Source organism: Microcoleus sp. A006_D1, from assembly GCF_036702805.1.
Taxonomy (GTDB): Bacteria; Cyanobacteriota; Cyanobacteriia; order Cyanobacteriales; family Microcoleaceae; genus Microcoleus.
Genome location: NZ_JAUBVZ010000001.1, coordinates 364436 through 422106, shown reverse-complemented (window position 1 = coordinate 422106; position 57671 = coordinate 364436). Strand labels below are relative to the sequence as shown.

Genomic DNA, 57671 nt, shown 5'->3' with positions numbered 1-57671 from the left:
AGCGCTGCGGGTAAACCGCTGCGGCTAGTCGGAACTCATACAGATATTACTCCAAACAAGCGCTTAGAACTCAAAAACCACGAGAACGATCGCGAGCAATTCCAAGTATTTGACTCTTTGAAAGCAACAGTAATTTTTCAGATGGATGCGGCGGGGGTTTGGACATTTCTCAACCGCGCTTGGACTGAAATTACTGGTTTTTTGGTGACCGAAAGTTTGCAAACTAATTTTTTAGATTGGGTGCATCCAGATGAGCGCGCGCAGTGTGGGGATTTATTGGAGTCTTTGCTGTCGGGAAAGTCGGAATTTTGTCGGCGAGAACTGCGATTGAAATACAATTCGGAATCGGGGAGAAACGAATTGGGAATTCACCCTAATTCTGGCTTTATTTCAGTTGAAATATTTGCCCAAGTCAGGCTGAATTCCCAAGGTGAAATAGCGGGAATTTTAGGGACTTTGCATGATGTCTGCAACCGCGTCGCTGGAGTTGAGGAACTGCGGGAAAGCGAGCGGGCAATTCGATCGCTCTACGAGGTAATGGTGGACTCGGAGGGCTCTTTTGACGAGCGAACAGCCCGGTTTCTGGCAATGGGTTGCAGTCAGTTTGGAATGGATATCGGGCTGTTGGGTAGGGTTTTGGGCGATCGCTACGAAGTGATCGCGGCCTACATACCGTCGGATTTTCCCTTCGGATTTGCTAAAGGAGACGGTTTTGCTTTGAGCAGAACTTTTGAGCGAGAGGTTTTGCGATCGATCGAACCTATTTCGATCGAATCAGCCGGCACTACTGAGTGGCGCAACCATCCCGCTTACGCCGTGCGCCGGTTGGAGGCTTTTGTCGGCACGCGGGTAATCGTGCAAGGGCGAGTTTTTGGCACTTTGAGCTTTACTTCCCGCACCGCTAAACCTCCTTTAAAACCGCTGAATTTTGAAATTTTAAAGTTGATGGGAAATTACATCGGCGCTGAAATTACCCGCGAAGAGCGAGATCGAACTTTGCAGCGTCAGTACCAGCGCGTTTTACTCCTCAAACAAATCACTCAAAAAGTGCGATCGACCTTAGATACTCAAGAAATTTTTCAGACTACCGCCACCCAAATCGGTCGCGTTTTTGGTGTCAATCGCTGTACAATTCACACTTATCTTTCCCAACCTTATCCGCACCTTCCTTGCGTCGCGGAATACTTAGAACCAGGCCACGAATCGGCTTTAGATTTAGAACTTTCTGTCACTTACAACCCCTACACAGAAAAACTACTCGCTGAAGATATAGCCCTGGCATCTCCCGATGTGTTTGCCGATCCGTTGCTCGAATCTTCGGTGCCGATGTGCCGCCGCATCGGATTAAAATCTATGTTGGCGGTTCGCACTTCCTATCAAGGAGAACCGAATGGCATTATAACTTTGCACCAGTGCGATGCAACTCGACAGTGGACTCCCGACGAAATTGAACTGTTAGAAGATGTTGCCGCTCAAGTCGGAATTACCTTAGCTCAAGCACGACTCTTAGAAACCGAAGTTCAGCGACAGCAACAGTTAGCAGAGCAAAATGAAGCTTTGGAACAAGCTCGACAAGCGGCGGAAGTTGCTAACAGAGCTAAGAGCGAATTTTTAGCGACGATGAGTCACGAAATCCGCACTCCGATGAATGCGGTAATCGGGATGACGGGTTTGCTGTTGGATATGGAACTAACTCCAGAACAGCGGGATTTTGTGGAGACAATTCGCACCAGCGGCGATGCTTTGCTGACTATTATTAACGATATCCTAGACTTTTCCAAGATTGAATCTGGAAAAATGGATTTGGAACGCACCCCCTTCGAGCTGCAAAACTGTATAGAAGAATCTCTGGAATTGCTGGCTCCGAGAGCATCGGAAAAAGGTTTAGAATTGGCTTACTTTATCGATGATTCGGTTCCGAAAAACATTTTAGGAGATGTCACAAGACTACGCCAAATCTTGGTAAATTTGCTGGGAAATGCAGTTAAATTTACAGAAAATGGAGAAATTGTGGTCTGTTGTACGGCTAAGAAAATCGAGCGTGTAGCTGCTAATAGTCCGCTAAAAACAATCAATCTTATAGAGCAGCAATCGCTAGCAGTTAACCAGGAAGAGTTGGCAGATAGCAGACAATACGAGATTCAATTTGCTGTTCAAGATACCGGAATTGGTATTCCGCGTGACCGGATCGATCGCCTGTTTAAAGCTTTTTCGCAGGTGGATGCTTCGACAACGCGACATTACGGGGGGACGGGTTTGGGACTGGCTATCAGTCAGCGTTTGAGCGATCTGATGGGGGGTAAAATGTGGGTTGTGAGTCAGGTTGCTCCGGGAAGTTCTAAGTCTAAACCGACAGTTTCTGCGATCGGACAAAGTATCGCAGGAAGGCCGCCTACGGGATTTGCTGGGCCGTCAATCTCTGGTTCTGGTTCGATTTTTTATTTCACGGTGACTGCTGAAGCGACTCAGAGCCGCGCTGAGGAAAAACTACCGGAATTTGCTGCTGGTAAGCGTGTGTTAATTGTCGAGCATCATACCATCAACCGACAAGTTTTGATCCGGCAAGCTGAGGCTTGGGGAATGATACCCGTGGCTGTAACTTCCGGTGCTGAGGCTTTGGAAATCATCAAAGAAAACTCGGCGATCGATTTGGCTATTTTGGCAATGAATCTACCAGATATGGACGGTGTGGCTTTGGCTGTGCAGATTCGTTCATGGGAGCTGAGCAATTTGTCTAGCGGCGAGGCGCTAAATCCGAATGTCATCAAAGTTAAAAGCCCTCGCAAAGTTACGCTACCTTTAGTGCTGTTTACTTATTTGAGCAAGGCGGAAGTTTGGAAAAAACTTGAAACTACAGAAGTACATTTTTCGGCTTTTTTAACTAAGCCTCTAAAACAGTCGCAGTTTTATAATGTATTGCTGCAAGTTTTTGGATATGTTGCCGGCAGAAGCGGCAAGGGAGAACTTTCAAATGTAGCGACTTTGACTTCGGGATTGAAGTATTTTGAAAATTCTCAAGAACAGCACCGCGTACAGCGGACGCCTGCGGTTTTGAGGCAGGTTGCGAGTAATTCTGCCGCACAGGATGCAGCTAATTCTAGTCAGATTCGGATTTTGCTGGCCGAGGACAATGTGGTGAATCAAAAAGTCGCTACTCATTTGCTCGACAGGATAGGATATCGGGCTGATATTGCGGCTAATGGCTTGGAGGTTTTGGAGGCGCTGAAGCGGCAATCTTACGATGTTGTGCTGATGGACGTGCAAATGCCGGAGATGGACGGGTTGGAAGCGACGCGCCGCATTTGTCGGGAATGGCCAGCTAATAAGAAACCGAAAATTATTGCGATGACGGCTAATGCGATGCAGGGCGATCGCGAAAAGTGTCTGGAAGCAGGTATGGACGATTATATTACTAAGCCGGTGCGCCGGGAAGAGTTGGCGATCGCTCTGAGCAAGTGCCAACCTCTGCATCGGGATGAATCGGATGCCGTTACGGAGCCAAAAAATCAACACATTTCCGATCGAGTTGACAGTCAGGCTGCTGCATATTCCAGCCTTCAACCGAGAGCAAATTCGCCGATCGATTTTCATGTTTTGCAAAATCTCCGCCAGCTAGACGATGAGGAAGATCCTGATTTTTTGGGGGAGTTAATTAAGATATATTTGTCAGACGCACCGCAGCATTTAGAAACAATTAAAGAGGCGATTTTTCTGGGGGATGCTGATAGTTTGAAGCTGGCTTCTCACACGTTGAAGTCGAGCAGCGCTAATTTAGGAGCCGTGTCTTTTTCGGAAGTTTGCAAGGAGTTGGAGTTGATGGGCCGCGTGGCGGTTGAGTCTGGAGGGGAACAGGTGTTTGATGCGCGTACTGCACGCGATCGCCTGTTGGAAGCCCAAGCGGAGTGGGAAAAGGTGCGATCGGCTTTTGAGATAGAATTGGCAACGGGGAAATTGCGATCGCAAATGGGGAATTAGTCATTGGTCATTGGTCATTAGTCATTGGTCATTAGTCATTAATCATTGGTCATTAATCATTGGTCATTTTTCATTGGTCCTTAACCAAAATGTTTGATTAACCGCGCTCAATTACCAATTACCAATTACCAATTAAGTAGGTCATTGCGAAAAAACAATAGTATTTTGTAGGGGCGGGTTTAGCTAAGAATCTATGATACCAGCCAGTTTTTGAAGGCAAAACCCGCCCTCCCCATCTACTGTTTATTTGTACCCACCTACTTACCAATTCTCCATTACCAATTACCAATTACCAATTCTCCATTACCAATTACCAATTACCAATTTAACTTTCACCTAAATACGCTTTGCGAACAGTTTCATTTGACTGTAAATCGCTAGCACTACCAGCGACTACAACCTCACCAGTTTGGATGACATAACCGCGGTGGGCTACACTTAAAGCCATGCGGGCGTTTTGTTCCACCAATAAAATAGTCATTCCTTCAGCATTAATATCGCGGATGATCGCAAAAATTTGACTGACTAACATCGGCGCTAAGCCCATACTCGGCTCGTCCAATAATAGCAAACGGGGGCGCGACATCAAAGCGCGGGCGATCGCCAGCATTTGCTGTTCACCGCCGCTAAGAGTGCCCCCTTTTTGACTAATTCTTTCTCGCAAACGGGGAAATAAATTTAATGCTTTTTCCATATCCGACTTGATACCGAGAGTATCGTTGCGGAGATAAGCACCCATTTCCAGGTTTTCTTGCACCGTCATGCGCCCAAAAATCAACCGCCCTTCGGGACTTTGAGAAATGCCCAAACGGACGATCGCCTCTGTAGACAGCGACTCCAAAGGCTTTCCCTCAAACAGTACAGTCCCCTGGCTCGGCCGCAGCAGCCCTTGAATCGTGCGGAGAGTTGTCGTTTTCCCCGCCCCGTTGCTACCGATTAATGTCACAACTTCTCCCTGCGAGACTGTGAGCGATACTCCTTTGAGAGCGTGGATATTTCCGTAGTAGGTGTGAATGTCTTTGATTTCCAACATAATTACTCTTTCTAGTTTGTTCTTTGTTATATTATCCCGACTAATTCTAAATTTTTATTGCATTTATTTAAAATTAACTTTTTTTAGAGTATGCAGTAGTTTTACTTAAATCAACATCCAGCGGTAGCTCGAATACCATGTATTTTGAGAAGTTGTGGTGGCCAACTTTACAGAACTTTTAATCAAAAAAATGATTTCTTGACCGTAACTTTACAAAAATGTCTAAGTAAATAGATAGTATGAATACGTAAGGGAAACCAACCACTACAAATCACAAAAATAACAACACTTAAAATTCTGCAAATTTAAGGATATTCACCATGAAATTAAATCACAGCACTGGAGCGATCCTCTTCGAGGGCTTCGCTAACGCATTTTTATTAGCAACTCCTTTAGTAAGCGGCTTGACTGTAGGTATAGCGCCCAGCAGTGCTGCCACAATAGCAGGTTCTACCGCACAAGTAACCATTAACAACTTCAGTCACAGACCCACAGACACAGGTACATCTACCGACACTAACACTGCTACGATAGCTAACGAGGGTGTTGTGATTAGCCAAGCGAACGCTGATGCAGCTTTTATATCTAACTGTCACGAATTGCTGGCAAAAAATCTCTCCAAGAGTGAAGTCGCAGGCAGCGGCAGCAACTATGCAGGTTTAGCCCAAAGTCAAGCAACAGTGATCGGCGACTTCGAGATTGAGGCAAAAGAAACTTTTTCCTTCGCTGTTAAGACAGATTTAAATCTTTTCACATCAATTGACAACCGCCAATCCGAACGCGCCAGCGCCAGGGGAAGTATATTTTTCGGATTGATTAACACTGTTACCAACATTTTGTTAGATTCTGTCCAAATAACCAGCAATTTAGATTCTTCTGAGGGCTTAACTCGCAACGTGTACCGCAGCAGCAACAACTTCGATTTCAGTGCAATTAAATTAACTTTAACGCCACCTTACGGACAAGGAAACACTATAAAAAGCCTCTTCTTTACTTCTTGGAGGTATTCACGGACATTCGACAGCGCCACTAGCTTAAGATTAGTAGAAATTAACAACAATCTCGCAGAAGTACAAGCAGAAGCACAAGCAGAAGCAGTTCCAGAACCCAGCACAATATTAGGTACTGCACTGTTTTTAGGATTGTTGGTCAGGGCGCGAAAACTGAATAATAAATTGTCTGAAGCCAAATCAAAAATTTAGGGAAAAACGCCCGAACATCAATCCGTATAGTGCGCACTGCGCACCTCACTTCTCCGTAGGGTGCGCAGAAAACCCATTAAGTTTAAACTAAATAGTTTGCGATCGCACGGGTAGCTAGAAACCGGGTTTTTTAACCAAAATATTTGTTTCAAACCTTGAATAAGAGTCAAAAAACCCGGTTTCTTTGCCAGAAATGCGTAATTCCTTCTCAAGAATGCAAATGCTGAGAAGCTTCAAACCCCGACAGTCATCAGTCATCCCCAATCTAAAATCTAAAATCTAAAATCTAAACTTGTCTTACCCATTGGCATCTTCTTCTTTTCCCAAATATGCCTCAATCACGCGAGGATTTGCGCGAACTTCTGCCGGAGTTCCCTCAGCAATTTTAGTACCGTACTCCATAACACTGACGCGATCGCTAATTCCCATCACCACCTTCATATCGTGTTCGATCAGCAAAATACTCAACTCCAACTCATCGCGAATCCGGTAAATAAAGCGAGTTAAATCAGCCGTTTCATTCGGGTTCATCCCCGCCGTCGGTTCGTCCAAAAGCAGCACTTTCGGATCGGAAGCCAAAGCCCTGGCAATTTCCAATCTGCGCTGGTCGCCGTAGGAAAGGTTTTTTGCCAACTCCGGCGCTTTCTTCACGCCTAAACCGACAAAATCCAGCATAGTCAGCGCTTTTATTTTAGCTTCCCGTTCTTCCAGCATCGCAGTCGGTGGGCGGAGGATTGCACCCAACAAACCTGTTTTTAATCGGCAGTGTCTACCTACTAAAATATTGTCCAGCACAGTCATATTGTTAAACAAGCGAATATTTTGAAAAGTTCTAGCAATCCCGAAACTTGTCAGGCGATCGGGAGGCAAACCGGTGATATTCTTATTTTCTAGGAGCAACTGACCGGCACTAGGTTTGTAGATACCAGTGAGCATATTAAAAAACGTGGTTTTGCCCGCACCGTTGGGGCCGATCAAACTCGCGATCGAGCCTTTTTCCAAAGTTAGACTAACTTGGTTGACCGCAGTCAAACCGCCGAATCTCATTGTAAGTTGTTGTGCTTCTAATAGTGACATTTTGGTTGTGTTTCCTAATATTGGTTTTGATCTTCTCGGGTAGGGTGCGTGACTGCAAATAGATTTAGGCGGAGTCTAGCAGGCCTCTGGCGTCACGCACCTTTCTGAATATATGGGGATTTGAGCCTCGGATTTGTTATTATGGGTAATTTTTGTTACTTAGATTTGGTAAGGTGCGTCAGCAGAAGATTGTTTGAGTTGAGTCAAATATCTCGACTGACGCACCCTACTGAATTTTCTAACGTCAGCAGAAGATTGTTTGAGTTGAGTCAAATCTCTGGACTAAGTGACGCTACTGAATTTTGTAACGTACAAACAAAATAGAACTTAAACAGATTAGATTCTAGGGAACGGAGAGGGCGATATTGTGCGTGTAAATCTGCGGTAGAGAAGTTTTCAATAACTTTCAGATTGAGTTCGTCAGCTAAACTTGCAATTTTGTCAAACCCAGTAATCCACGGTGCATACATACTTTCGTATTTATCTATGTAATCATTGATATCTTGGTAGCCCGTGGTTCTCGAAATTACCTGATCCGACATATAATCAAAGGACAATCGGAAAGTATTAATATTGTCGCGAATTTGTTCTAAGACAAATATTATATCTTGTTTAGCAATCAAAGTAGTGTTGCCTTCCCACAAAAAATATGTCGGTCTATCGAAATTAAATTCGCTCTGTTTCAGCAATGAGATTAAACCATCTTTTACGTAGTCGCCGGGAAGGTAGCGAATATTTGCAGTAACTTTGTTGGCTGTGAGAGTTTGTTCTTTTAATTGGAGAGTTGCGGGATCGTCTATTTCAAAATAAGTGACTTTTTCTCCATTGATTCTAGCGGCGCGAGTATCTAAGCCTGAACCTAAGATAACTATTTGTTTGCAACCTCCTAAAACTTGATTTGATAAAACATCATCAAAGTATTTAGTCCGCAGCTTGACCATTTCTTTTGCTGCGGGAGAGTTTTGAGCTATTGCGGAGGCAATTGTTTGGGTTTCCTCGTTCAGCCAAATTTTGACTACATTATCGGTGTAAAGTGGATGAGTTGCTTCATTTTCTTCTGCTCTAAATTCCGCAACGATAAAAGCAGTACCAGTTAGATTGTTCATGGCTAATCTTTCATCCTTACTATTGACTTCTGGAATCGGCTAAAGATTCGTTGCTCGTTTCACCATCTGAATGCAGTTCAGCTTGGTGAATGCGATCGGGAATCAGCCCCTCGGGCCGCACGATCATCATCACAACTAGAGTTAAACCGAATAGAAATAAGCGCATTTGAATCGGGTCTAAACTGGTTGCTAGAAAGTCGGCTAACTGGGGAATTGCAATTCTGGGGAGAACAAAAGTATTCAGAAAACCCTTGAGGACTTGGGCGAGTTGGGGGAGATATAGCCGATCGGCAGACATGATAATGATAGCGCCCAAAATCACCCCAGTCATGTTACCCAAACCGCCTAAAATCACCATACACAGGATAATCACCGACACCGAGAAATCGAAGACGCTGGGAAAAATCGCGCTAATGTAAGCCGCATAAAACGCGCCTGCAAAGCCTGAAAACGTCGCTCCCATCGCAAAAGCCGAAAGTTTGGTTTTGACCAGGTTAATGCCCATCGCACTCGCCGCTAATTCATCTTCGCGCATGGCATTCCATGCCCGTCCCAAGCGGGAATCTCGCAACCGCGAAATCATGAAGTAAGCAAAGACAACTAGCAGTAAAATTAGGTAGTACCAGGGAAAGTAGTTGCCGGTGCTGAAAGTGCCGATGATGGGGAGAGATGGACGCCCGATCGGGTTGATGCCCGCTTCGCCGCCAGTCAGGTTAAAAGGTCGATCGCACCCAACGAGACACAACACCAATTCCGGCTTACCCAAAACCCCAGCGACAATCTTCGAGATTGGTTCGTCGATGCGAATCGCGGTTAAATTCCGAAACACCACCGGGATAATTTCGCCAAAACCGAGGGTAACGATCGCCAAATAATCGCCCTTGAGCCGCAGTGTCGGAATACCCAGGATTACGCCCGCAATCCCAGCTACACCGGCGGCGATCGGCAAAACCACCCAAAAATTCCAAGCAATATTTAACTGTCCCGAAGATAGCAAAGCCGTCGTGTAAGCGCCGATCGCAAAAAACGCCGCATATCCCAAATCCAACAAACCCGCAAAACCCACAGTAATATTCAAACCCAGCGCCAGCATAATAAAAATTTGAATCTGTACCACCGTAGCAATCCAGCCGGTCTTAGCCTGAAGGTCGATAAACGGAAACAGAATTAAGATAAAAGCTAATGTTACCAGAGTAGCCTGTCGCTGGCGTTCTCCCTGCAAACCCTGCAAAGCACCCATTAATGTAGCTGTCAAAATTGCGATCGTCAAACTGCAAATCCCGTACAGCAGCGTAGTCGGCAAAGCCACAGGAGATTGACCAGAAAAAGGTCTCACCAACACCCCTTCCAGTACGCTAGCAACTAACAGCCAAATCCCCAAACCCAAACCCGCGAAACTGCCGAGTGTTGCACCAATTTTTGGGGTGTCAACCTTCTGATCCTGACAGCTCATGAAGCCCGCAGCCGTGCCCATTAGCCACCCGATCACAGTCCCACTCCAACCGCCGAATAGCACAACAGTCAAAAAGGCGATCGCTCCTAAAATACCACTCGATTTAATTGCTTTGATTATCTTGTTTGACATAATTAGTAATTGCTAATTCCCAAAATTACACTTTCTCCTGAACATTCTCACCCAACAAACCCCCCGGCCGAAAAGCCAAAATCACCACCAAAACCCCAAACACCCAAGCATTAGTCCAGCGACTAGACAAATACTGATCGCTCAAAGACGACAAAACCCCAATCAAAACCCCTCCTAACATCGCCCCGACAATATTACCAATCCCCCCCAAAACCGCCGCCGTAAAAGCCCTCAGACCCGCCGTAAACCCCATCGTAAACACAATTGTATTGTTATACAAACCAACCAAAATCCCCGCCGAACCAGCCAAAGCTCCACCAATCAAAAAAGTCAGAGCAATAATCTGATCGACATTAATTCCCATAATTTTAGCAGCATCCCGGCTTTGAGCAGTTGCCCGCATCGCCTTTCCCAGACGAGTGTACTGCACAAACACATGAAGCAAAACCATCAATACCAGCGCCACCACCAACACAATTAAATCCTTAGTTGTAAACACAATACTCGTTTGAATTCCCAAAGCTTTGAGAATATCAACTCGCGGCAACAAATCGGGAAAGCTTTTCGGAGCAGCAGAATTAGAACCCATCACCGGAATAAAAGCTTTCAATCCTCCCCAAAATAGCCCCATATTTTGGAAAATGAAAGAAACTCCGATCGCCGAAATGAGAGGAGCCAAACGGGGAGCATTGCGCAAAGGCCGATAAGCGTACTTTTCCACAACAATATTCAGTCCAGCACAAAACACCGAACATACAATTAAAGCAACTAACATCACGGGTATAGCAACAGCTAAAGGTGCGCCGTCTTGAATGCCAAAAGCCCCGAACACTGTTAGGGAAGCAAAAGCACCCAACATATACAAATCGCCGTGAGCAAAATTGATTAATTCAATAATGCCGTAAACCATCGTATAACCTAAAGCAATAATTGCAATCAGCGCGCCGTTAACCAGCCCCACTAATAATTGTTGGATCAAAACTTCAGGACTGCGGACTATTTCCCCAATAATTTTTGGCAAGTCAAATCCGGCGATCGGCCCTAACAACAAAACTATATAAGCTACACCTAGATAGAGAAGAATACTCTGCCATTTTTTCATAATCTTGGAAATTAGGAATTAGGGATTGGGAATTAGGGAATTGGGAATTTGGAATTGGAAATTGGGAATTTGGAATTGGAAATTAGGAATTGGGAATTGGGCATTTTTCGTGTTCCGACAGCTATTATTTGCTAGCGATGATTGGTCAGTTGTTACGAATAACCGATGACTAATGACCGATGACCAATGACCAATGACCAATTCCCAATTATCCATTATTCTGTCTTCAGCGCGCTCACAAACTCCCACTTGCCAGCTTTAACAACATTTCCTGACATTGTAGTCAAGCTCGTGTCGCCGTTAGCGTCAAAACTCCAAGTGCCGAGTACCCCATTAAAATCCTTAGTTGCCAAGACAGCATCGCGGATCGCAGCGCGGTCATTTTTGCAGACTTTATTAATTGCGGCGATCGCCACTTTAGCAGATTCAAAAGCATAAGCTGCATAAGCTTCCGGTTCAGCATTATATTTGGCCTTGTAACTTTCGTACCACTTCGCGCCCGCACCAGTCAATTCTTTAGGAGGCAAGCCGCCAAAAGTAGCGTAAACACCTTCGGCATCTTTGCCTCCTGCGTCAATTAAAGCTTGCTCTTTAATACCGTCAGGCCCCATGAACTTAACTGCATCAGCCGCCATCCCGACATTTCTCATGTCTTTAATTATTTGTCCGGCGTTGCTCTGAGTAGTGCCGCCGAAGTAAATCATGTCTGGATTTAAAGCTTTGATCTTATTCATTAACGCCTTGTAGTCGCTAGCTTTGATATCAATTCCCTCCCTTCCCAGGACTTGAATTCCCAACTTTTTAGCAGTTGCTTCAAAAACGTCAGCGATACCTTTGCCGTAAAGTTCTTGATCGTCGAGAATGAAGACTTTTTGCACTCCCAAAGATTTCGCCCAGTTGCCAGCGACAGAGCCTTGAAGGTCGTCAGCAGGCACAACGCGGGTGAAATTGCGAGTGCCAGCAGGATAATAAACGTTGGGTTCTTTGGGTTCGCCTTTTCCTGGTTTAGTCAGTCCCGGATAAGTGTTCGCCGGACTGATCATCACGACGTTAGCTTGGTTGAGCACGGGAATGGAAAGTTTTGCTGCACCGGAGTTATAGTGACCGATGACGGCAACTACCGAACCGTCAGCGACGGCTTTGTTGGAGTTGGACGTTACCTGTGCGGGGTCCCATTTGCCGGCGGCGGCGGTGGCGTCATCGAAAACTTCGTATTCGATTTTGATTTTGCCGTCGCAAGCTTTGGAATCGGTTTCGGCGAGTGCTTGTTTGATGCCGTTGACCATTGTTTGAGCTTGACCCAAGGCGCTGCCTGTCATGGGGAGCATGGAGACTATTTTGACAGTATTTGGGTCTCCGGGGGTGCTGACTGCGACGGGAGTGGCTGCTGGAGTTGCTCCCGGAGTGCTGCCGGGAGTTGTTGTGGCGGTCGGTGTTTGAGGACTTTGACAGCTAGCGCACAGAGAGGCTATGCCGGCGGCTACAAGTATTTTCCGCAATCCTGCGGTGCCGAGATTCAGTGTGGTGTGGGTTTTTGAGGGTGTGGCACTTTTGCCTGATTTCTGGGAAAAGTTCATAGGTTGGTTGGTTTGTTGCTTGCGTTTTTGCATATTTTTCACTTTAGTGACTATATAGTCAAGAGTTAGCACATATTTCAAAAATTTTGGTTAGATACAGTCAACTGTCCATTGTCTGGGTCTACTTGGTATTCTGCGATCGCACTTTGGATTTCTTCGGCCGAGACGTTTGCTGGTTCTGATTTTGAGTCCCTGCAGGTGTAAAACAACTTGAGTCGGTGATTCAACTTGAGAAATCAAACGATAACCACCGCTCTTACCAACTTGGGCATCACTGTTTTTAGCCCGGACTTTGTAAACGATGTATTGAGTGCCTGTAATCTGGTTTCCAATGAAGTTACCTTGGATAATCTCATCGAGGACAGGCTGAATATCGGTTTGAATTTGGCGATACTTTCTCTTCGAGTCCTTTGAGGCGACGTTTGAATAGTGCCGTGAATTTGAGTTGGACTAGCATATCAGACATTGATGTCGTCCCAGAGTTCTGAGATGGGGAAAGTTTGTCCCGATGAGGCTTGGTGGAGGGAGGCTTTCAGATCCGCGAGGATTTGGTCGTTGGAGTCGTTGTCTGAGTCAAAATCTGAGTCGAAGTCTGGGGCGATCGCAGATTGTGTCCGACTAATCAAAAATTCCAGGAATGTCAGGGTTTGCTCTAAAAGCGGTTCAGGAGTCCGTTCGATCGCTTCGAGAAGGCGTTGTTTAATCGGCGACATAATATGACCTCTAAATCTATATCCTCTCATTTTATTGTTTCGTCGATCGCTCCTATGACTATGATGGTGAAAGTTAGCGATGCCATTGCTTCACTTTAGCTCGGATGTTATTTGCTCTCGTTGGAGGTTTGCTAGCGCATGATTGAGTTGCAGTCAGATTTAGAATACGTGTTGAACGATCGCCTAAAAGTCTCTTTAGATGCGATCGCACAATTTTGTCAGCGCTGGAACATTGTCGAGTTTGCGCTATTTGGCTCAGTGCTGCGGGATGACTTTCGCCCCGATAGCGATGTGGATGTATTAGTTACCTATGAGCCATCGCACCGCCTCACGCTTTCTCATTTATTGGGAATGCAGGAGGAGATAGAGGATTTATTTCACCGTTGTGTAGATTTGGTGGAAAAGAACCGATTAGAAAATCCTTATTTGCGATCGAATGCACCCGGTACGCGATCGCTCAATGGCAAGCAGGAACGAGAAAGGCGCAGTGCCGGAGACGTTGCCATTATTCCGGCAGGAGTTGCTCATCGGTGTAGTTGGGATGATCCGGCTCAATTTGTAGTAAAATTGTAATCATGAGTTAAAGAGGGATAATCTGTGCTTGTTCAGGAAGAGCTTCAAAAGAAAATTTGTGATTTTTTAGGAATCTTACGATATTCAGTAGAGTATCGAGGAGCGATCGGATTGCTCGATCAAAATTTTATTGCTCAATCTTTCATTGCCAAATTTATCAATATTATATATGGGTACGATCTTATCAATTTAGATCGTGATGGGCATAAATATCCTGCAATAGATTTAGGAGACTCTTATAGAAAAATTGCTTTCCAAGTCACGGCTACCAAGACGCCAAAAAAGATTGAGGAGACTATAGAAATTTTCATTCGTCACAAGCAGTATGAAAATTTTAGGCATCTAAAGTTTCTTATCCTTGGAAAGAAGCAAAAGAGGTATTCACAGGTTTTTCAAACTGACAATCTATTTGAGTTTAATCCGGAAACAGATATCCTCGATCTCAAAGATATAGTACGCAAACTTCCTTCCCTAAGTTTAGAGAAACTTCAACGTTTGAGCTATTTGATTGATTCTGAGTTTTCTGGAACAGTCATCTTTAAACCTACATATCAAATTCTTCAAGCTCCACATCATCAAGACTCTTTGCCTGTAGAAGAAGTTAAGCCAGATAATGTGGTTAGAACTGTTCGTTGGGTAAATGTGCCTTTATACTCCGATCCAGGCTGTCAACAGCGAAGACCAGATATGACTGGTGTGATCCTTGATAACAGACAGCACCCTGGAAACGTCTTTGCAGGATACTCCATCCATCCAACCTCGCCTAATCTCTTTAAAGAAGGAGCGCAAGTGATTATTTTATATAGTGGAAATAGTGTTTGTGATAAGTCATGGTATCGAAACCCAGAAACACATGAAATAACTTTTGCGTGGGATGGTTCACGTGAGCTTATAGGTCGTATGGTTGAAGTTGCTTGAATACCATCACTACACGGCAGGTAGTTGAAAATTATCCCAAACATCAAACTAATCTGATGAGGGTCGATTTGCGAGACTTATCTTGAAAGTGTTTTTATGCAAAGTGTCGTAGAGCGGCAGTTGGGGATTTTGGGGGAGGCAGCTCGGAGAGTTTCGATCGAGTTTCAGCAGTTCCATCCCGAAATCGATTGGCGAAATGCGATTAACTTACGAAATATTTTGGTTCACCGTTATGACCAAGTGAGTTCGGAAGTTATTTGGAATATTGTGACAAATATTTTGCCTAGTTTGCTGTTACAAGTAGAGGAATTATTGCCGACCTTACCTGATGATAGTTGAACGATCGCCCACAAACGCAAAATGGGCGATCGGCCGATCGCCACAATCCCCAAAGATCAACTAGACTGCGAAATCAAAGACGCATCTCTTTTTTCCTTGGAGCGATCTACACTAAAATCTTCATAATACGATCGCTCAGTATTCACATCCCACAAATCGTGCTTTTCCCCAAGCAGATTTCTCACTGCCAGCATCCCCGTCAGCATAGAATGGTCTTGATTGTTGTATCGGTGCATACCATTTCGCCCGATCGTCTGCAAATTCTCCATCCCCCTCAAAAAACCTTCCAGTACCTGCAAATGTCCGCGATATTCCGCATCGTATACAGGATAAGCCTTGGGCTGCCGCAGCACCACCCCATCTTCAACATCCGCAGCTTTTGCTAAACCCAACCCAACCAACTCGCGAGTTGCTAATTCCACAAGTTCAGCATCCGACATTTTCCAAAGTTCCTCGCCTTCGTTGCAAAAATATTCCATTCCCAAACAAGTTTTGCTCGCGTCAGGAACTAATGCAGCACTCCAATTCTTAAAATTCTGAATCCGTCCGACTTGCACTTCGGGAGAATGAATGTAAATCCAGTTGTCAGGAAATAAACTTGGGCGATCGACAATCAGCGATACAATCAAAAAATCTCGATATTTGAGCGATCGCGCCGCGTGCAACACCTCTTCCGGCGGCTGCGGTTTCAGCCTTGCTATTAGCGCAGATATCGGCATACTCGTAATGAAATTATCCGCCGAATATTGAACTAATTCTCCGTTCTGCTCAGCAGTAATACTTTTAATTTTATTACCTTCACGCTCAAAGCTAATCACCTTAGTATCGAGATAAACTTTGCCGTCTTTACTCTCCACAGCTTCCGCGAACTTTTCCCACATCATCCCCGGCCCCAAAGCCGGATAGTCAAACTCTTTGATTAACGTTTTGGTGTCGTTGCTACCAAACAAAGCATTAATAATCGCCGTCGTCAGCGACAATCCTTTAATCCGCTGCGCCGCCCAATCTGCTTGAATTTCCGAGCAGGGAATTCCCCAAACTTTTTCAGTATAAGTCTTAAAAAATGTTTTGTACAAACGTTCGCCAAAACGATTGATCACCCACTGTTCAAAAGTTGTTTCTTTCGGAAGCGGCCAGACTCTCACTTTCAGATAGCTCAAAATAATCAGCGCACTCTCAATTATGCCCAAATTAAACAGAGTATTGAAGGCACTGATCGGATAGTTAAAAAATTTACCTCGATAATAAATTCTGGACAACCGCGGCACTTTAATAAAATCATTTCCTAGTACCTCTTGCCACAACTGCTGTACGGCTTGAACTTTAGTATAAAAACGGTGGCCTCCAATGTCAAAACGATAGCCCTTGTAGGTTTCGGTACGAGCTATTCCCCCAACTTTATCACCTTTTTCGAGTACAACAGGGATGATCCCTTCTTTGACTAGCTCATAGGCTGCCGTCAAACCCGCAGGCCCCGCACCGACGATCGCAACCGGATAATGTTTCACTCAGCCTACCTCCAGCTTGTTTATCGAACTATATCCTTATTTATAACTTCTAAAATTAATAGATGCACCCGTAAATACCCTGAAAAACTATTGATCGCCTTGATGTTGAAGGACAATTTGCCTTGAATTATTCAGCGATACTGGCGGCAAGTTAATTTTACCAGTCAAGGGCTTTTTTTGGGATAAGTGACGACCCGTGCCGATCGCAAATGCCAGTCCGCTGTAAAAATAGAAAAGCCAGTGCCACGGAATTGTTTTCATGGCAAATACGATACCGTGTTTTTGCTGAAAAAATCTATAAAGTGGTGCATTAATTGCTACTAGCGGTATTGCCAGCAACCCAGCCAATAACAGACAGCTCAGCGACCAGCACGTCCCCAAAACTGCCAGCAGCACAGCATAAGTTAAAATCACGCTGATGCGGTTCGAGACTTGCAAGTTCAGGTCATTATTCAATTGGCGATCGCGCCAAATCAGTTCTGTCCAAGGCAGCGCTCGGTAAAAAAAATCAGCCTTCACCATCCCCACCGCTTCCCAGCGCTTTAAATGCTTGACTTGCAATGTTTTGCACAGCCCAATTTTATACCCAGCTTGTTTCAAACGGTAGCCGAGTTCAATATCCTCGATCGAAGCTTGGCGGTAATTCTCATTAAACCCGCCCATCTGCAAAAAAATTTCCCGGCGAATCACTCCGCAAGCGCCCCAAAAAGTCGAAGCTTCTTCGTTACCAGTTTGGTGCACGTAGTGGTGCAGCAAGTTCCTATACTGCGATAGAAAATCGGGATCTCCAGGAGCATCATCGTAAGAGCCGATGAAAGCAGCTAAATATGGATTATTCCCGAGCACCGATTTGGCATAACCGATAGCTTCAGGGCACACAGCCACATCAGCATCTACAAAAAACAAAATATCTCCCTTCGCAGCTTGCGCTCCCAAATTTCTCGCTCGGGCTGGGCCGCCACATTCGGGAATTCTGATTAATTTGGCGCCGAATTCCTTGGCCAGGCGCCAAGAACCGTCGCTTTCGCCATCTGCTACTACAATAATCTCGATCGGTCTCGGTACAGCTTGAGCCAGTTTTGACAAACAGGTACGGAAGTAAGAGCCCCCGTTGTGGACTGGGATAATCACGGATACAGTCGGGTCGGCGGTAGAAATCATCACCTAAATCGTTTAAATTGCATCAGAAAAAGTTGGCTTGAATTTTACTTATGCTACTTTGCCAATAGTAACATCAGCTTTACTTTTTAGTTTATAGCCCGATTTGTGTTTCTATTCAACTAGATTTTTGGGAGGCATTCTCGACTGCATTTTCCCCATTCGTACCTGTATTCTACGCCACATCTTCCTGAGACTCACCCGCTCCAGACAACAGCTTTACCAAATCTTTAAATATATGATTGTTTTTGTAAACCTTAGAAAAAGCCCCACCAGCCATTGTCTCTGACAGCGTTCCAGCCCACAAGACTTTGATTTTACAGCCTCAATAAAGTATAAAATAAAACATATTCTCTACGGAGACTCCTCTGCGGTCAGGACTTGCCCGCTACAGTTTCTTTTACAAACCTCATCAGTGAGTGGCTGCTGCACCTAGTCTGTATCCCCACTGCTGTGTATATGCACATTTTATGAGTTTTGGCAAGATATTTAAGATACACTGGTAAAAAATTTTTCCAGTGTACGATCGACCTTAGCTCTTTGTTAACATACCATTAGCTCGGTGCCTTTGAGCCAAAACTTTTACACAAACAAATTTATATCTGACATGAACACCACCAAACACAATTTAAATCAGCCCTTAATTTCAGTAATTATACCGGCTTACAACGCTGAAGAGTTTATTGCTAAAACATTAGAGTCAGTCTTATCTCAAACATATCAAAACATAGAAGTTCTAGTAGTAGACGATGGCTCCCTAGATACAACTGCCGCAATTGTCAAATCTTTTGCTCAAAAAGATAGGCGAATCAGCTTATTGCAGCAATCAAATGCCGGAGTCGCCGCCGCTCGCAACCTAGCAATTGAAAAATCAAAAGGCGAATATATTGCACCCATCGATGCCGACGATATTTGGTATCCGCAAAACCTAGAAAAACAAGTAAAATGCCTGAGTTCCTCAGCATATTCTGTCGGAGTTGTCTATTCCTGGTCAGTTGATATCAACGAACAAGACTTGCTCACAGGCGGATTTTACAACTCCACCATCGAAGGAGAAGTTTACACAGCATTAGTTTATAAATATTTTATAGGCAATGCCAGCTCATCTCTGATCCGCCGCATTTGTTTCGAGAAAGTCGGCGGTTACAACTGCCAATTAAAAGCAGAAAACGCTCAAGGCTGCGAAGACTGGGAACTTCACCTCCGCATCGCCCAACACTATCAATTTAAAGTAGTGCCAGAATATTTAGTTGGCTACCGACAGATTGCCAGCAGTATGTCTTGCAACTATGCAGCAATGGCAAAATCTCAGTCTTTGATTATGGCAGATGTCCGGCAGCAACATCCCGAAATTCCCAGCAATATTTATCGGTGGTCTAGCAGCAATTTCTACATTTATCTAGCTGTTAAAAGCAACCGCAGCGGCAATCACCGGAGTACATTATCCTGGCTGGCTCAAGCTTTCAAAGAAGATTTATTTATGGCACTATTGCGTCACAATCTGTACTTGCTGTCAATAGAAAGCCTTTTCAAAATTATAGTTTCACCGCCAACCAAATCAGGCTTAGAATTAAAACAAACATCAGAATCGAATCAAGGGACGACACTTGCAACGATTGAGGCGCGTACGAAAGTTCACAAAATGCTGCCGTCGCAGGTATATGAAAGAATGCGGTTTAATAATTTAGCAAATCTAAAATTTAAATCTACCCAACATTGAAAAACCCGGTTTCTTGAAAAAACCGGGTTTTTGAGGAAGCTAGAGGGAGTTGAATTCTGCCTGGTTACGCGAGCGAGAATCAGAAAATAGGGTTAAATAAAAAATATAAATTTTCCCTTCTTCCTTCTTCCGCCTTCACGCTTGACTTCTTCTTAATCTCTCTAAGCGTGAGAAGCCGTAGGAGTTTTAGCTTGTGGCTGCTTACCATCTGGCGAAATAGATTCACCTTCAATAAACGATCGCAACATCCAAGCCATTTGCTCGTGCTGTTCCATCAAACCAGTCAAAAAGTCTGCGGTTCCATCATCCTTAAACTCTTCACCGCACTGTTCTACGTGTAGGCGGAGATTGCGAATAACCAACTCGTGATCGTCAACTAAACGCGACACCATTTCCGTAGCCAAAGGCAAATCGCCGATATGTTCTTTAATCGAACCATACTTCAGAAAACCCTCAGCAGTACCAATTGGATAGCCACCTAAAGTTCTCACCCGTTCTGCCATAGCATCGATATTTAGTGTTAACGCCTGATAGTGTTCTTCCCACAACTGGTGGAGCGAGCGAAACTGCGGGCCAACTACATCCCAGTGATACTTTTTGGTTTTGATTAACAGCAGATAAGCATCTGACAGGTCGTGATTCAACAGTTCGATAACGCCTGCACGTTGCTCGTCAGATAGACCTATGTTTAACTTACGCATTGAAACTGTTCCCTTAAATCTCTGTTTATACTTATTAGAACAAATTTCCCTAGCCACTTACATCAACCCAGAGGACGATCGCACTTTACGAAAATTGCTGCGTCTCAGGTTAAAGTAATCACAATATAGATACCCTTAGATAGATGCAATGAAACTTTTTGTTCCGGGCCGCCTGTGTTTGTTTGGCGAACACAGCGATTGGGCCGCCGGTTATAGCCCGCTCAATCCCGCTATAGAAAAAGGCTGCACTCTGATAGCCAGTACAAATCAAGGAATTTATGCCGAAGTTAAGCCGCATCCCACACACTTGATTTTGCGGGCTGCTTTAAATGACGGCACAAAAATAGAAGCTGCACTCCCGATGGAAAAAACTGCTCTGCTTGCTGAGGCCCAAACAGGAACTTTTTTCAGTTATGCAGCCGGTGTTGCTTATCAATTTCTCTCGCACGGTGGCGTGGGAGGACTAGAAATTGACAATTATTTAACAGATTTGCCAATTCAGAAAGGCTTGTCTTCAAGTGCCGCAATTTGCGTGTTAGTAGCCCGGGCTTTCAATCGCTTATACGATTTAAAAATGAACGTCCGCGCCGAAATGGAAATGGCTTATCTAGGCGAGACTGCAACACCTTCGCGCTGCGGCCGCATGGATCAGGGTTGTGCCTATGGAAATCGCCCGATTCTGATGATTTTTGACGGCGATAAAATGGATGTTGTTGAGCTGAAAGTTACCAAAGATTTGTTTTTTGTAATCGTAGATTTGGGTGCCAGCAAAAATACTCAAGAAATCCTGGCAAGCCTCAATCAGGCTTACCCCTTGGCTGCGAATGAAGTTCAAGAAAACGTGCAAAAATATCTCGGTGCAATTAGTTATAAAATTACCCAAGATGCCGCCGCAGCTTTACAGCAGGGAGATGCGGTTAAAATCGGGGAGTTGATGAAAGTTGCCCAGAGGGAATTTGATAAGCATTTAATTCCCGCTTGTCCCTGGCAATTAACTGCTCCCGTCTTGCACGAACTTTTGAACTATCAACCGATTCAGCCTTATATTTTGGGCGGTAAGGGAGTAGGTTCTCAAGGAGACGGCACGGCGCAGTTTATCGTTAAAGATGCAGAAAGTCAACAGCAGGTTATCGGTATTGTTGCACGGGATTTTCCTCAGATGGAATGTTTGAAACTGACTGTTCGTTCTCAGACCCATTTGCAGCATGAAACAGAATTTAATGCAGCAACCCCAGAAATTTACAGGCGGGACGCCTGTTCCACACAGATAGAAGAAAGAAAAGATGCAGAAAAAGCTTCCCGGCTGCAAGTCCGCAAAGCCGTGATTCCGGCAGCAGGTTTCGGGACTCGGATGTTTCCGGCTACTAAGGCAGTGAAGAAGGAATTTTTGCCAATTATCGATCGCGACGGCCGCGCTAAACCGATAATTTTAGCAATTGTGGAAGAAGCTTTGAGCGCGGGAATCGAAGAAGTTGCTATAGTTGTGCAAAAGGCTTCACGCACTTTTTTTGAAGATTTCTTTAAAAGTCCCCCGTCGCCCGAACTTTTCCAAAAATTATCTCAGCCAAATCAGGAATATAGCAAATATTTACAAGAGTTGGGGCAGCACGTTACAATTCTTACTCAAGATGTTCAGGAAGGATTCGGTCACGCGGTATTCTGTACTAAAGAATGGGTGAACAACGAACCATTTCTCCTGCTTTTGGGCGACCACATTTATTCGTCGCAAACTGAAAGCTCTTGCGCCCGCCAGCTATTGGAGATTTACTCGCAAGTGCAGCAAAGTGTGATTGGTTTGAGGGTAACACCATCTGATGTAATTCATCACTACGGCTGCGCGGCGGGAGTTTGGCAGGAACAAGATGCTATTTTGTCTGTGACGCAAGTTTACGAAAAGCCGACTATCGAGTATGCGCGGCAGCATTTAAGGGTAGAAGGTATGGCCGAGGATTTATTTTTATCGATGTTTGGGCTGTATGTCCTTGAGCCTAAAATCTTTGATTATTTGGCAGAACATATTAATAGCAATTTTCGAGAAAGAGGGGAATTTCAGTTAACGTCGTGTTTGGATAAATTGCGGGAGTTCGAGGGAATGGCTGGTTATGTTGTGCGAGGGCGGTGTTTTGACACGGGATTGCCGGAGGTTTACCGGCAGACACTGATTGATTTTCCCATATCTCGCGGGGCGATCGGCTAATCGGCCTTAAAATAAGACTCGAATTGCATTCCTTCGCTCGCCATAACAGGAAATCATCTGCGTTAATCTGCGTTAATCTGCCTGAAATCTGCGGTTGACATCTTCATCAAAGATTTATGCAATTCAAGTAGGGTATGCACCGCGCACCTCCTCCCAGATGGCGGCTCAAAGGATTTGTTGGCCTTTGTCCTATATATGCGTTGTTTAGATTTATAGTTGGTCGATCGACCTTGACGCTACCCATATCTGTCGCTGCACCGCCGCCTCATCAGCTACATCCCTAATTTTTCCGTTGTTAACCGCCCCAAACTCACGCCAATTGTAACGAAATATTACAAGATAACGCTAAAGCAGCATAGAGTCTTGACAGCAAGAAAGTAAGCCGCTATTCTGATATACATACCCGGGTAAGTCAATTCACTGTCATATGCAAGAAAAGCAAAAAGTTACACTGTATCTTCCACCTGAACTGCATCGCCAGCTCAAAATCAAAGCCGCAGTAGAAACAGAACCGATGTCATCAATTGCAGAAAGGGCAATTGTCTTTTACCTAGGAAACCCCGAACTGGTTGACGAAGTAGAAGCCTCCTACGGACAAACCCACCGGGTGTACACTTGTCCAGAATGCACGGGTTCAGTAGTAATGCGAGATGGAGAACTGGCATCACTAACAAGTCAGCCAAGCGTATTGGCTGAGCAGGATCTTCCAGTAAAGCAAGTGTCAGGCGTCAGCGCCAGCACAGCCCAACCGGGAGAGGAAGAATTGGTTCCCTGCTAAGAATGCCTTGCTTCCCCAAAAACCTAGAACTGAAAATTTCAGTAACAGGGCTAAAGGTAGCATTGAGATTCAGCAAAGATAGCACCGTCTCTAGTGGGTCGAGGAATATGCAAGAAGAGATCAGTATTCTAATCCAAGCTCAATATCCTCTGATCTACCTCGTGACATCCGAGGAAGAGCGGTGTGAGCAAGCAATTTCGACAATAGCTCAAGCCAAACCACAGCGACGAGTATTTATCTGGACTGTAACTCACGGCATTGTAGAGTACGGTCAACCCCGCACCACCACCCAACACAACACCGTCTCCCCAGAGGCAGCAATTGAATGGGTAATCAGGCAGCGAGAACCAAATAGCAACGCTAGCATCTACATTTTCAAAGATTTACATCCTTTTATCGATTCTCCTCCGGTAACGCGGTGGTTGCGCGATGCGATCGCCAACTTCAAAGGAACACAAAAGACAATTATACTGATGTCTCCTTTGCAGCAAATACCGATCGAGCTAGAAAAGGAAGTAGTGGTATTAGACTTCGCGCTCCCAGACATGAAGGAACTAAACCAAGTATTGTCTAGCCAGTTGGAGCAAACAAAATCGAAACGCATTACCACAGAAGCGCGAGAAAAACTTTTAAAAGCAGCCTTGGGATTAACCAAGGATGAAGCTGAAAAAGTTTATCGCAAAGCCCAAGTTTGCAAGGGATGCTTGACGGAAGAGGAAGTAGACATTGTTCTGTCGGAGAAAAAGCAGCTAATTCGGCGCAACGGCATTCTAGAGTTCATTGAAGAAGACGAAACCCTGGATGCAGTCGGCGGGTTAGAAGAGCTGAAACGGTGGCTCAGACAGCGTTCCAACGCATTTACCGAAAGGGCGAGAGAATACGGTCTCCCCCAACCAAAAGGGATGTTAATTCTCGGTGTACCGGGATGCGGAAAATCGCTGATTGCCAAGACTACCTCCCGCCTCTGGGGACTGCCCCTGCTGCGGCTAGATATGGGTAGAGTCTACGATGGATCGATGGTAGGTCGATCGGAAGCCAACCTCCGCAACGCCCTCAAAACCGCAGAATCCATCTCTCCAGCCATCCTCTTCATCGACGAACTAGACAAAGCCTTTGCAGGAGGCACTGGTTCGGCAGACTCAGACGGAGGCACCTCCAGCCGGATTTTCGGTTCTTTCCTGACTTGGATGCAAGAAAAGACTTCCCCAGTCTTCGTAATGGCAACAGCCAACCGAATCGAGCGGTTGCCGGGGGAATTCTTGAGGAAAGGCCGGTTCGACGAGCTCTTCTTTGTAGACTTACCTAGCAAAGAAGAACGCCAAGATATATTTAAGATTCACCTGTCAAAGCGGCGCCGGGAAATTACTCGCTTCGATTTAGAGCAACTTTCCAATGTTTCCGACGGCTTTTCAGGTGCAGAGATTGAGCAAGCGCTAGTAGCAGCCATGTACGAAGCCTTCGCTCAAGATCGAGAGTTTACGCAGCTTGACATCATCGCGGCCATTAAATCCACAATGCCACTGTCTAAAACCATGACCGAACAGGTCAGCGCCCTCCGAGATTGGGCGAGACAGCGCGCACGGCCCGCTGCGTCTTCCGTCGCTGAATACCAGCGAATGGAATTCTAAAAGCTTTCTCCTGGTCCAAACAGGAGCAAAGGCTAGCAACAGCTAGCAGTTCGATTGAAGAGCCGCCCAGCGGCACAGTTAAATCCAGACCGTTGTTGTTTCTCTCTCAGTTTTATTAGGAGGAAATCCAATGTCTCACTTTAGCACTCTGCGTACCAAAATCACTGATGCCGAAATCCTGAAAGCTTCCCTGCGCGACTTGGGCATTTCAGTCAAGTCCGAAGCTGATGTTCGCGGCTATAACGGCCAGCGCGTTCGCTCCGACATCGTGGCGATTCTGGAAGGCGAATATGACCTGGGTTGGTCTCGCAATAGCGACGGCTCCTTTGACTTGATTGCCGACCTGTGGGGCGTCGCCAAAAAGCACAATCAAACTGAGTTAATTAACTCCATCAACCAGAAGTACGCAGTTAACAAGACCTTGGCAGCAGTCAAGCAGCGCGGTTTGCAAAACGCCAACGTTAAGTTGGTAGTGCAAAATTAATCGCTCTGCGCGTTTCCAAGCTCGCGGGTTAACCAAAAACAGGTTAACCCGTTTTTAGCTAACTAAGATGTAGAGTGGGGTTTTTGACCCGCCACATTTTTTTAGCAACCCCAAGCAGCAGCTCTCAGGTTGAGATCTGCTGCTTTAATGCTGGGCTAGCTAATGCTTCTGGGAAGTGTCGATCGTTTGTTGATAGATTTCAATCATGCGATCGACTTTGCGTTCCCAATCAAAATTCTCCCGAACCCGCTCCCATCCAGCCATACCCATACTCTGCCGCAATTCTGGCGACTGAGCGAGCTTCAGCATCGCCTCAGTCAATCCCTTGATAAAGCCTTCTTTAGAAACTGGTTCTACTAAAATACCGCAAGTGGAATCGATATAATCCATCGGGCCGCCCCAATTCGTCGCAATGACGGGCAAGCCCACTGCCATTGCCTCCATTACCACCGAGCCCCCAGGCTCCCGCAAACTTGGCAGCACCAGTGCATCGGCTTGTTGCAGTTTGAGAGCGCACTGCTCCTGAGACAGCCAGCCGCTAAATACAATCCTGCTGTCGAGACTTAAACGAGCTGTTTGAGCTTCGAGTTCCCCTCGCATCTCCCCATCGCCGATGATTTCCAAAACTGCATCTGTTTGAGCGGTGACGGCGGCGAAAGCTTCTAACAGTAAGTCTACCCCCTTCCAGTCTGCCAACCGCCCCAAGAAAACAAAATGAACTTGTTGATTTGCCTGCTTTGATGCGGTAGATTCCGATCGCCATACCGAGAAATCCACACCGTTTTCCACAAGTTCAATAATTTTACCCTGCACCCCAGTCGGAAGTGCTTGCTTCGTGCGATCGTTTGCCACCAACAGCGTCTCGGCTTTGATTTTACCCGGCAAAAGACGATTGAAGAAATCGACGAACTGGTGACCGATCGCGATTAAAATATCAATGGTCGGATTTTGGCGCGATCGTCCGAATCCCGGAGGAAATTTCACAGCCGTGTTCAGCGGCCCCATCGCTACAGGCGCCCCCAATCCGAACATCAGCGAAGGAAATTTTGCCGAGACTGGTGTCGGCTCGTGTACGACATCAATCTGGTGTTCGCTCACCAGCCGCCGCACAATGCGCCGCTGTAGCACTTGGGTGTAGAGGTGATTGAGCAGGCCTAAAGTAGGTGCACCTAACCTGGGAGGCAAAAATCCCCCCCAAAAGCTGAGCAGCCTGTGTACCCAAGTGTCCGGTACAAAGTGCATTCGATCGCCCTCGGATGGAAACAGCGCTGCAAGTTCGGGCTGAGTGCGCGCGTGCACTACTAACCACGTCTCTATTTGGCGCGATCGAAGTATCCGGAAGTAGTTCAGCGGCAGCAATGCCTCGCCGCCGAATTTAGTTGAGGCATTTTGAGCAACAATTAAAACTCGCATAACTTGTCCTCCTCCTAACAGGATTAACAGACTATTTAGAATGAGAAGCTGCTTTTTCGACAATCATTTTTGCATAAATTTCTATCATCTTTTCAGCCTTGCTATCCCATTCAAATTCTTTTGCCTTTTCCCTCGACTTCGCCGACATCCTTTCCCGCAACTTATCGTCTTCGACCAAAATTGTTATTTTGTTCGTTAATTCTTGAGTGAGATACTCTCTAGATTTTGGCTCGATCTTAAAGCCTGTTTCTTCTGTTACATATTCCCCGATACCGCCGTTATTTGGGACAATGCAGGGCAGACCGCAAGCCATCGCTTCCATAACCACTGCGCCGCCAAACTCCCTGATCGAAGGAAAGCAAAAAATATCCGCCTGTCGGTAATATTCAACTGTTTGTTCTTGACCTACCCAACCCGCAAACGTAACTTTTTGTCCTAACTTAAGTTCTCGTACTTGGTTTTCTAAAGAGTTTCTTTCTTGCCCGTCACCTACTATGGTTAAGTGGACTTTCTCTTTAACGCTGGGATCTAATCTACTCACTGCTTCTATGAGAATGTCCGCACATTTGTAGGGAACTAACCGAGCCACAAACAGTAATTCGATCTGGCTCCCATTTTTTACTTTTTTGGTTTCTGTTAAAAAACTACTGGCAATACCGTTTTCATAAAACAGTTCAATTCGACTGTCGGGAAGGCCAAACATATCTTTGACTAGATTCAAAGTATATGTCGAACCTGCTAAGATTTTATCAGCTTTTTTATAAGTTTCCACGTAACCCGGTATTAATGCACGGCCCACCGCTCGGAAAAAGTTTAGGTAAGCATATTCCTGTTTGGCTATTTCTTCAAACCCTGCGGGAAAAGGAACGCCGCCATTCACTGGCCCGATGATTACTGGAGTGCGGGCGCAAGCTTTAACTACTTTGAAAGGGAACCGCGGCTGCATGGGAGTTATCGCATGAACTAAATCATAATCTCCTCTCTTAATTCGCTCTTTGAAAGTTTCATAAACTCTCTGATTGAATTCTGCATAAACTGGATAACCTAAAACATTAGCTAAAGGCCAGTTATTTTTGCCTCTCATTGTCAGGCGCTCTACCACTAGGGGGAAGTATTTTTTGCTCAGTTCACTTTCGGCTATATAAGTAATATTTGTGTGTTCTTTTAACTTTGACAGGGGGTCTTTATTTCTTTCGTGGGTAACCAGAGTTACATCTGCCAATTTGCTAATTCCTTGGTAAAATTTGTAACCTACCAAAGGTACCGATGCCGCCTCGGGGTTGCACTGCTCTACAATTAATAAAACTTTTAATTTTTGGTTGTTCATGGGTGGGATGCCTTTGTTTATCGCTCTATCTATATTTGTCAGTCCTGGACGCATTTCTGGCAAAGAAACCGGGTTTTTAAATCGAGATTGAAGGTTTTAAGCAAATATTTTGGTTAAAAAACCAGGTTTCTCGCTACCCGTGCGATCGCGAACTATTTGTAAGTTGAGTTTTCAATCAATTACTTGATCGGCTGCGGTTTTTTTTTAGTCGCGTGTTGGTGTAAAGGTTGGGGGAAAAACCGCCTCTCTACCAAAACGCGACTCGGGAGTACAGGGGAGAAGTTGCAGAAAAAACAAGTTAAGTGGATGGTGGCTGACCTACTTAGTAGACTTAGCACTGATTCTAACTTGATCAATTGATGGATTTGAGGTCTTGTATTCAATCAAGCTGCTGCGCTGTCCCAGCAATCGGCGCTGGTGAAACTGAATCTGACCTTGCAACTGAGGAAATCTGCCGATCGCGCAAGATATAGCATAAAGTGCAGCATCCTGGGCTGGCAAACTCCGATCCTGCTGCATCCGGCTGTAAATTCGGTAAATAAGTACCGGGTAGCCGGCGAGCAACCACAGGCTCCACCCGTGAGTGAACCAGGCTGTACCCAATGCTAGCACTGGCAAAACGAATCCCCAAAACCAGATGCTGAGGGTGTCTTTCACCCAGTGGCGTTCGGGGGTGTTCCCGTGCAGCCAGGAACCTTCGGCGTAGGCGTGACCTGCTCTTTGAGAGCGCTTCCACCACTGGTCAAAACCTGTCATTTGGGCGTCGTGCAGGGTCATTTCTGCATCTAAGCGCTCGATTTTCCAGCCGTTTTGGCGCAGCCTCACGCACAGTTCCGGTTCTTCGCCGGCTATCAGGGCGGGGTTGAAACCGCCGACTTGCTCGAATGCTTTGACTCGCATCATAGAGTCGCCGCCGCAGGCTTTGGCGTCGCCAACTGGCGTGTCCCACTCTATGTCGCAGAGTCGGTTGTATGCTGTGGCTTCGGGGAATTTCTCGCGCCGCCGCCCGCAGCAGGCTGCTAATTCTGGTCGGGCTGCGAGTTCTTGCTGGGCTTTCTGGAGCCATCCGTCAACTATGGAGCAGTCGCCGTCTACAAATTGGACAAATTCGGTGTCGGGAGCTAATTGCCCCAGGCGGGCAAATCCTTCATTTCTGGCGCGTGCTGCGGTAAATGGGATAGATAGGTCTAGTTCTACTGTATCGGCTCCGAGCGATCGGGCTAATTCCAAGCTGCCGTCTGTGGAGCCGGAATCGACATAAACCACCACAGCTTCTTGGACGAGCGCTGACTGCAAGCACGCTCGGAGCCGATCGCCTTCATTCCGCCCGATCGCAACCAATCCAACTTGTTTCAAAGTTTACCTCTTAAATTAGACTTGGGAGCTGTTATTTTAATATTTTAGTAACAGTTTAGCTAACTTCACAATATCTTTATATAATCCATCCGAGCGAGTTCCTGTCTGAGCGTGTTCAACAACTGGTAGCCGATCGTGCAATTTACTGGTTAACCTACATTTCAATCGAAATCTTTAGGAAAGCGAAGCTGCTGGGAAAACCATTTTGGGGAAGCGCATCAACTGCTACAGAAAGCAGGAAAAATGAATTGTTGATGATGCTGTGAGCGCCGCCAGAAATCGCTACTGCAAGCTGTAGGTGCGTGGGATTTCTAGTACAGGTTGCCGTGGCGCAGGAGAAATTCGGTTTATTCTGCGGGACAAAGGGCCGCAGAATTTGATGTCGCAGAATCTGGAATATCCCCTAACGCATCGCAAAATGGCGGAGGATTTTCGGAAAAATCGATCTAATCATTTTCGCGTTCTTTGGTAGATTTCAGAATCTTGGCGGGGATGCCGACTGCTGTTTGACCCGCCGGCACATCTGACAAGACAACAGCGTTAGCACCGATATTCGCGCCATCTCCCAAACTGATACCGCCGAGAAGTTTAGCACCGGCGCCGACGTTGACTCGCGTTCCCAATTTTGGGGCTTCTAATGGGCGATCCAAGTACCGATTTCCTAAGGTTACACCTTGGCGGATGATGCAGTCGTCCCCAATGATACAGTAGCCGTGAATGACGATCGCCCCTTGATGTTCCACAATCACCCGGCGGCCGAGTTTAACGGTGAAGGGCAAGTCTATCCCGTAAGTATTGCGGATTTTGCGGTAGAGCGATCGATACAGAATGCTCAACGGAGCCCGGAACAGTTTTGGTTCTACCTGCATCCTCCAGACGCCGAACCTTTGAACTGCTACGGCGCGAAATCCCGGTTTTGTCCAGTCGCGTCCGTGAGCGATCCAGTCTTCTTTGATTTGTTGCCAAAGTCCCAATTCTGGGGTTTCTATTTGATTAGCAGTTTCTGTGAGTTCCGGCTGCGCTACCATAATTTATTCGGGCGATCGGTTATTTGTTTAGTTTGGCACAGAGTGATTTGACTGTGTGGCACTTATCTGCAAATATTCTAATGCCATCTGCAAAGAATTGATATCGATGCGGGTGGGAGTGGCTGCAAACTTTCTAGCTTGTTGTTTAAAGTCTAGTTCTGCGATTAAGTCTTGTGTAATTTGACCGCTAACGGCACACCAATTTCCGCCTACAGCTCCGACAATATTTCGGTACATATCGACTACGTAACCCGGATGAAATAATTCTATCAGCTTAACTTGGTAACGGTTTAATACCAAATGGGACAGAGCTGCCCCGTGTACTCCCACTATAATTTTAGCATTTGTTGCTACCGACCATTGTTCGCCAATCGGGATGTCTTCAAAGTAATATTTACGAAATCCATATGCTTGCAAAAATTGTTCTACTTCGCTTTCGTTGATTAAACTTCTGGCTCCTTTACGAGCAATAAATATTCTTTCGGGAGTTTGGTGGTTCCACCTCTCAACATCCAATTCGCCGAATAAAGTAGTGTACCATCCGTCATAAGAGTACGTATGGTTTTGGCTGGCTAATATCAGCTTTCCGTCAATATCTTTGTCCGTACACAGCACGGATGCTCCGAGCAGGTTGTAAATATTTTTGGCTATGCTGGTAGCATTCGATCGCAAAACCACTGTGATTTTGTCGCAAACTTTTTTGGCTGCTAAAAGTTGGGGTACTACGCCAGTCATCATGTGGGCTATGTTGCCGTCTGTTTCGTAGCGGGAGTCTAAAATGTACGAGCCGTCAACTGGCATCGGTGGGGTTAATTTTCTGTAGATTTTTTGGTAAATATTGCCGCTATTTATTTTAATTGACCGGGTTGAGCCTTGGCGAACCATGATTTCTACGGAGGGTCTTTCTAACAAATATTCCGGCAAGTTAATTTCCATGATATCGGGCTTCCACGCACTCGCCAATCGCGTGGGGTAGGTAAACATTTTCGATGCTGGTATTGGTATGGATCGGCCAGATAGTACAGTGCTTTTTTCGGTTTCGCTGTTCATTGAAATCACCTGCGGATATTGCTGTATTCTGCGCTCCCATAGGCAATTATTTTTGAAAGCGCCTATTTTTATCGAGTGCGCTTTGTGCGCGCCATGAATGAAAAATTGAGAACGGAAACTTTAAAAACATCGTGAAAAAAGCTGGCGCACATTCTCAGAGCATCAATTTTTAAATTTTCTATCCTCAATTTCCCCGAGTCAGGCCGTTAGCCTCCTTTGAAAAATACGCTGTTGGACATGAAATCGCTCAGCATATTGGGCGGATCGGTATCCGGCTTGCGCTGAACAACCCGCCGCATTCTCCAAAAAACAAAACCGGAAGCCCAGAATAAATCGGCTAATGCTGTGTACAACCAACCGTAGTTTTTGACAAAGTACCGGCGCCGGGAATCGTACCAGTATTGCGGCAGTCGCTTAGTCCGAGGTTGAAAGTTATTGACGCCGGAACTTTGCCCGACGAGGTGCACGACTCGGCTTTCTGGTACGTACCAGCAACTCCAGCCTGCTCTGTTAGCTTGCAGGCAAAAGTCCATTTCTTCGTAATACATGAAATATGCTTCGTCCAGCAAGCCAACTGCTTCAAATACTTGGCGGCGGACGATCGCGGAAGCTCCTGCTACCCAGTCTGTTTGGCAAGTTTCTTGAGGGACTGGAGGGGCTACTGCCCACCTTGCTAGCAGTTTTGATACAAACCCGAGCCGCCAGCCGAAATCGAACTCGCTGGCTAGGGTGTGAAACCTAAACGCTGACTGCTGGGGAGTACCGTCTGGATCTTCCAAGCGACTGCCGGCAATGCCTGCTTCGGGGTGGGAGTCCATGAAGTTCACCAGTGCTTTCAGAGCTCCGGGGCGAACTACAGTGTCTGGGTTGAGCAGCAGGATGTAAGGGGGGGGATTGCTGGATTCTAGGGCGGGACGGATCAGGGCGTTGTTGCCGAAGGCAAATCCGCCGTTGCGCTCTAGGGGCACGAAGGATGCCCAATCGCTCCAGCCGAATGCGGCTATGGCGGCGGGTATTTCTTCGGTAGAATTGTCGCCGGATGCGTTGTCGCCAACTGCAACCCGCGTACCTGGTAGAGATTGCACTTCGCTAACTAGAGAGCGCAAGCAGTCAATTGTCAAACTAGCGGTTCGGTAGTTAACAATGACAACCAGCAGTGGATACGGGTGATTGGGCTCGCTGGCGTTGGACATAGGTGCAGTTGTTGGTTTAACAACTTTTTAGCTCAAGTTGTGCCGCTATGGCAAGATCGATCGATCGCCCGTTCCGGCTGGTATCGCCTACTTTGCCGATCGATCCAACATTTTTAACAAAAGCTGCCACCGCTGGCGGTGCATTTCTTGGTGAGTCAGGCTGCGAGCCTTTTTCAGAGCTGCCATGCCCATATTTTGCAGTAAATTCAAGTTTTCTCCCGACTGTTTGAGCAAGTTTGCTAAAGCAGCGGGGTTATCGCAATTGGCGATCGAGCCTGTGATGCCGTTTTCGATGCAGTCGCGCAGTCCGGCTGTGTTGTTTGCCAGTACCGGTAGGGCCTGGGAATAAGCATCGTAGACCACTCTGGGCTGTTCGTCTGAGAGGCTGGGAACCACAAGAGCATGATATTGTTGGAACCGCTCGAATAATTTTGGGCCGTAAGGAAGGGTTCCCAAAACTTCGATCTGTGCCGATTTTTGCAGATCCTTGCTGGCTGCTTGGCAGTTGCTTAACAGCTCGCCTTCACCGAGGATGTCCAGCTTGACGGCAATGTTTTGCTCGTCCAAAATTTTCATGGCTTCTAGGAGAACTAACAGGCCTTTATCTGGATGCAATCTGCCTACAAATACTATTTTTAGTTGTTTGGGTGAGGCAGAAAGTTTTTCGTGCCATATTTTGGTCGCGTCGCCGTCGGAAATAATATTTGCTTCATCGATCCACGAAGCATTAATTATGTAACTTGGTTTGTGCCGTTTGGTTAATAAACTCTGCTGGTATTCTGACTGTGTAAAGATTGTCAAGTCGGCGCTGTTGATGCACCAGCGATTTAATGTTTCCGATAGGTTAGCCAGAATTTTGGCTTTGATGCTGGCAGCGGTGCCCGGTTGCAGCCGCCAGGGTGCGGACTCGACTACGATCAGGTATGGTTTGCGCTGGAGCAGGGCTATTGGCGTCACTAACCACGCCATCGGAATCGGCCAGCCTGCTACGCCGCTGTGTACGAGATCTGAAGAGGCGATCGCGCCCCAAAGTTGGGCAACCGTCGTCGGCAGCAGCAATATTGCTTTGGCGTAGCTATTTTGCCAGGGCAGGTCAATAAATTTAGCACCGGCAAATGATGGTTCCTTCTCCACCTCTATTGTGTTTCCTGTGGGGGTTTCTAGCGCGCTTGGAGATGCTAGGGTGAAGTTTTTCAAATACTTGAAGTGTTCGGTTAAGTCTTTTGCCCACAATCGATCGAGATACCTGCTGCCTTTGGAGTCGCAGGAAGATTTGATGTTGAGGACGAGCAGGTAGCGCTGCTCGATCGGCTTCAAGGGCGGTTCTGTGGCCCCATGTTCTCTGGTATTTAACGAGGTGGATGTCATGGAATACGCTGTTAGGGAACACTATACTAGATATTTTAAATACCTCTTCATGTAAATATTTGTATGAATGGATACTTTTAATAAATGTCAAACTTATCGCGAAACAATACTTCTACCATTTCTCAAAATTCTTGCTCCCAAATAATGGTTGGGTTTGTTTTCTTAACCCTGCTTGTCAGGTGCGGCTCTGTGAGGTCTATTTTTATTTAAACCTTAAAAAATTGCTCCGCACCCTACGACTACTATTGCAGAGTTTGGAGAATTGGTATCAAGTCAATACTTATAGCCTTTCTCAGAAAGATGAGGTACGCGAACGGCATAGGGCTATGGGCTATGGGCTATGGGCTATGGGCTATGGGCTCCGTGGGCTCCGTGGGCTCCGTGGGCATACCTCACCACGCTTGAGAACCGCTATAAGTCAATCTGAAATCTCACCGCTGAGCTTCAAAGTCGATATTGTCTGTAGGCTTGACTTGCGGCTCGGTGCAGCAGCGAATGTCGGTAAATTAACCCGTTCGTGTCATCAGAATAGCCGCCCCCAATCACGCAGGCAACGGGATATCCGCCAGCCAAACACGCCGTCAAAACTTGCATTTCCCGACGAAATAAGCCCGTATCAGTTAAAGCTAATTTTCCCAGTTTGTCGCCATGGTGAGGGTCTACTCCTGCATCGTACAAAACCAAATCTGGCTTGACATTTGACAGCAAATCTGGTAAAAATTTATCCAGGGTTTGTAAATATTCGTCGTCCTCCATACCGATCGGCAAAGGTACATCTAGATCGCTCTTTTGTTTGGTGCCGGGAAAATTGACTTCGCAGTGCATCGAAAAAGTAAAAACGCTGCTGTCATCTTGGAAAATTACGGCGGTTCCGTCTCCTTGGTGCACGTCTAAATCGACAATTAAAACTTTGCGAACTAAACCAATTTTTTGCAAGACGCGAGAGGCGATCGCCAAATCGTTGAAAATACAAAAACCAGACCCAAAAGCAGGGAAAGCGTGATGAGTTCCACCCGCAGTATTGCAAGCTAAACCGTATTCTAAAGCTAGCTTGGCAGTTAGTACCGTCCCTGCAACCGCAGTACAAGTGCGGTTAGCAAGGGCCCGACTCCAAGGCAGACCAATTCGCCGAATCGCTTTGGCATCGAGCGTCCCGTTGCAGTAAGCTTGAACGTAGTCGCGATCGTGGACTAATTCAATCCATTCTTGAGGGGGAAGTTCGGGAGCATGAAATTGCGATTTATCTGCTACCCCGTCCGCGAGCAACATTTCGTAAAGCATTCGGAACTTTGCCATCGGGAAGCGGTGATCCGGGGGCAGGGGTGCAACGTAATCTTCGTGGTAGATAATTGGTAAGTCCATTAAGATGATTGTAGAACGATTGAATCTCCAATTGACAGCCTGCTATTTCAGATTTAAATTCGCTGGAGAACCTTTATATGCAACTAAAAACAGTCTGGCAGTCCGGCAGCAACAACCCCGAAAATTCTGACTGCCTAGATCGTATCAGTCAGTGGTGGGGAAACCTCAACGGCAAAGAAATTAGCTGGGTAGAGCGACTGATTCCGCAAATCGGCGGTCTCAGCGAAATTCACTGGCATCCCCAGCGTTTTGACGAAACATTTGTGATAGTCAATCCCGAAATTCGCGAGGATACTCTCTATTGGTACACACCCGCTTCTCCTGTCCAACGTAACAACACAGTTCAAAAACTAGAATTAGACAACCTGCAACAGCAATTGTACATCTATCCTCAGTTAGAATCAGAACTGGTAATTCGCATAGGATTTCCCGAAGTTAAATATCAAACACTTGAATTAAACAATCCTGAAGTCGCCTTGGGGGAAGATAATATTTTGCTGCTGTGGGCGGCTGACCGAGAACTTGAAATTAAAATCTCCCTTAGCCCGGAAAATATTGCTAAACTTAAGGAATTGCTGGCATAGAAAAGACTGGGAAAAGAATTGATACGGCAGAGCTTGGGTGCGGGCGAGTCGATCGATACTCTTAGTTGCCTATAAATATCTTAAGACTTACGCGCGGATGCCTCATCACCTTGGTTTTTTCACAGCAAGACGCGTTGCAGCCCGGGGGAAGTGTAAAAAACCCGGTTTTTTCGCGTCGGGGTGCCTAATTCATTCAGTTGACAGTTGACCCCTCGACAGTTGACAGCACTAGACAAAAGAAGTCCGAGGATTGGAGTAATAAATAGTCTGATTTTAATTGAACCCTAAAAGGGTTCCGGCTTTCAACCAATTCTTTCCGGTAATGATTTTTTCCAGCAGACTTAATCTTTGCAGCGAATAATGGGATTTGTTTGTGCAATAAAATATGACCAAAATGCGGTTGATTTGAGTTGCGAATTTCAGACTCTTAACCAAAAAGTTAAACGAAGAAAAGGTGCGTTATTCGATGAACCAATATATAAAAACAATCTTCTATTTGCTGAGGTTTGAAAAATTTGATAAATTATTTTAGTTGTAAAAAAATGATCGAATTATTAACTCATTAATCTACTGCTAACACACTAAAATTCAAAATGGCAATACAAAAAATGGCTATCAACAAAGAAAATATTCAGATCTTAATTATTGATGACCAGCCCAACAACCTCCGGTTTATATCAAATATATTGACGAAAGAGGGGTATAAAGTTCAGCGGGCAATTTCGGGAGAAATGGCGATAAATGCTAAATTTAGTGTTCTCCCCGACTTGATTTTGCTAGATATTCTTATGCCCAAAATGAACGGCTATGAAGTCTGCGAAAGACTGAAAGCTAACGAAAATACTTGCGAAATACCAGTGATTTTTGTGAGCGTTTTTAATGAAATATTTTACAAAGTAAAAGCTTTTGAAGTCGGCGGCGTTGACTACATTACTAAGCCTTTTCAAGTGGAAGAATTTTTATTGCGGATCGAAAGTCAACTGACTATACAACAGCTATCGAAACAATTAAAACAGCAGAATGCCCAACTGCAACGAGAGGTAGAATTTCGCAAGCGGACAGAACAAGCACTCCGGGAAAGCAAAGCGCGGTTGCTAAAATTGGCGGTCAATATACCGGGAGTTATTTATCAATTCATAAAGAAGTCAGAGGGAAGTTTCAAATTTGAATATATCAGTTATGGTTCTCAGGATATTTATGAATTAGAGAGTGAGGAAATATTAAAAAATCCTGAGTTTTGCTTCGATCAAAATCATCCAGATGACCGACAATATCTGGGAGAACAAATTGCTGCTAGCGCTCGAACTTTAGAAGCTTTTGCCCTTGAATGGCGGATTGTTACGCCGTCGGGTAAACTCAAATGGCTGCAATCTAATTCTCGACCAGAACTGCGCGAGAATGGCGATATTGTTTGGTATGGCGTACTTTTTGATATCAGCGATCGCAAGCAAGCAGAAATAGAAACGGCGACAGCTAAAGCTGCTTTAGAACGCCAAGTTCAGCGAGAATTGCTGATTGCAAAAATAACTCAAGAAATTCGATCAAGCTTGCAGCCCGAACAAATATTTCAAACAGCCGCAACTCAAATCGGTCAGGCATTTTGCGCCAATCGCTGTTTGATTCATTCTTACGTTACTACTCCCCAAGTCGATATTCCTCTGGTGGCTGAGTATCTAGAACCTGAGTGGGAATCTACTCGGAATGTATCGGTGCCGATTTGGGGCAATCCTCATGTCGTACAAATGATGATACAAGATCGGGCGATCGCCTCTAACAATGTTGACTCAGAGCCCCTTTTGCAAGCTGTTCAACCGATTTGCCGCCGGGTTGGGTTGAAATCGATGCTGGCAATTCGCACTTCCTACCAAGGTAAGGCAAACGGCGCTATCTGCTTGCACCAGTGCGATCGCTACCGCGAATGGACGAAAGATGAAATCGACTTGTTAGAAGCTGTGGCGGCTCAACTAGGGATCGCGCTGGCTCAAGCTAAACTGATCGATCGAGAAAAAAACCGACTTCAGCAGCTCGATCGGCAAAATCAACAGTTGCAAGCAGAAATTCGCACCCGCATCCGCGCCGAGCAAGCTCTCAAAGAATCTGAAGCAGAATTGCGGGCGATTTTTGCCGCCATGACTGACATAGTTTTAGTCAGAAATGCCGAAGGGCGCTGCATCAAAATCGCCCCGACATCAGCGACGAATTTGGTGAAACCTGCCAGCGCAATGATTAACAGAACCGCCCACGAAGTCTTGCCGGAATCTGTGGCAGATTTGGTATTAAATGCCATCCAACAAGTTCTAAAAACGAAGCAAAGTATCAATGTTGAATATAGCTATACAGTCGGAGAGCGCGAAGTTTGGCTAGACGCTAAAGTTTCTCCGCTTTCAGTAGAATCAGTGATTATGGTAGCGCGAGATATTAGCGATCGCAAACAAGCTGAATCTGCACTCCGAGAAAGCCAACACTTCATTCAGGCGATCGCCGATTCCAATCCCAACCTATTGTACGTTTACGATTTGGTTGAACAGCGGAATGTTTACTGCAACCGACAAATTGCTACGATGCTCGGCTACACAGCCCAAGAAATACAAGATATGGGTACAGCAATGATGTCAACTCTGCTCAACCCCGACGATTTGCCAGAGTTTCTTGAAAGCGTCCAAAAAGTGGAGCGAGCCAAAGACGGCGATGTGATTGATTATCAATACCGAATGAAACACAAAAACGGTGAATGGCGCTGGATGCAAAGTTGGGATACCGTATTTCTCAGAACCAATGATGGTAAACCCAAACAACTTCTCGGCTCGGCTAATGACATCACAGAGCGCAAATTAGCGGAAGAAAAACTGCTAGCATCGCAGCAAAGAATCTCATTTTTATTGCAGCAAACGCCGATCGCAGTTATCGAGTTAAACCTGAATTTAGAAATTATCACTTGGAATCCGGCCGCGGAAGCTATTTTTGGCTACAGCGAGCAAGAAGCGAAAGGGAGAGTCGCCCCCGATTTGATCGTATCTGAAAGCTTTCGCCAGCAAGCATCTGAGATTTTAGATCTCGGCTTGAAGGGCAAATCCAGTGGCATTTCCGAAAATCTGACCAAAGACGGCAGAATTATCATCTGCGAGTGGTACAATACTAGGCTAATTGACGAGAACGGCAAAGCGATCGGTATCGCTTCAATGGCTCTAGATATTACCGAACGCAAGCAAGCAGAAACCGAACTGCAAGAAAGTGCTTTGCGGCAAAGAGCGATCGCCCGCGTGATTGAAAGAATGCGGCAGACATTAGATATCGGAGAAATTTTTCACGCGACAACCCGAGAATTGCGCCAAACCATGAAGTGCGATCGAGTCGCCCTTTACCGTTTCAATCCTGACTGGAGCGGCGAATTTGTAGCCGAATCCGTTGACAGCAAATGGGTTTCTTTCATCCAAGTACAGGAGATAGATTCTAAATTCACAGAAGGCGCTTTAGAAAGCGAAAAATGCCTCGTCCAAAAATTCGATAGCACCTCACAAGAAGTACGCGATACCTATTTGCAAGAAACCGAAGGCGGAGCCTACAGCCGAGGTAAAACTTACCTTTGTGTGCCAGACATTTACAAGCAAGGCTTCGATAATTGTTACATCCAATTGCTAGAAAAATTTCAAGCCAAATCCTATATTACTGTGCCAATTTTCTGCGGCGAACAGCTCTGGGGACTGCTAGCATCCTATCAAAATTCAGCTCCCCGCCAGTGGAGCGAAGCTGAAATTAATGTTGCAGTTCATGTAGGCACTCAGCTAGGAGTAGCATTGCAGCAAGCCGAATTGCTCGCCCGCACTCAAAGGCAGTCAATGGAACTGCTTAAATCCAAAGAAAACGCCGAAGTTGCCAACCGCGCCAAAAGCCAATTTCTCGCTTCCATGAGCCACGAATTGCGCACACCTCTCAATGCGATTCTGGGCTTTTCTCAAGTCATGGCTCGCAACAGTTCGATCACAGAAGAACAAAAAGAATACATAAAAATTATCAACCGCAGCGGCGAACATTTGCTGGAACTGATCAATGATGTTCTGTCAATGTCTAAAATAGAAGCTGGTCAAATTACCATCAATGAAAGCCGCTTCAACCTTTATAATTTTCTCAATAGCCTCAAAGAAATGCTGCAACTAAAAGCCAACTCTAAAGGTTTGCACTTAAGCTTTGAGAATATCGGCGATTTGCCGCACTACATTCAAACAGATGAAGCTAAATTGCGGCAAGTTTTAATTAACCTGCTCGGCAATGCGATTAAATTTACTCAATACGGAACCGTTACTTTGCGTGTCAGCAGCCGCGAAACCAACGCCGCAGCACAAAAAGAAGCCCTATTGCTTTTTGAAATTGCCGACACTGGCCCAGGCATTTCTCCCTCGGAAATCTCCACATTATTCCAGCCCTTCGTACAAACCGAAACAGGTCGAAAATCTATGCAGGGAACCGGGCTAGGATTGCCGATCAGCCAACAGTTTGTGAAGATTATGGGAGGTGATATTGCTGTTGAAAGTCAACTCGGTCAAGGCACAACTTTCAGCTTTAGTATCCAGGTTAACTTAGTAACAGAAAGTGACGAACCAGAAAAATCTGCGTTTAAACAAGTTATTGCTTTAGAATTGGGAGAGCCTACTTATCGGATATTAATAGTTGAAGATATAGCGGAAAATCGCCAACTGCTGGTTAAGCTGCTCGCACCGCTGGGATTTGAAGTCTGCGAAGCAACTAACGGTGAAGAAGGAATTGCTTTGCAGTCAAGTTGGAAGCCGCACCTGATCTTAATGGATATGCTGATGCCAGTGATGGACGGGTACGAAGCGACAAGACAGATCAAGCAAACTCCAGAAGGTAGAGAAACAATAATTATTGCGCTGACTGCTAGTGCTTTTGACGAGCAGCGGCAGATAATTTTGTCTGCTGGTTGTGACGATTTGATCTGTAAACCGTTTCGGGAAGAGGTACTATTTGAGAAGATAGCCCATCACCTGAACCTGCGTTATATTTATGAGGAAGAAAACTCATCTACTTCTGGTTGTGCACCGACACTGCTTCAAAGTTTGACCCCGGAGGATTTGAGTGTAATGCCCAGAGACTGGGTGGTCGATTTGTACCAAGCAGCACTTTGTGTTGACGACAACCGCATTCTCGGACTCATCGAGCAAATTCCCGAAACTTCGGCAAATCTCGCTAACGCTTTAACAGATTTAGTCGATAATTTTCGGATAGATATCATTATTGATTTAACTCAATTATATTATGATGAACGACCATCCATTACCACCGACTCTTAGAGACATTCTGATTGTTGACGATATGCCTGACAACTTGCGACTTTTATCCATTATGCTGGGTTCCCACGGGTATCAAGTCAGGAAGGCTATTAACGGACAATTGGCTCTGCAAGGGGCACAAATGTCTCCTCCCGATCTAATTTTACTAGATATTAATATGCCGAAAATGAACGGCTATGAAGTTTGTGAGCAGTTAAAGTTAAGTGAAAAAACTAAAGATATTCCGGTAATTTTTATTAGTGCGCTAGATGACGTGCTGGAAAAAGTAAAAGCTTTTCAAGTAGGAGGAGTAGATTATATTACTAAGCCGTTTCAAGTAGAAGAAGTCTTGGCCCGCGTCCAAAATCAACTTTCGCTGCGTTTGCTGCAATCGAAACTGCAACAGCAAGCGAGGGAATTGCACGATCGCAATTCGAGATTGCAGGCAGAAATCGCCGAACGGCAGCGGGCTGAAGAATCAATCCGATTTTTGCTGGAAACGACGCGGGCGATCGGCGAAGCTGTAGACTTTCACTCAGCTTTAGAAGTAATTCTGCACCAGGTTGGCGAAACAATCGGATGGGATGTAGGAGAAGCTTGGATTCCGAATGCAGAAGGAAATGTCCTGCAATCTGCCCGGGGCTGGTATGCCAGCAGCGCGAACATGGAATCGTTCCGCAGCCAAAGCAAAAAGCTGACATTTCTCATGAATATAGGGCTGCCGGGACGAGTTTGGGCATCCAAGGAACCGGAATGGGTAGAAGATATTTCCCGGGGCTACCCGCATTTTCTCCGAAGTCAAATAGCACGAAAACTCGGATTCAAAGCAGGTTTTGGCGTGCCGATTTTGGTAGGCGATGAAGTATTGGCAGTGCTAGTTTTCTTTAAAATTTCTTCCTGTCCGAAAGATGGGCGATTTATAGACGTTTTTAATGCGGTTGGCACTCAATTAGGTTCTCTGGTTCAGCGCAAAAAAGCAGAAGAATCGCTGCGGATTGCTGAAGAAAGATATCATAGCATTGTAGAAAATGCGATGGAAGGAATTTTTCAAAGCACGCCTTCAGGAGGCTATCTCAGTGCTAATCCAGCTTTGGCAAAATTGTACGGTTACGACTCGCCGGAAGAACTGATGTCCTGCATTAAAGATATTTCTCAGCAACTGTACGTTGACCCAGAACGCCGCCTCGAATTCGTGGCGGCTATGGATGCAGAAAATGCCGTTTCGGGGTTTGAATCTATGGTATGCCGCAAAGACGGGTGCCGGATTTGGGTGTCAGAAAATGTCCGGGCTGTTCGGGATTCACAAGGTGCGTTAATGTACTATGAGGGTACTGTTTCTGACATTACAGAGCGCAAATTAGCGCAAGAAGAGCTGATAATTCAACAGGAACAAAGCGAGAAGTTGCTGTTAAATATTTTACCCAAACCAATAGCAGAACGCTTGAAGGCCCAGCAAACTACAATTGCAGACAGTTTTGGCGAAGTAAGTGTTTTATTTGCTGATATAGTTGGCTTTACTGAGCTGTCGGCGAGAATGTCTCCGACGGAGTTGGTAAAGAGATTAAATGTGATTTTTTCTCATTTCGACCAGTTAGCTGAAAAGTACGGTGTGGAGAAAATTAAGACTATTGGCGATGCTTATATGGTAGTTGGGGGATTGCCTACGCCGAGAGATGACCACGCCGAGTCGATCGCCCAAATGGCCTTGGGAATGCAGGAAAAAATAGCTAAGTTGTCCGCCGAGACAGGGGAAAAACTGGCAATTCGCGTCGGCATCAATTCCGGGCCGGTGGTGGCGGGAGTGATTGGTGTGAGCAAGTTTACCTACGATTTGTGGGGAGATACGGTGAATGTGGCGGCGAGGATGGAAGCTACGGGTTTTGCAGGCAGCATTCAAGTTACTGATGTTACCTATGAGCTTTTGAAAGATAAGTATTTGTTTGAGAGGCGAGGTGTGATTCCGGTAAAAGGTAAGGGGGATATGATGACTTATTGGTTGGTAGAAAAAAGGTAAAAATGGGGCATGGGGCATGGGGCATGGGGCATGGGGCATGGGGAATTGGGAATTGGGAATGGGGCATTGGGAATGGGGAATTGGGAATTGGGAATTGGGCATTGGGCATTAATCTTCCTTGTTCCTTCTGCTATGATGAAAGTAGTTAACGAAACTTTACATAATAACCGTGACAGCACAACAGCTAGTATCTGCAATCAGCTTTGAAAAACTAATTTGGACTTGGAAAGGTCACAAAATCCAATATACCGTCCAAGGAACCGGCCGCCCTCTGATCTTGATTCACGGATTTGGGGCTTCGATCGGGCATTGGCGGCAAAATATCCCCGCACTCGCGGCCGGCGGCTACCGCGTATTTGCGCTGGACTTGCTGGGATTCGGGGCTTCCGCTAAACCGGCCCTCGATTACACCCTGGAATTGTGGGAAGAATTGCTGACAGATTTCTGGACGGAGTTGGTACAGGAACCGGCGGTATTTGTCGGAAATTCGATCGGCGCTTTGCTGAGTTTGATGGTAGTCGCCAATCATCCAGAAATATCAGCCGGCGGTGTCTTAATCAACTGTGCTGGCGGGCTCAACCACCGACCCGAAGAACTTAGTTTTCCGCTGGGATTAGTGATGGGGACTTTTGCTAAATTAGTTCGATCGCCCTTGATTGGCCCGTTTGTCTTCAACAACATCCGCAAAAAACACCGCATCCGCAACACCCTGCGCCAAGTCTACGGGAATCGGGAAGCCATCACCGACGAACTCGTAGAACTCCTGCACGCGCCCTCCTGCGAGCCGGGAGCTCAACAAGTATTTGCTTCCATTCTCACGGCCCCAGCAGGCCCTCAACCGTCGGAATTGCTGCCAAAGGTCGATCGTCCGTTACTGGTACTTTGGGGCGCAGACGACCCCTGGACGCCGATCGCCGGTAGCCAGATTTATCAAGAATTAGCAGCCAGTGGTAAACCCGTGAAATTTGTGTCAATTCCCAACACGGGCCACTGTCCCCACGACGAGCGTCCGAATGAGGTAAATACTCTGATTTTGGACTGGATGCGGGAATTGAACTAAAATTTTTCTGCGGAATGCAAGGAAAGGGCGATCGGTCAAAACCCTTGCATTCCAAAGGTTATGCCTCGCTCCACCGCACTCGCACCCAGGATTGGGCCGACTCAACAAACATTTTTTGTAAAAAGTATTGACACATTCGGCCGAGTTAGCTATATTGATGGACGTGTGAGGAGCGAACCAGAAAAAGCACCGAGACGAAACACGGCCAGTCGTCGGTGCTTTTTCTGTGGAAAGGCATTTTTTTTAGTTTTCCACGCTCTACAATTGGCCTCCAAAATATCTGCAAACCCGCCCCTTGATTTTTTACTTCGCCACAAGATCCAAATGGCGCATCTTCGGGGTTGGTTAAATAAAGATTCTGATACTGCAAAAAAAGTAAGTGACTGGACTCGATCTCAAAAAATCAGAAAGTTGAGATTTTTTTTAGCATTAAAACTTGATTGCATAGAACTCAAAACTACACAGTTATATAATAACTTAAATATTGTCCCTGGGTTGGGCGGGTCGATCTAATTTTTTCCAGATGTCGCGAAACCCGCCCCTGGTATCTTTAAACAGCCGATCGCACCCACACAACCTCAAACACTCCGTCAGGAATAAACCGACACAAAGCCCTCAAACGATCGTCCGCATCTTGGCGGTTGAAAAAACGAGCAATTGTGTAATGCTGAGCATTCGGCAAAATCCGCACGATCGCCCAAGAATTGCGATCGCCACCCATAATCGGAGAATTGGCATTTCTGAGAGTGTTGAGATAACGGGCGATGGCTACGCCCCGGCTTGCGCCTACGCACTACCCTTAATATTCGCCGCCACGCGCTCGATCACCATCGCCACCAAGCTTTCCAACTCCTGCTGAGTCAACTGCGCGCGATCGGCATCAAAATCGTCATCCGAGTAGCTGCGGATGCGTGACAGCAGTTGCGTGACACCAAAGTCAACTAAACCTTGTTGATAGCCGCGGGTATATTCGCTCTCGTCGCTTCCAGGCCGTACCATAGAGATTGCCTCCTTGTTTATTAGGGGCCATAAGCCAGCGACGAACTTTACTAGGGAGCACGCTGGCTTTTGACTTATCAAGAGCATACCGCATAGTGCAGCATATTACACCACTACGCAGCACTATGGACAAGATTGCCTAAAATACTGCACACTGGCGATCGGCTTAAATAAGAAACAATTAACCTCTAATGGCTAAACGCATATCAACCTCTATAACAGAAGGAATCTATGAGCTACTCCAAGAGTGGGCAAATGAAGAACGGCGCTCAATCAGCGGCTTATCAGCATTCCTTTTAGAGCAAGCTGTGAGAGAACGCCAAAAGCAAAAACAGCCCCCGCCATCTAATGAAAAGCAGGAGAAAAATTAAGTGCAGTTTGGGCGATCGCCCTTTAAACAACTATGAAATTTATCGGCATCGATTTAGGTTGGAGTTCAGGCGCCAGCGGTTTGTGCTGCTTAAATTGGGAAAATAACCAATTACAATTCATCGAGTGCGATCGCCTCTTAGCAACCAACGACATCCTCACCTGGATCGACACTCAAATCTCTCCAACCGAACCAGCAATCATCGCCGTAGACGCGCCCACAATCATCAGCAATCCAACAGGAATGCGCCTCGCCGACAAACTCACCCACAAACACTTCGGCCGCTACCACGCAGGCTGCTATCCCGCCAACCTTTCCCGCCCCTTCGCCCAAAAAACGGTAGAATTTGGCCTCAGTTTAGAAGCCAGAGGATTTGTCCACGCACCAACAATCGAAGCTCAAGAACTAGGAAGATATCAAATAGAAGTCTTTCCCCATCCAGCCACAATCAATCTATTTCAATTAGACAGAATTATCAAATACAAAAAAGGAAAACTGGCAGAGCGTCAACTAGAATTGATGAAACTCTGCCAGTATATTATCGATATTTTACCGAGCCTTGAACCCTCTCTAAATCTGTCTTGTGGCACAGGCATCTTGCCTGTGAGCCTTGGCGGTTCAAAACTCCCCGAAATCCCCACCAGTGTTGCAACTCTCAAAGCCTTAGAAGACAAGCTAGATGCCTTGCTGTGCGCTTATATCGGCGCGCACTGGTGGTACTGGGGAATCGAGCGGAATCTCGTATTGGGCGATCGCACAATCGGCTACATAGTCATACCCCAACTTCAATAAGAAGACAAGGAGTATTTAAGCCGGAATTAGTGTGAGTTATATCAAAAAATCCCGTTGCATCGGAATTAATATTACTAACACCCGGGACACGGCACTGCCGTGTCCCTACAATTAATCGCGGTAGGGAAACGGCACTGCCGTCTCCTCGCTTGTCATTCCGGTTACACCGGAATTGATATTATTTGTTGTTAGTTATTAGTTATTCGTACCAACAAATAACACATAACAAATAACAACTAACTTCTTCTAATGTGCCCAAAGAATCACACCAACTTCATAGGGACTGCTGAGATTATCGTGCTTCGGCAAAACCCGCAACGACAAACCTTGCAAACCGCTAGAAGTATAAGTAATGTCAGCCGTATAAAGACTAGCATTGTGAGAATCCTCACCCAAATACTGCATTACCATCGGCACGCCGCCAACAATCTCGCCATTAGCATCAACCGAACCTTGATAAAGTTCGACTTGCACATCCGCAGGCGTTAATCCCATTAGATTAATGCGAGACTTAACAGCGATCGACTGATTGACCTTAACTTCCTTATCCTGGGAAATATCAACAGCCTCAATCTTAATATCGTACCACTTCGAGAGAACGTGCTTCTTCCAGTGAGACAACTCCTTAGCCGGAGCGCATCCGTCGTTCGTCATAGTGTGGAAGCGATCGCTCACCGGGAAATAAGCCCGTCGCGCGTAATCCTTCACCATCCGAGCAGTATTGAACAAAGGACAATTCAAGGCAATAGAATCCTTCATTTTCGCCGTCCAACCGCGAGGAATTCCATCAGAATCCCGGTTGTAAAACAGCGGTACAACTTCCTTTTCCATCAAGTCGTACAAAGCATTCGCCTCGACATCATCCTGGTACTTAGTATCTTCGTAAAACTCCCCATGTCCGATCGGCCAACCGGTACGAACATAATCCGCCTCATCCCACCAACCGTCAAGAATGCTCAGATTCGGCAAACCGTTCATCGAAGCCTTCATCCCGGAAGTACCCGAAGCCTCACGGGGGCGGCGCGGCGTATTCAGCCACACATCGCAGCCAGACACCATCATCCGAGCGACGTTAATGTCGTAATTCGGCAAAAACACCATTGAATTAATAGTTTCGTGCTCGCGGATGAAGTGAACGATATCCCGAATCAATTCCTTACCCGGAATATCCATCGGGTGAGCCTTCCCAGCAATCACAAACTGCACGGGGCGGTTTTTATCGCGCATGATCCGCATAATTCGATCGACATCGCGCAAAAATAGTGTCGCCCGCTTATAAGTAGCAAAACGGCGCGCAAACCCGATCGTCAGCACCTTCGGATCGAGAGCCTCGCGCGCGTTCTCGATTTCCGTTTGAGCAGCACCGCGCTCACGCAGAGTCTTTTGCAGCCACTCCCGCGCGAACACCACTAACTCCGATCGACAGCGTTCGTGATTGCGCCACAATTCCTCATCAGGAATCGACGCAATTCTGTCCCACAGGCGATCGTCCTGGCCGGTCATTTCCCAATCAGGGCCGAGGTATCGATCGTACAACTCCTGAGTAGACTTCGCCACACAACTGCGAGCGTGCACCCCGTTAGTAATCGAAGTAATCGGCACTTCTTCCATCGGTAAACCCGGCCACAACCCCTGGAACATCGGGCGCGACACCACACCGTGCAAAGCCGCCACCCCGTTGACAAAACTCGACATTTTAATTGCCAAAATTGCCATATTCAGAGGTGTGGACAAATCGCCAGTATTCTCCCGGCCCAATCCGAGAAACTCATCTTGCGACAAGCCAAACATCTTGGGATACTGACCGAGATAGTGCATCACCATATCCGCCTCGAACAAGTCAAACCCAGCAGGCACCGGCGTGTGAGTCGTAAACATACTGCTCGACACCACCACCTGTTCCGCTTCCTCGAAACTCAGGTGATATTCCTCCATCAGCATCCGTATGCGCTCCAAAGCCATGAAAGCCGCGTGGCCTTCATTCATGTGATAAGCCGTAACTGTCAGCCCCAGGGCCTTGAGCATTTTCACGCCGCCGATGCCCAGCATGATTTCCTGGTGCATCCGCAGGGTTTTGTCACCGCCGTACAGTTGGTCGCTAATATCTTGGTCGTAGCGGCTGTTAGGTTCAATATTTGTATCCATCAGGTACAAAGGAACCGTTCCCACTTGTACCCGCCAAATCCGGGCATACACCTTGCGGCCGGGATAGTCCACCTCAATCCGCAATTCCGAACCGTCGGGATTGCGTTCTGGGTGCAGCGGCATATTGTAGAAATCATTGAGCGGATAGCGTTCTTGCTGCCAGCCGTCGGCGTTGAGATACTGCGAAAAATAGCCTTCTTGGTAGAGCAGGCCGACACCGACTAAGGGCAAGCCCAAATCGCTAGCTGATTTGAGGTGGTCGCCGGCGAGCACGCCCAAACCGCCGGAATAGATGGGTAGGGCTTTAACTAAGCCGAATTCCATCGAAAAGTAAGCGTAGCATTCTTGCTTGTCTGTACCGCGCTGTTTGCGGTACCAGGCGCGATTTTTGAGGTAATCGTCTAACTGCTGGGCCGATCGGTTCATTTGAGCAATGAAGCCTTCGTCTTCTGCCATTTCTTGCAGTCGCTGTTGAGAAATGGTTCCCAGCATCAGCACCGGGTTTTGGTTGCTGGAGTCCCAGAGGTCTCGATCGAGGCGGCGGAAAAGGTCTTTGGTATCTACGTTCCAATCCCAGTGGAGGTTATAGGCAAGTTTGCGTAGTGGTTCCAGAATTGCCGGTAGCGAGGGGGAAACGTTGAATGTGCGAATGGGCTGCATAGACAAAGCATTTATGTTGGGGTAGCGATATTTTCCTCTTTCTTGAGCCGCAAGTGGGTGATTCTGCACACTATTTTAATTTTTAAGTGGCGCGGGCGATCGATCTTAGAAGACACGGCGGTTGAAACCGCGTCGATACAAACACTCACGCACCTCCGTGGGTTGAAGAAGACACGGCCGTCTCAACCGCCGTCTCAAGCCGTCTTTCTCTTTTCTTCGTCCGCGAAGGCGGACATCGTTTGTATAGGCGCGGTTTCAACCGCCGTCTTTTTCCGCTCATGACAACTGTCAACTGACAACTGTCAACTGACAACTGTCAACTGTCAACTGACAACTGACAACTGCCAACTGACAACTGCCAACTGACAACTGTCAAGCAATTTTAACTTTCTTCAACAGAGAATTTACCAACAGTTTGCTCGCATCGCCAGCCGAGAGCGCAGTGCTAAAATAGTGACCCTGAATTTCGTGACAGTGGAGCGATCGCAAACACTCCAACTGCTCTTTAGTTTCTACTCCTTCGGCCACCACGCTCAAATTCAAATCTCGCCCCAGCGTCGCTACAGCATTGGCGATCGCCCGTTCGCACGGATCAGTCGTCAGTTCGCAGACAAAAGATTTGTCAATTTTTAAGATATTCAAGGGAAACTTTTTGAGATAATTTAGAGAACAATAACCCGTGCCGAAATCGTCCAGCGCAATTTGCACTCCCATATTTTGCAAATCCCTCAGAACTTTTGTGGTATAATCCACATCTTGCATGGCTGTAGTCTCGGTAATTTCTAACTCTAAATATTTCGGTGCCAAACCAGTTTTTTCCAAGCAGTTCGCCACCATTTGTACTAAATTAAATTGCTGGAACTGCCGCGCCGAAAAATTGACTGCTACCCGCAAATCTGGTTGCAAAGCATCCTGCCAAGCTTTATTTTGAGTGCAGGCCGTTTGCAACACCCATTCGCCAATAGAGACAATTAGTCCGTTCTCTTCGGCGATCGGAATAAACGTCGCAGGAGAAACTAAACCTAATTCTGGATGTTGCCAGCGCAGCAGGGCTTCCATACCCTGGATTTTCCAAGTAGTAATGTTGACTTTTGGCTGGTAGAAAATCTCAAATTCTCCCTGTTCTAGAGCCTCGTGCAGCCTGTTTTCGAGAGTCAGTAACTGGCTGCCTTGGGGATTCATTGTTGAAGTATATAACTGATAGTTATTTCTTCCCATTTCTTTAGCGCGGTACAAGGCAGCATCGGCATTTTTGACTAAAGTTTCCGCATCTTCGCCGTCGTTTGGATAAACCGCAATGCCGATGCTGCTGCTGATGTGCAACGGCTGTTCTCCTAGTTTAAATGCTGGCTTCAAATTGTCGAGAATTCTTTGAGCTGTTTTAACTGCATCTTCCAAGCAATTTATCTCGGGAAGCAGCACGGTAAATTCGTCGCCTCCCCAGCGGGCTACCGTATCAGTCGATCGCAAAGTGTCGCTGATCCGTCCGGCAAAACCTTCTAACAGGCGATCGCCCGCAGCGTGACCTAGTGTATCATTGATCTTTTTGAACCTGTCCAAATCTAAAAACATCACAGCCAGCATTTTTTTGGTTGTTTTAGCTTTGATTAATGACGCTTGCAGGCGATCGTTAAAAAGTATCCGGTTCGGCAAACCCGTCAGTTGGTCGTAAACAGCTTGATAGCGAATAATTTCTTCAGCTTGCTTGCGCTGAGTGATGTCCATCATCGTGCCAATTGCCCGCACTGCTTTGCCGCTGGCATTGCGGATGATGTAACCGCGATCGAGTATGAAAACATATCCCCCGTCAGCGCGGCGAAAGCTGTATTCCTCCGACCAACATTGAGCATCTGAGTTCATTGTTTCATTGAAGCTTGACTTCACTCTTTCTCGTTCTTCAGGATGAACATTCAACCACCATGATTCTAATTCTATCGTCTGAGTTTCGTTGAGTTTGTATCCAAAAACTTTCTCAAACTCTTCGCTCAGCCAATACTCACTTTTTGACAGGTTAAAGTCCCAAACTGCATCATTTGTCGCTCGCGTCAGCAGGTGAAAGCGTTCTTCACTTTTACGGAGTTTTTCTTGGGATTGCCAGCGTTCCGTTACATCGCGAAAGCTGAATACTCGACCTGTAATTTTGCCTCCCGTGAGTTGCGGAAGCGAGTAGCGCTCGAAGATTCTGCCATCTTTAAACTCGATGATATCAAAACTTTCTGCATCAGGGCGATCGGACAATTCTTTAGCGCGGTTGAGAAAGATTTCCGGGTATTTTAACTGGTTGATTCCGTTCCCAAAAATTTTGTTGCTATCTCTCGAATCTAGCAGGAAATCCGGCAACTGCCACATTTGAGCAAACTTGCGGTTAAAGCTGACAACTTTTCCTCCACCGTCAATAGCCAGAATGCCATCAGCAGTAGATTCAATGGTTGCTTGAAGCAAGGAAAGGGATGTTTCTAGTTCTAACTCTGCTAATTTGCGATCGCTAATGTCAAAAGCCGTGACCAATATTGATGCTTTTCTCTCAAATTTGATAATATCTACAGTTGCTTCAATCCAGCGTGTTTCTCCGGTTTTTGTGATAATTTTCACTTCATATTTTGAGCCGGAACTGTCTCGCGGCAGGCTGGATTTACCCCATTTTTTAACTGTTGTCCGAAAATCTGGATGAATTAAATCATATAAATCCAAAGCTAGCAATTCTTCGCGAGTATATCCAGTCAGATCTTCTGTCTGAGAATTGACATAGCGCAACTGTCTGCGCTGATAGATCAATGCAGCAGCATTAACAGTTTCTACCAATTGCCGAAACTTTTTTTCACTGCGCCGCAAATCTCTTTCAGCCCGCTTGCTATCGGTGATGTCTTGTGCTACATACAACTTGCCGCTCACATCGCCTTTGCCATTCCGAATAGTTGAAATAGAAAGCAGTACAATTATTTTTTTTCCTTGTTTAGAAAGGTAGACTTTCTCGACATTGCGGACAGAACCTTCGGCTGTTAAATTTGCTATTTCTAGCCCTGGTGGTGATTCAGTTTCCTTAAAAAGTCCGGCTATTGCTTTGCCTAACAACTCTTTTTTAGAGTATCCTAAAAGTTGACAGGTAGCTTGGTTTAAGGACAGGATATGACCGCCCGGAGTTGTAGCAATGATCGAGACGCTCATTTCCTCGCAAATATCGAGGGCATCTTCGGCAGTTTGCTGCACATCTTGAGTCATTTTGGCAATAGTATCCCGGATATCCTGTTCTTTTTTTGGATACAAAACTTTTTCTTCTTCTGGTAGCTTGTCCTTCCCTGTTTCAGAGTTAGGTTTGATTAGCCCGATCGCCTTGGATAAGATACTTGCCCTATTCGTTCTGATTAATAACGAGATTACTACAAAAATAAAAGCCAGATAATAACCGATTTTTTCTAAACTAAAACTACGCTCTGTTTGGGGAGTTTCCTGAGATTGAATAAAATTATCGCTCGAAGCATTTATCGGTTCTATTTTGGATAATTTATCCACAAATAAGTCAGCGCTTGGAGAAAAAGCGTCAGATGCCGATCGCAAATAGCTAAGTTTCTGAGGCACCACTAAAATTGCTTCTACAGCGCGATGGCAGTCTCTATCGCCTGCACCAGGCAATAGTTTTGCATTAAGGAAAATTTGTACGCCAAAAAGAGCAGCAGTTAAATATCCAAACATTAATTGACCAGTAATTTTCATTGGCTTTATTTCCTAATTTTTAAATAGATGCTTGCCCGCCGTTTAAAATCTGAAGATATCGAGCAGAAGCTCAGGTGCGATCCGAAAACATATCGAACCTTAATTTATGTGGATTTGGTAAACGCACTTTTTTAAAAAAAATAATTTATTGCTGTAACTAATTATAATTCTAATCTTAATTTTAAATGTGTCATCGGCCATTGTGCCACAAATTATCCGCCATTATGCCTAGAGTGCGGCTGGGAGCGCGCTAAAATTAGAGAATTGCCGCCAGAAGGCGATCGAGATTTGTTATAAAAATAAACAATTAGCTTAAAATCGATGCAGAGGCCCACTAATTGAACCAATGAGTCAGACGATCCCAGAACTCCAAACAGAAGTCCGCGCGCTGCAAGCAGAAGTTCCCACCCTGCAAGAGGCACGGGAAAAACTTTGCGTACAGCGCTCTGAGTGCCGAGTGACAGTCACTTTTCCCAAGAATAATACTCCTGAGGCCATGGCCGAGTTCCACCAGCAAAATGCTGCTTTTGGGGAGCAGTGGTTGCAGCAAATCCAGGAGATCGATCGAGAAACTCAAATTATTGACAAGCAACTGCAACAAAAACAGGTGCTACTCGATTACAAACAAGGTGAATTAGACAAATTGCTGGCGGGACAGCACTGGCAACAACTAGAAAACCACGTTCAAAGCGGGGAAAAACGCTTGCAAGCACAAGCTCGCAGAATCAATCAAGCAGCAGTGCAGCTAGAAGCAGAAATCCAAGCTTTAAAAGCACTGTACGACGAACTAAATCCCAGTTATTCAGAGTGGTTTCAACAACAAACTCAAATAGTTGATTTTTCGGCAACAACTATTCCTTACGCTGTTGCCAGCAGCAGCGGGTTAATATTGGGCAACAAGGAGATTGAATGGAAAAAAAATTAGTTTTGAATTGTGATTGAATAGGAAACGGTAAATTAGTAGGGTTGCAGGTCGCCGTTGAATAGCCAAATAAGCAAGACACATTCGACGGCGACCTTTAAATGTTTCCCCGGATTTTTTAGGTAAATAAATCAAAAATGGGTACTAACGGCGCTAATTTTAAGAGCTTTGAGTTTCATTTTTGGAAACGATTTATTTTTGACTCTGGTGTCAATGTAAAAGCTCAAATATCACACTATAAAAGATCGCATAGACTTACTGATGAAACAATTGATTTGGATAGCGCTATTTATTCTGGTTGCGGTGGCGGCTGCGGGTTGGGGCTCAGACTCGTTGCAGCGGTTTTCGGCGGTACCGGAAGTTTCGATCGATCGCAATATCCACATTTCCCAAAACCCGTCACCCTCGCCGCTGACTGCTGAAAAAGATGCAGTCAATCTGCCTCAAATTGACCCGTCCCGGTTGTGGAAACACGTTGAAAATTTAGCAGGAGAACGCGAGGGAGAACGAGATCGTTCTTTGACGAGAGACTACATTTCCCAACAACTAAAAAGTTTCGGATTTTCCCCAGAATTGCAGGAGTTCGATCGCGGAATTAACGTTTTCGCCCAGAGAAAAGGTACTGACTCAAAGGCTGGGGCAATTTTAGTGGCCGCACACTACGATACCGTACCAAAATCGCCCGGGGCTGACGACAATGCGACGGGAGTTGCAGCAGTTTTAGAAGTAGCAAGATTGCTGGGTTCTCGTCCCACTGCTCGGACATTGCAAGTGGCATTTTTCGACAGGGAAGAAATCGGACTTTTAGGCAGTTTAGCATTCGCTGGTAGTCCAGCGCGGTTAAAAAATTTGCAGGGTGCGATCGTCCTAGATATGGTAGGTTATTCTTGCCACACGCCGGGGTGTCAGCAATATCCCGAAGGATTGACAGCGCAACCTTTTCTAGAAGCGTCGGGGGTAACATCTCCCGACAAGGGCGAGTTTATCGCTGTGATTGGGGATGCGGAACATCCGCTGCTGTTGAAAACTTTTGCGGAGTCGGGAAACGCCGATTTACCAGCAGTGGTGGCGCTACCTGTTCCCCTGAAAGGGTTGCTGACTCCCGATGTTTTGCGTAGCGATCACGCGCCTTTCTGGTATAAAGGAATTGGTGCTGTGTTGGTGACGGATACTGCAAATTTGCGATCGCCCCACTACCACCAGTCTACCGATACACTCGCAACTATCGATCGAGCTTTCTTCGCCGGTTCTGCTCAAATTGTGGTCAATGCAGTGGCTAAGTTATTGGAAATTCGGTAATTGGTAACTGGTAATTGTAATTGGTAATTAGTAATACAAGCGTAAGGTTTGCAATGTACACCAGATATTTAGAAAATTTCCAGAAGTTTTAAAATAAATAAGTTAATTGTTGCCTGAGTTTTGATATGCTGACCAAAGTGAGTGCAAAAACCGCGATTTAAATATGATAGGTAATATAGGACAACCGACTGCTGTCAGCGATCGCCCTTATTTAGTATTAACGAGTCAAGATCAAAGCATACAGTTAGAGTTAAAACAGGCGCAGCACGTATTGGGGCGCGATCGCACTCGTGCTGATTTGGTTGTTCCCGAGCCTTGGCGGGCAGTTTCCGGCGTTCACGCTGTGTTGCGCCAAATTGGTCAAAATTACTGGATTTACGACGGTGACGGCCAGCAGCCGAGCACTAATGGCTTATTTGTCGATCGCACTCGCATCACTCCCAACGACGGTTATTGTCTCAAAAACGGTACAGAAATTAATATCGGTCTCGATCCCAAAAATCAAGTTTTGGTGACTTATTTTAATCCGCTGGCGAGTCAAATCTTTCCCCCCAGCAAACAGTCAATTCCTCTCAGCAATCGATCGGTTTTATTGGGCCGCGATCCAAATGCTTCGCTGCAATTAGATGCGCCGCTGGTTTCGAGGCGCCACGCGACAATTGATGCTGACAGTCGCGGCAATTATATTTTACGAGATCACAGCGTTAACGGCGTTTTTGTCAACGGTCAGCGCATTACAAATTCTGTACAGTTGGCCGAGGGAGATGCGATTCGGATCGGCCCGTTTACTCTAACTTACCGCAATCATACGTTAGAGGTGCAAGACCGAGGCAATCAGATTCGCTTGGATGCTGACAGTCTGGTGATTCCCAAGCGTTTGGATCGCATCACTTTGGCGATCGAACCGGGGCAGTTTGTGGCTTTAGTCGGCGGTAGCGGTGCGGGGAAATCTACTTTAATGCGGACGCTTTTAGGCATTGAAAAAACTACTCAGGGCGCTGTGTTTCTCAACGGCGACAACCTGCGCCAGAACTTCAATATTTATCGTAATCAAATTGGTTACGTGCCTCAAGATGATATTATTCACGCAGATTTGACTGTCGAAGAAGTGTTGAGTTATGCTGCTAAATTGCGCTTACCTCCCGATACAGATGTTCAGCAAGTAGTCGCAAAAACTTTAGAAGATATTGAAATGACTCACCGCCGAACTGCTTTTGTAAAACAGCTTAGCGGCGGACAGCGAAAACGGGTTAGCATCGGAGTTGAACTGTTAGCAGATCCGAAACTTTTCTTTTTAGATGAACCGACTTCCGGGCTAGATCCGGGGTTGGACAAGAAGATGATGCAACTGCTGCGAAAGTTGGCAAGTCAAGGCCGGACGGTGATTCTGGTGACTCACGCGACGGCAAATATCACGATGTGCGATCGGATTGTCTTTATGGGCCGCGGCGGACGGCTTTGTTACTTCGGCCCGCCTGCGGAAGCCCTGGATTTTTTCGATGTCAAAACCGGCGATTTTGCCGACATTTACAACGAATTAGAAACAGGAGAAACCAACGTTCAAAGCTGGGCAGAAAAGTTCAAACAATCTCCATACTATCAGCAGTATATTGTCAACCACTTCAGCACCGGCAACGCTAATGGAAAAACGCCCGCTGCGCCTTCCCAGCCCAAATCTGTATCTTTTGTCAACCAACTAATTTTGCTCGCCCAGCGCTATTTTCAGCTTATTTCCCGCGACTTAGTTAACTTGAGTTTAGCTCTGTTAACGGCTCCGATCGGGATTGGTTTGCTGCGCCTCGCCGTCAGGGATAAAGACCCGTTAATTGGCGCGCCGGAGGCAACTTTAGCGCCTTTAGCGATGCGAGTTTTGTTTGTATTTACCTGTGCGGCTATTTGGGTGGGACTGGCAACTTCTCTGCAAGAAATTGTTAAAGAATCTGCTATTTATTTGCGCGAACGTTTGGTGAATTTAGGATTGTTTGCTTATTTAGGTTCCAAGGTTTTCATACTTTCCGGCTTAGCAGTCTTGCAAACGCTGTTGATGGTAGGAGTTATTCTGATTGCTTTCAAATCCCCCGAACCGAGTTTGATTTCCTGGCCTGTGGGAGCAGCTATTACCACATTTCTCACTTTAATGAGCTGCATCAGTCTCGGATTGCTGGTTTCTGCGATCGTCAAAAATGGCTCTCAAGCTAACAGTGCTTTACCTCTAATATTGCTGCCTCAGATTATTTTTTCGGGAGTTTTGTTTAGGATGGAAGGTGTGGCGAGCAAGTTTTCTTGGCTGATGTTAAGCCGCTGGTCTGTGGGCGCTTACGGCTCTTTAGTTAATGTAAATGCGATGGTTCCTGCGCCT

Annotated in this window: 42 protein-coding genes (2 of these 42 running past the window's edge); 20 read left to right on the top strand and 22 right to left on the bottom strand. The window is 46.0% G+C overall.

What is annotated here, in order from left to right; genetic code table 11:
* A protein-coding gene (locus tag QUB68_RS01695) for a response regulator (protein WP_332988780.1) crosses the window boundary here: on the top strand, window positions 1-3975 show its 3' portion. Its footprint begins 1524 nt before the window's first position; 3975 of the gene's 5499 nt are visible here — the last part of the coding sequence; its start codon lies off the left edge, out of view; it ends in the stop codon at window positions 3973-3975.
* A 325-nt stretch (window positions 3976-4300) separates the two neighbouring features.
* Here the strand turns inward: QUB68_RS01695 and QUB68_RS01690 are convergent, their stop codons facing one another.
* Window positions 4301-5008 (bottom strand): ABC transporter ATP-binding protein, encoded by a 708-nt coding sequence (locus QUB68_RS01690; RefSeq protein ID WP_332988778.1) that lies wholly within the window; start codon window positions 5006-5008, stop codon window positions 4301-4303.
* A 320-nt stretch (window positions 5009-5328) separates the two neighbouring features.
* Between QUB68_RS01690 and QUB68_RS01685 the strand changes: the two genes are divergently transcribed.
* Window positions 5329-6210 (top strand): PEP-CTERM sorting domain-containing protein, encoded by an 882-nt coding sequence (locus QUB68_RS01685; RefSeq protein ID WP_332988776.1) that lies wholly within the window; start codon window positions 5329-5331, stop codon window positions 6208-6210.
* 297 nt (window positions 6211-6507) lie between these two features.
* Here QUB68_RS01685 and QUB68_RS01680 read toward each other — a convergent pair whose 3' ends face one another.
* From QUB68_RS01680 to QUB68_RS01655, 6 genes are all read right to left on the bottom strand, one after another.
* A complete protein-coding gene (locus QUB68_RS01680; protein ID WP_332988773.1) occupies window positions 6508-7287 on the bottom strand; it encodes an ABC transporter ATP-binding protein in 780 nt (259 codons plus the stop codon).
* Between the two features lie 269 nt (window positions 7288-7556).
* On the bottom strand, window positions 7557-8393 hold the full coding sequence (locus tag QUB68_RS01675; RefSeq protein ID WP_332988770.1) for a class I SAM-dependent methyltransferase: 837 nt from the start codon (window positions 8391-8393) through the stop codon (window positions 7557-7559).
* A gap of 19 nt (window positions 8394-8412) precedes the next feature.
* Entirely contained in the window at window positions 8413-9978 is a 1566-nt protein-coding gene (locus QUB68_RS01670) for a branched-chain amino acid ABC transporter permease (protein ID WP_332988769.1), read from the bottom strand.
* Between the two features lie 25 nt (window positions 9979-10003).
* Window positions 10004-11080 (bottom strand): branched-chain amino acid ABC transporter permease, encoded by a 1077-nt coding sequence (locus tag QUB68_RS01665; protein WP_332988767.1) that lies wholly within the window; start codon window positions 11078-11080, stop codon window positions 10004-10006.
* A 215-nt stretch (window positions 11081-11295) separates the two neighbouring features.
* Window positions 11296-12690 carry a branched-chain amino acid ABC transporter substrate-binding protein gene (locus QUB68_RS01660; protein WP_332988763.1) on the bottom strand — a complete coding sequence of 465 codons (1395 nt, stop codon included), beginning with the start codon at window positions 12688-12690 and terminating at the stop codon, window positions 11296-11298.
* Window positions 12691-13115: 425 nt separating this feature from the next.
* Window positions 13116-13370, bottom strand: a complete 255-nt coding sequence (locus tag QUB68_RS01655; protein WP_332988761.1) for a hypothetical protein — start codon at window positions 13368-13370, stop codon at window positions 13116-13118.
* 138 nt (window positions 13371-13508) lie between these two features.
* Here QUB68_RS01655 and QUB68_RS01650 point away from each other — a divergent pair, with 138 nt between their 5' ends.
* The 3 genes from QUB68_RS01650 (at window position 13509) to QUB68_RS01640 (ending at window position 15200) form a co-directional block, all read left to right on the top strand.
* Window positions 13509-13943 (top strand): nucleotidyltransferase family protein, encoded by a 435-nt coding sequence (locus QUB68_RS01650; RefSeq protein WP_332988760.1) that lies wholly within the window; start codon window positions 13509-13511, stop codon window positions 13941-13943.
* 24 nt (window positions 13944-13967) lie between these two features.
* Complete coding sequence (locus QUB68_RS01645; protein ID WP_332988758.1) at window positions 13968-14861, top strand: SMEK domain-containing protein; 894 nt, start codon at window positions 13968-13970, stop codon at window positions 14859-14861.
* 66 nt (window positions 14862-14927) lie between these two features.
* Entirely contained in the window at window positions 14928-15200 is a 273-nt protein-coding gene (locus tag QUB68_RS01640) for a HepT-like ribonuclease domain-containing protein (RefSeq protein ID WP_332989217.1), read from the top strand.
* Window positions 15201-15256: 56 nt separating this feature from the next.
* Here the strand turns inward: QUB68_RS01640 and QUB68_RS01635 are convergent, their stop codons facing one another.
* On the bottom strand, window positions 15257-16708 hold the full coding sequence (locus tag QUB68_RS01635) for an NAD(P)/FAD-dependent oxidoreductase (RefSeq protein WP_332988756.1): 1452 nt from the start codon (window positions 16706-16708) through the stop codon (window positions 15257-15259).
* 87 nt (window positions 16709-16795) lie between these two features.
* On the bottom strand, window positions 16796-17869 hold the full coding sequence (locus tag QUB68_RS01630) for a glycosyltransferase family 2 protein (RefSeq protein ID WP_332989215.1): 1074 nt from the start codon (window positions 17867-17869) through the stop codon (window positions 16796-16798).
* Window positions 17870-18473: 604 nt separating this feature from the next.
* On the opposite strand from QUB68_RS01630, the gene QUB68_RS01625 reads away from it, so the two are divergent.
* Complete coding sequence (locus QUB68_RS01625; RefSeq protein WP_332988754.1) at window positions 18474-19586, top strand: glycosyltransferase family 2 protein; 1113 nt, start codon at window positions 18474-18476, stop codon at window positions 19584-19586.
* A gap of 161 nt (window positions 19587-19747) precedes the next feature.
* Here QUB68_RS01625 and QUB68_RS01620 read toward each other — a convergent pair whose 3' ends face one another.
* Window positions 19748-20287 (bottom strand): Dps family protein, encoded by a 540-nt coding sequence (locus QUB68_RS01620; protein WP_332988753.1) that lies wholly within the window; start codon window positions 20285-20287, stop codon window positions 19748-19750.
* Window positions 20288-20435: 148 nt separating this feature from the next.
* Here QUB68_RS01620 and QUB68_RS01615 point away from each other — a divergent pair, with 148 nt between their 5' ends.
* The 4 genes from QUB68_RS01615 (at window position 20436) to QUB68_RS01600 (ending at window position 25374) form a co-directional block, all read left to right on the top strand.
* Window positions 20436-22484, top strand: coding sequence for a sugar phosphate nucleotidyltransferase (locus QUB68_RS01615; RefSeq protein WP_332988751.1), 2049 nt, complete (start codon window positions 20436-20438; stop codon window positions 22482-22484).
* A gap of 427 nt (window positions 22485-22911) precedes the next feature.
* Window positions 22912-23262 (top strand): hypothetical protein, encoded by a 351-nt coding sequence (locus QUB68_RS01610; protein ID WP_332988750.1) that lies wholly within the window; start codon window positions 22912-22914, stop codon window positions 23260-23262.
* 107 nt (window positions 23263-23369) lie between these two features.
* A complete protein-coding gene (gene ycf46, locus QUB68_RS01605; RefSeq protein ID WP_332988747.1) occupies window positions 23370-24890 on the top strand; it encodes a stress-responsive protein Ycf46 in 1521 nt (506 codons plus the stop codon).
* Between the two features lie 130 nt (window positions 24891-25020).
* On the top strand, window positions 25021-25374 hold the full coding sequence (locus QUB68_RS01600) for a DUF1257 domain-containing protein (RefSeq protein ID WP_006635781.1): 354 nt from the start codon (window positions 25021-25023) through the stop codon (window positions 25372-25374).
* A 159-nt stretch (window positions 25375-25533) separates the two neighbouring features.
* Here the strand turns inward: QUB68_RS01600 and QUB68_RS01595 are convergent, their stop codons facing one another.
* The 8 genes from QUB68_RS01595 to QUB68_RS01560 form a co-directional block, all read right to left on the bottom strand.
* Complete coding sequence (locus QUB68_RS01595) at window positions 25534-26787, bottom strand: glycosyltransferase family 4 protein (protein WP_332988746.1); 1254 nt, start codon at window positions 26785-26787, stop codon at window positions 25534-25536.
* 31 nt (window positions 26788-26818) lie between these two features.
* A complete protein-coding gene (locus tag QUB68_RS01590; protein ID WP_332988744.1) occupies window positions 26819-28114 on the bottom strand; it encodes a glycosyltransferase family 4 protein in 1296 nt (431 codons plus the stop codon).
* Window positions 28115-28432: 318 nt separating this feature from the next.
* Window positions 28433-29470: a glycosyltransferase gene (locus tag QUB68_RS01585; protein WP_332988741.1), complete on the bottom strand. Its 1038-nt coding sequence runs from the start codon at window positions 29468-29470 to the stop codon at window positions 28433-28435.
* Between the two features lie 446 nt (window positions 29471-29916).
* Window positions 29917-30498, bottom strand: a complete 582-nt coding sequence (locus tag QUB68_RS01580; protein WP_332988739.1) for a serine O-acetyltransferase — start codon at window positions 30496-30498, stop codon at window positions 29917-29919.
* 27 nt (window positions 30499-30525) lie between these two features.
* Window positions 30526-31548 (bottom strand): glycosyltransferase family 61 protein, encoded by a 1023-nt coding sequence (locus tag QUB68_RS01575; RefSeq protein WP_332988737.1) that lies wholly within the window; start codon window positions 31546-31548, stop codon window positions 30526-30528.
* 206 nt (window positions 31549-31754) lie between these two features.
* Window positions 31755-32741, bottom strand: coding sequence for a glycosyltransferase family 2 protein (locus QUB68_RS01570; protein WP_332988735.1), 987 nt, complete (start codon window positions 32739-32741; stop codon window positions 31755-31757).
* Between the two features lie 87 nt (window positions 32742-32828).
* Window positions 32829-34109, bottom strand: coding sequence for a glycosyltransferase (locus QUB68_RS01565; RefSeq protein ID WP_332988734.1), 1281 nt, complete (start codon window positions 34107-34109; stop codon window positions 32829-32831).
* 444 nt (window positions 34110-34553) lie between these two features.
* Window positions 34554-35471, bottom strand: coding sequence for a histone deacetylase family protein (locus QUB68_RS01560; protein WP_332988732.1), 918 nt, complete (start codon window positions 35469-35471; stop codon window positions 34554-34556).
* 77 nt (window positions 35472-35548) lie between these two features.
* Here QUB68_RS01560 and QUB68_RS01555 point away from each other — a divergent pair, with 77 nt between their 5' ends.
* From QUB68_RS01555 to QUB68_RS01535, 5 genes are all read left to right on the top strand, one after another.
* Entirely contained in the window at window positions 35549-36055 is a 507-nt protein-coding gene (locus tag QUB68_RS01555) for a hypothetical protein (protein WP_332988730.1), read from the top strand.
* A gap of 593 nt (window positions 36056-36648) precedes the next feature.
* The gene (locus QUB68_RS01550; protein ID WP_332988727.1) at window positions 36649-41361 is read left to right on the top strand and encodes a PAS domain S-box protein; all 4713 of its coding nucleotides are present in this window, start codon (window positions 36649-36651) and stop codon (window positions 41359-41361) included.
* The gene (locus QUB68_RS01545) at window positions 41327-43354 is read left to right on the top strand and encodes an adenylate/guanylate cyclase domain-containing protein (protein ID WP_332988725.1); all 2028 of its coding nucleotides are present in this window, start codon (window positions 41327-41329) and stop codon (window positions 43352-43354) included. The genes QUB68_RS01550 and QUB68_RS01545 overlap by 35 nt, the downstream gene beginning before the upstream one ends.
* A 2-nt stretch (window positions 43355-43356) precedes the next feature.
* The gene (locus QUB68_RS01540; protein ID WP_332988722.1) at window positions 43357-43503 is read left to right on the top strand and encodes a hypothetical protein; all 147 of its coding nucleotides are present in this window, start codon (window positions 43357-43359) and stop codon (window positions 43501-43503) included.
* Window positions 43504-43523: 20 nt separating this feature from the next.
* Window positions 43524-44414: an alpha/beta fold hydrolase gene (locus QUB68_RS01535; protein WP_332988720.1), complete on the top strand. Its 891-nt coding sequence runs from the start codon at window positions 43524-43526 to the stop codon at window positions 44412-44414.
* A 550-nt stretch (window positions 44415-44964) separates the two neighbouring features.
* On the opposite strand, the gene QUB68_RS01530 is transcribed toward QUB68_RS01535, so the two are convergent.
* Window positions 44965-45135 (bottom strand): hypothetical protein, encoded by a 171-nt coding sequence (locus tag QUB68_RS01530; protein WP_332988719.1) that lies wholly within the window; start codon window positions 45133-45135, stop codon window positions 44965-44967.
* A gap of 65 nt (window positions 45136-45200) precedes the next feature.
* Window positions 45201-45413, bottom strand: coding sequence for a hypothetical protein (locus tag QUB68_RS01525; RefSeq protein WP_332988717.1), 213 nt, complete (start codon window positions 45411-45413; stop codon window positions 45201-45203).
* 191 nt (window positions 45414-45604) lie between these two features.
* On the opposite strand from QUB68_RS01525, the gene QUB68_RS01520 reads away from it, so the two are divergent.
* Both QUB68_RS01520 and QUB68_RS01515 read left to right on the top strand, forming a co-directional pair.
* Complete coding sequence (locus QUB68_RS01520) at window positions 45605-45784, top strand: ribbon-helix-helix domain-containing protein (protein ID WP_332988715.1); 180 nt, start codon at window positions 45605-45607, stop codon at window positions 45782-45784.
* Window positions 45785-45816: 32 nt separating this feature from the next.
* Window positions 45817-46575, top strand: coding sequence for a DUF429 domain-containing protein (locus QUB68_RS01515; RefSeq protein WP_332988714.1), 759 nt, complete (start codon window positions 45817-45819; stop codon window positions 46573-46575).
* 246 nt (window positions 46576-46821) lie between these two features.
* On the opposite strand, the gene glgP is transcribed toward QUB68_RS01515, so the two are convergent.
* Both glgP and QUB68_RS01505 read right to left on the bottom strand, forming a co-directional pair.
* Window positions 46822-49380 carry an alpha-glucan family phosphorylase gene (gene glgP / locus QUB68_RS01510; protein ID WP_332989213.1) on the bottom strand — a complete coding sequence of 853 codons (2559 nt, stop codon included), beginning with the start codon at window positions 49378-49380 and terminating at the stop codon, window positions 46822-46824.
* Between the two features lie 372 nt (window positions 49381-49752).
* A complete protein-coding gene (locus QUB68_RS01505; protein WP_332988711.1) occupies window positions 49753-53091 on the bottom strand; it encodes an EAL domain-containing protein in 3339 nt (1112 codons plus the stop codon).
* Between the two features lie 346 nt (window positions 53092-53437).
* Here QUB68_RS01505 and QUB68_RS01500 point away from each other — a divergent pair, with 346 nt between their 5' ends.
* From QUB68_RS01500 to QUB68_RS01490, 3 genes are all read left to right on the top strand, one after another.
* Complete coding sequence (locus QUB68_RS01500) at window positions 53438-54016, top strand: hypothetical protein (RefSeq protein ID WP_332988708.1); 579 nt, start codon at window positions 53438-53440, stop codon at window positions 54014-54016.
* A gap of 258 nt (window positions 54017-54274) precedes the next feature.
* Complete coding sequence (locus tag QUB68_RS01495; RefSeq protein ID WP_332988706.1) at window positions 54275-55312, top strand: M20/M25/M40 family metallo-hydrolase; 1038 nt, start codon at window positions 54275-54277, stop codon at window positions 55310-55312.
* Between the two features lie 163 nt (window positions 55313-55475).
* Window positions 55476-57671: the 5' portion of an FHA domain-containing protein gene (locus QUB68_RS01490; RefSeq protein ID WP_332988704.1), read on the top strand. The gene runs 165 nt beyond the window's last position; the window shows 2196 of its 2361 coding nt (coding positions 1-2196); the start codon lies at window positions 55476-55478; its stop codon lies beyond the right edge, outside the window.

Bases quoted from the DNA above. Each gene is read 5' to 3' on its own strand.
- QUB68_RS01670 (WP_332988769.1), bottom strand. From the start codon at position 9,978: ATGTCAAACAAGATAATCAAAGCAATTAAATCGAGTGGTATTTTAGGA.
- QUB68_RS01505 (WP_332988711.1), bottom strand. From the start codon at position 53,091: ATGAAAATTACTGGTCAATTAATGTTTGGATATTTAACTGCTGCTCTT.
- QUB68_RS01595 (WP_332988746.1), bottom strand. From the start codon at position 26,787: ATGCGAGTTTTAATTGTTGCTCAAAATGCCTCAACTAAATTCGGCGGC.
- QUB68_RS01655 (WP_332988761.1), bottom strand. From the start codon at position 13,370: ATGTCGCCGATTAAACAACGCCTTCTCGAAGCGATCGAACGGACTCCT.
- QUB68_RS01590 (WP_332988744.1), bottom strand. From the start codon at position 28,114: ATGAACAACCAAAAATTAAAAGTTTTATTAATTGTAGAGCAGTGCAAC.
- QUB68_RS01600 (WP_006635781.1), top strand. From the start codon at position 25,021: ATGTCTCACTTTAGCACTCTGCGTACCAAAATCACTGATGCCGAAATC.
- glgP (WP_332989213.1), bottom strand. From the start codon at position 49,380: ATGCAGCCCATTCGCACATTCAACGTTTCCCCCTCGCTACCGGCAATT.
- QUB68_RS01580 (WP_332988739.1), bottom strand. From the start codon at position 30,498: ATGGTAGCGCAGCCGGAACTCACAGAAACTGCTAATCAAATAGAAACC.
- QUB68_RS01560 (WP_332988732.1), bottom strand. From the start codon at position 35,471: ATGGACTTACCAATTATCTACCACGAAGATTACGTTGCACCCCTGCCC.
- QUB68_RS01620 (WP_332988753.1), bottom strand. From the start codon at position 20,287: ATGCGTAAGTTAAACATAGGTCTATCTGACGAGCAACGTGCAGGCGTT.
- QUB68_RS01525 (WP_332988717.1), bottom strand. From the start codon at position 45,413: ATGGTACGGCCTGGAAGCGACGAGAGCGAATATACCCGCGGCTATCAA.
- QUB68_RS01675 (WP_332988770.1), bottom strand. From the start codon at position 8,393: ATGAACAATCTAACTGGTACTGCTTTTATCGTTGCGGAATTTAGAGCA.
- QUB68_RS01575 (WP_332988737.1), bottom strand. From the start codon at position 31,548: ATGAACAGCGAAACCGAAAAAAGCACTGTACTATCTGGCCGATCCATA.
- QUB68_RS01545 (WP_332988725.1), top strand. From the start codon at position 41,327: ATGATGAACGACCATCCATTACCACCGACTCTTAGAGACATTCTGATT.
- QUB68_RS01615 (WP_332988751.1), top strand. From the start codon at position 20,436: ATGAAACTTTTTGTTCCGGGCCGCCTGTGTTTGTTTGGCGAACACAGC.
- QUB68_RS01660 (WP_332988763.1), bottom strand. From the start codon at position 12,690: ATGCAAAAACGCAAGCAACAAACCAACCAACCTATGAACTTTTCCCAG.
- QUB68_RS01565 (WP_332988734.1), bottom strand. From the start codon at position 34,109: ATGACATCCACCTCGTTAAATACCAGAGAACATGGGGCCACAGAACCG.
- QUB68_RS01625 (WP_332988754.1), top strand. From the start codon at position 18,474: ATGAACACCACCAAACACAATTTAAATCAGCCCTTAATTTCAGTAATT.
- QUB68_RS01515 (WP_332988714.1), top strand. From the start codon at position 45,817: ATGAAATTTATCGGCATCGATTTAGGTTGGAGTTCAGGCGCCAGCGGT.
- QUB68_RS01530 (WP_332988719.1), bottom strand. From the start codon at position 45,135: ATGGGTGGCGATCGCAATTCTTGGGCGATCGTGCGGATTTTGCCGAAT.
- QUB68_RS01500 (WP_332988708.1), top strand. From the start codon at position 53,438: ATGAGTCAGACGATCCCAGAACTCCAAACAGAAGTCCGCGCGCTGCAA.
- QUB68_RS01555 (WP_332988730.1), top strand. From the start codon at position 35,549: ATGCAACTAAAAACAGTCTGGCAGTCCGGCAGCAACAACCCCGAAAAT.
- QUB68_RS01540 (WP_332988722.1), top strand. From the start codon at position 43,357: ATGGGGCATGGGGCATGGGGCATGGGGCATGGGGCATGGGGAATTGGG.
- QUB68_RS01690 (WP_332988778.1), bottom strand. From the start codon at position 5,008: ATGTTGGAAATCAAAGACATTCACACCTACTACGGAAATATCCACGCT.
- QUB68_RS01650 (WP_332988760.1), top strand. From the start codon at position 13,509: ATGATTGAGTTGCAGTCAGATTTAGAATACGTGTTGAACGATCGCCTA.
- QUB68_RS01630 (WP_332989215.1), bottom strand. From the start codon at position 17,869: ATGATTTCTACCGCCGACCCGACTGTATCCGTGATTATCCCAGTCCAC.
- QUB68_RS01685 (WP_332988776.1), top strand. From the start codon at position 5,329: ATGAAATTAAATCACAGCACTGGAGCGATCCTCTTCGAGGGCTTCGCT.
- QUB68_RS01520 (WP_332988715.1), top strand. From the start codon at position 45,605: ATGGCTAAACGCATATCAACCTCTATAACAGAAGGAATCTATGAGCTA.
- QUB68_RS01610 (WP_332988750.1), top strand. From the start codon at position 22,912: ATGCAAGAAAAGCAAAAAGTTACACTGTATCTTCCACCTGAACTGCAT.
- QUB68_RS01495 (WP_332988706.1), top strand. From the start codon at position 54,275: ATGAAACAATTGATTTGGATAGCGCTATTTATTCTGGTTGCGGTGGCG.
- ycf46 (WP_332988747.1), top strand. From the start codon at position 23,370: ATGCAAGAAGAGATCAGTATTCTAATCCAAGCTCAATATCCTCTGATC.
- QUB68_RS01665 (WP_332988767.1), bottom strand. From the start codon at position 11,080: ATGAAAAAATGGCAGAGTATTCTTCTCTATCTAGGTGTAGCTTATATA.
- QUB68_RS01550 (WP_332988727.1), top strand. From the start codon at position 36,649: ATGGCAATACAAAAAATGGCTATCAACAAAGAAAATATTCAGATCTTA.
- QUB68_RS01680 (WP_332988773.1), bottom strand. From the start codon at position 7,287: ATGTCACTATTAGAAGCACAACAACTTACAATGAGATTCGGCGGTTTG.
- QUB68_RS01570 (WP_332988735.1), bottom strand. From the start codon at position 32,741: ATGTCCAACGCCAGCGAGCCCAATCACCCGTATCCACTGCTGGTTGTC.